The organism is Archangium sp. (assembly GCF_045802675.1).
Classification (GTDB): domain Bacteria; phylum Myxococcota; class Myxococcia; order Myxococcales; family Myxococcaceae; genus Archangium.
Window position 1 is genome coordinate 1 of the sequence record NZ_JBJMQO010000029.1, and the last position, 56467, is coordinate 56467.

General features: G+C 67.8%; 47 protein-coding genes and 1 pseudogene. 24 read left to right on the top strand and 24 right to left on the bottom strand.

From position 1 onward, the window contains the following. The 3 genes and pseudogenes from ACJ8AN_RS08520 to ACJ8AN_RS08530 form a co-directional block, all read left to right on the top strand. Positions 1-712 (top strand): annotated as a pseudogene (locus ACJ8AN_RS08520) (hypothetical protein); the annotation flags it as partial. Further along, a complete protein-coding gene (locus ACJ8AN_RS08525) occupies positions 709-2046 on the top strand; it encodes a hypothetical protein (RefSeq protein WP_407754759.1) in 1338 nt (445 codons plus the stop codon). The pseudogene ACJ8AN_RS08520 and the gene ACJ8AN_RS08525, both read left to right, overlap by 4 nt. A 263-nt stretch (positions 2047-2309) precedes the next feature. Continuing rightward, positions 2310-2636 carry a hypothetical protein gene (locus tag ACJ8AN_RS08530; protein ID WP_407754760.1) on the top strand — a complete coding sequence of 109 codons (327 nt, stop codon included), beginning with the start codon at positions 2310-2312 and terminating at the stop codon, positions 2634-2636. A gap of 147 nt (positions 2637-2783) precedes the next feature. On the opposite strand, the gene ACJ8AN_RS08535 is transcribed toward ACJ8AN_RS08530, so the two are convergent. The 5 genes from ACJ8AN_RS08535 to ACJ8AN_RS08555 form a co-directional block, all read right to left on the bottom strand. Next, positions 2784-4142 carry a hypothetical protein gene (locus tag ACJ8AN_RS08535; RefSeq protein WP_407754761.1) on the bottom strand — a complete coding sequence of 453 codons (1359 nt, stop codon included), beginning with the start codon at positions 4140-4142 and terminating at the stop codon, positions 2784-2786. After that, positions 4142-5524 (bottom strand): ATP-binding protein, encoded by a 1383-nt coding sequence (locus tag ACJ8AN_RS08540; RefSeq protein WP_407754762.1) that lies wholly within the window; start codon positions 5522-5524, stop codon positions 4142-4144. The genes ACJ8AN_RS08535 and ACJ8AN_RS08540 overlap by 1 nt, the downstream gene beginning before the upstream one ends. A gap of 8 nt (positions 5525-5532) precedes the next feature. Further along, a complete protein-coding gene (locus tag ACJ8AN_RS08545) occupies positions 5533-6729 on the bottom strand; it encodes a hypothetical protein (protein WP_407754763.1) in 1197 nt (398 codons plus the stop codon). Then, positions 6726-7235 (bottom strand): hypothetical protein, encoded by a 510-nt coding sequence (locus ACJ8AN_RS08550; protein ID WP_407754764.1) that lies wholly within the window; start codon positions 7233-7235, stop codon positions 6726-6728. The genes ACJ8AN_RS08545 and ACJ8AN_RS08550 overlap by 4 nt, the downstream gene beginning before the upstream one ends. Positions 7236-7353: 118 nt before the next feature. Then, positions 7354-8406 carry a sigma 54-interacting transcriptional regulator gene (locus ACJ8AN_RS08555; RefSeq protein WP_407754765.1) on the bottom strand — a complete coding sequence of 351 codons (1053 nt, stop codon included), beginning with the start codon at positions 8404-8406 and terminating at the stop codon, positions 7354-7356. Between the two features lie 599 nt (positions 8407-9005). On the opposite strand from ACJ8AN_RS08555, the gene ACJ8AN_RS08560 reads away from it, so the two are divergent. Genes ACJ8AN_RS08560 through ACJ8AN_RS08570 form a run of 3 tightly spaced genes read left to right on the top strand, consistent with a single transcriptional unit; the run spans position 9006 to position 12045 of the window. Then, positions 9006-9740 carry a hypothetical protein gene (locus tag ACJ8AN_RS08560; protein ID WP_407754766.1) on the top strand — a complete coding sequence of 245 codons (735 nt, stop codon included), beginning with the start codon at positions 9006-9008 and terminating at the stop codon, positions 9738-9740. Next, entirely contained in the window at positions 9740-11023 is a 1284-nt protein-coding gene (locus tag ACJ8AN_RS08565) for a BREX system ATP-binding domain-containing protein (RefSeq protein WP_407754767.1), read from the top strand. Before ACJ8AN_RS08560 ends, ACJ8AN_RS08565 begins: the two co-directional genes overlap by 1 nt. After that, positions 11020-12045, top strand: coding sequence for a BREX system ATP-binding domain-containing protein (locus ACJ8AN_RS08570; protein WP_407754768.1), 1026 nt, complete (start codon positions 11020-11022; stop codon positions 12043-12045). The genes ACJ8AN_RS08565 and ACJ8AN_RS08570 overlap by 4 nt, the downstream gene beginning before the upstream one ends. A 101-nt stretch (positions 12046-12146) precedes the next feature. Here ACJ8AN_RS08570 and ACJ8AN_RS08575 read toward each other — a convergent pair whose 3' ends face one another. Both ACJ8AN_RS08575 and ACJ8AN_RS08580 read right to left on the bottom strand, forming a co-directional pair. Next, a complete protein-coding gene (locus ACJ8AN_RS08575; protein ID WP_407754769.1) occupies positions 12147-13550 on the bottom strand; it encodes a DNA cytosine methyltransferase in 1404 nt (467 codons plus the stop codon). Beyond that, a complete protein-coding gene (locus ACJ8AN_RS08580) occupies positions 13513-13911 on the bottom strand; it encodes a very short patch repair endonuclease (RefSeq protein WP_407754770.1) in 399 nt (132 codons plus the stop codon). Before ACJ8AN_RS08580 ends, ACJ8AN_RS08575 begins: the two co-directional genes overlap by 38 nt. Positions 13912-14365: 454 nt before the next feature. Here ACJ8AN_RS08580 and priA point away from each other — a divergent pair, with 454 nt between their 5' ends. Both priA and ACJ8AN_RS08590 read left to right on the top strand, forming a co-directional pair. Next, positions 14366-16609 carry a primosomal protein N' gene (gene priA, locus ACJ8AN_RS08585; RefSeq protein ID WP_407754771.1) on the top strand — a complete coding sequence of 748 codons (2244 nt, stop codon included), beginning with the start codon at positions 14366-14368 and terminating at the stop codon, positions 16607-16609. 17 nt (positions 16610-16626) lie between these two features. Continuing rightward, positions 16627-21258 carry a hypothetical protein gene (locus tag ACJ8AN_RS08590; RefSeq protein ID WP_407754772.1) on the top strand — a complete coding sequence of 1544 codons (4632 nt, stop codon included), beginning with the start codon at positions 16627-16629 and terminating at the stop codon, positions 21256-21258. A gap of 33 nt (positions 21259-21291) precedes the next feature. Here ACJ8AN_RS08590 and ACJ8AN_RS08595 read toward each other — a convergent pair whose 3' ends face one another. Further along, a complete protein-coding gene (locus ACJ8AN_RS08595) occupies positions 21292-22044 on the bottom strand; it encodes a hypothetical protein (RefSeq protein ID WP_407754773.1) in 753 nt (250 codons plus the stop codon). Between the two features lie 297 nt (positions 22045-22341). On the opposite strand from ACJ8AN_RS08595, the gene def reads away from it, so the two are divergent. Then, entirely contained in the window at positions 22342-22863 is a 522-nt protein-coding gene (gene def / locus ACJ8AN_RS08600; RefSeq protein ID WP_407754774.1) for a peptide deformylase, read from the top strand. On the opposite strand, the gene nth is transcribed toward def, so the two are convergent. Continuing rightward, complete coding sequence (nth, locus tag ACJ8AN_RS08605) at positions 22829-23512, bottom strand: endonuclease III (protein WP_407754775.1); 684 nt, start codon at positions 23510-23512, stop codon at positions 22829-22831. The genes def and nth overlap by 35 nt on opposite strands. A gap of 74 nt (positions 23513-23586) precedes the next feature. On the opposite strand from nth, the gene ACJ8AN_RS08610 reads away from it, so the two are divergent. Next, the gene (locus ACJ8AN_RS08610) at positions 23587-24615 is read left to right on the top strand and encodes a threonine aldolase family protein (protein WP_407754776.1); all 1029 of its coding nucleotides are present in this window, start codon (positions 23587-23589) and stop codon (positions 24613-24615) included. Between the two features lie 30 nt (positions 24616-24645). After that, positions 24646-25680 (top strand): M23 family metallopeptidase, encoded by a 1035-nt coding sequence (locus ACJ8AN_RS08615; protein WP_407754777.1) that lies wholly within the window; start codon positions 24646-24648, stop codon positions 25678-25680. A gap of 30 nt (positions 25681-25710) precedes the next feature. Here ACJ8AN_RS08615 and ACJ8AN_RS08620 read toward each other — a convergent pair whose 3' ends face one another. Then, the gene (locus ACJ8AN_RS08620; RefSeq protein ID WP_108073827.1) at positions 25711-25980 is read right to left on the bottom strand and encodes an HU family DNA-binding protein; all 270 of its coding nucleotides are present in this window, start codon (positions 25978-25980) and stop codon (positions 25711-25713) included. A 329-nt stretch (positions 25981-26309) separates the two neighbouring features. Here ACJ8AN_RS08620 and ACJ8AN_RS08625 point away from each other — a divergent pair, with 329 nt between their 5' ends. Beyond that, a complete protein-coding gene (locus tag ACJ8AN_RS08625; RefSeq protein WP_407754778.1) occupies positions 26310-27758 on the top strand; it encodes a hypothetical protein in 1449 nt (482 codons plus the stop codon). Here ACJ8AN_RS08625 and ACJ8AN_RS08630 read toward each other — a convergent pair. Continuing rightward, positions 27704-28870, bottom strand: a complete 1167-nt coding sequence (locus ACJ8AN_RS08630; RefSeq protein WP_407754779.1) for an alpha/beta fold hydrolase — start codon at positions 28868-28870, stop codon at positions 27704-27706. The two genes, ACJ8AN_RS08625 and ACJ8AN_RS08630, sit on opposite strands and share 55 nt — an antisense overlap. 101 nt (positions 28871-28971) lie before the next feature. Between ACJ8AN_RS08630 and pssA the strand changes: the two genes are divergently transcribed. From pssA to ACJ8AN_RS08650, 4 genes are read left to right on the top strand one after another with little or no spacing between them, the layout of a single operon-like run. Further along, positions 28972-29826, top strand: coding sequence for a CDP-diacylglycerol--serine O-phosphatidyltransferase (pssA, locus tag ACJ8AN_RS08635; protein WP_407754780.1), 855 nt, complete (start codon positions 28972-28974; stop codon positions 29824-29826). 54 nt (positions 29827-29880) lie between these two features. Then, a complete protein-coding gene (locus ACJ8AN_RS08640; protein WP_407754781.1) occupies positions 29881-31143 on the top strand; it encodes a CinA family nicotinamide mononucleotide deamidase-related protein in 1263 nt (420 codons plus the stop codon). Continuing rightward, positions 31140-32642: a hypothetical protein gene (locus ACJ8AN_RS08645; protein WP_407754782.1), complete on the top strand. Its 1503-nt coding sequence runs from the start codon at positions 31140-31142 to the stop codon at positions 32640-32642. Before ACJ8AN_RS08640 ends, ACJ8AN_RS08645 begins: the two co-directional genes overlap by 4 nt. Before the next feature lie 52 nt (positions 32643-32694). Further along, entirely contained in the window at positions 32695-33219 is a 525-nt protein-coding gene (locus tag ACJ8AN_RS08650) for a DUF1285 domain-containing protein (protein ID WP_407754783.1), read from the top strand. On the opposite strand, the gene recA is transcribed toward ACJ8AN_RS08650, so the two are convergent. Then, complete coding sequence (gene recA / locus ACJ8AN_RS08655; protein ID WP_407754784.1) at positions 33216-34268, bottom strand: recombinase RecA; 1053 nt, start codon at positions 34266-34268, stop codon at positions 33216-33218. The genes ACJ8AN_RS08650 and recA overlap by 4 nt on opposite strands. A gap of 204 nt (positions 34269-34472) precedes the next feature. After that, positions 34473-35279 carry a lysophospholipid acyltransferase family protein gene (locus ACJ8AN_RS08660; protein ID WP_407754785.1) on the bottom strand — a complete coding sequence of 269 codons (807 nt, stop codon included), beginning with the start codon at positions 35277-35279 and terminating at the stop codon, positions 34473-34475. 100 nt (positions 35280-35379) lie between these two features. Here ACJ8AN_RS08660 and ACJ8AN_RS08665 point away from each other — a divergent pair, with 100 nt between their 5' ends. Continuing rightward, entirely contained in the window at positions 35380-36720 is a 1341-nt protein-coding gene (locus ACJ8AN_RS08665; protein ID WP_407754786.1) for an NAD(P)/FAD-dependent oxidoreductase, read from the top strand. On the opposite strand, the gene ACJ8AN_RS08670 is transcribed toward ACJ8AN_RS08665, so the two are convergent. Next, positions 36668-38302, bottom strand: coding sequence for a YifB family Mg chelatase-like AAA ATPase (locus ACJ8AN_RS08670; RefSeq protein ID WP_407754787.1), 1635 nt, complete (start codon positions 38300-38302; stop codon positions 36668-36670). The genes ACJ8AN_RS08665 and ACJ8AN_RS08670 overlap by 53 nt on opposite strands. A gap of 198 nt (positions 38303-38500) precedes the next feature. Between ACJ8AN_RS08670 and ACJ8AN_RS08675 the strand changes: the two genes are divergently transcribed. Next, positions 38501-39160 carry a hypothetical protein gene (locus ACJ8AN_RS08675; protein ID WP_407754788.1) on the top strand — a complete coding sequence of 220 codons (660 nt, stop codon included), beginning with the start codon at positions 38501-38503 and terminating at the stop codon, positions 39158-39160. On the opposite strand, the gene ACJ8AN_RS08680 is transcribed toward ACJ8AN_RS08675, so the two are convergent. The 5 genes from ACJ8AN_RS08680 to ACJ8AN_RS08700 form a co-directional block, all read right to left on the bottom strand. Next, positions 39061-39684, bottom strand: coding sequence for a DUF2378 family protein (locus ACJ8AN_RS08680; RefSeq protein WP_407754789.1), 624 nt, complete (start codon positions 39682-39684; stop codon positions 39061-39063). The two genes, ACJ8AN_RS08675 and ACJ8AN_RS08680, sit on opposite strands and share 100 nt — an antisense overlap. Before the next feature lie 51 nt (positions 39685-39735). Then, on the bottom strand, positions 39736-40233 hold the full coding sequence (locus tag ACJ8AN_RS08685) for an ExbD/TolR family protein (RefSeq protein ID WP_407754790.1): 498 nt from the start codon (positions 40231-40233) through the stop codon (positions 39736-39738). A gap of 2 nt (positions 40234-40235) precedes the next feature. Next, a complete protein-coding gene (locus ACJ8AN_RS08690) occupies positions 40236-40658 on the bottom strand; it encodes an ExbD/TolR family protein (RefSeq protein ID WP_407754791.1) in 423 nt (140 codons plus the stop codon). Positions 40659-40763: 105 nt separating this feature from the next. Further along, entirely contained in the window at positions 40764-41456 is a 693-nt protein-coding gene (locus tag ACJ8AN_RS08695) for a MotA/TolQ/ExbB proton channel family protein (protein WP_407754792.1), read from the bottom strand. Positions 41457-41522: 66 nt separating this feature from the next. Continuing rightward, positions 41523-42281, bottom strand: a complete 759-nt coding sequence (locus tag ACJ8AN_RS08700; protein WP_407754793.1) for an energy transducer TonB — start codon at positions 42279-42281, stop codon at positions 41523-41525. Positions 42282-42528: 247 nt separating this feature from the next. Here ACJ8AN_RS08700 and ACJ8AN_RS08705 point away from each other — a divergent pair, with 247 nt between their 5' ends. The 4 genes from ACJ8AN_RS08705 (at position 42529) to ACJ8AN_RS08720 (ending at position 49360) form a co-directional block, all read left to right on the top strand. Further along, positions 42529-45768, top strand: coding sequence for a TonB-dependent receptor domain-containing protein (locus tag ACJ8AN_RS08705; protein WP_407754794.1), 3240 nt, complete (start codon positions 42529-42531; stop codon positions 45766-45768). Positions 45769-45796: 28 nt separating this feature from the next. Next, positions 45797-46681: a hypothetical protein gene (locus ACJ8AN_RS08710; RefSeq protein WP_407754795.1), complete on the top strand. Its 885-nt coding sequence runs from the start codon at positions 45797-45799 to the stop codon at positions 46679-46681. Positions 46682-46815: 134 nt separating this feature from the next. Beyond that, positions 46816-48351, top strand: a complete 1536-nt coding sequence (locus tag ACJ8AN_RS08715; RefSeq protein WP_407754796.1) for a radical SAM protein — start codon at positions 46816-46818, stop codon at positions 48349-48351. 91 nt (positions 48352-48442) lie between these two features. Beyond that, entirely contained in the window at positions 48443-49360 is a 918-nt protein-coding gene (locus tag ACJ8AN_RS08720; RefSeq protein WP_407754797.1) for a hypothetical protein, read from the top strand. A 40-nt stretch (positions 49361-49400) separates the two neighbouring features. On the opposite strand, the gene ACJ8AN_RS08725 is transcribed toward ACJ8AN_RS08720, so the two are convergent. Then, positions 49401-50003 (bottom strand): hypothetical protein, encoded by a 603-nt coding sequence (locus ACJ8AN_RS08725; protein WP_407754798.1) that lies wholly within the window; start codon positions 50001-50003, stop codon positions 49401-49403. 3 nt (positions 50004-50006) lie between these two features. Beyond that, positions 50007-50573 carry a DUF4920 domain-containing protein gene (locus ACJ8AN_RS08730; RefSeq protein ID WP_407754799.1) on the bottom strand — a complete coding sequence of 189 codons (567 nt, stop codon included), beginning with the start codon at positions 50571-50573 and terminating at the stop codon, positions 50007-50009. 67 nt (positions 50574-50640) lie between these two features. Between ACJ8AN_RS08730 and ACJ8AN_RS08735 the strand changes: the two genes are divergently transcribed. After that, positions 50641-51072, top strand: a complete 432-nt coding sequence (locus tag ACJ8AN_RS08735) for a DUF2752 domain-containing protein (protein ID WP_407754800.1) — start codon at positions 50641-50643, stop codon at positions 51070-51072. 8 nt (positions 51073-51080) lie between these two features. Beyond that, positions 51081-51662: a glycerol-3-phosphate 1-O-acyltransferase PlsY gene (gene plsY / locus ACJ8AN_RS08740; protein WP_407754801.1), complete on the top strand. Its 582-nt coding sequence runs from the start codon at positions 51081-51083 to the stop codon at positions 51660-51662. On the opposite strand, the gene ACJ8AN_RS08745 is transcribed toward plsY, so the two are convergent. The 3 genes from ACJ8AN_RS08745 to ACJ8AN_RS08755 all read right to left on the bottom strand — a co-directional run bounded on the left by ACJ8AN_RS08745 (position 51579) and on the right by ACJ8AN_RS08755 (position 56353). After that, complete coding sequence (locus tag ACJ8AN_RS08745) at positions 51579-52826, bottom strand: class I SAM-dependent RNA methyltransferase (protein WP_407754802.1); 1248 nt, start codon at positions 52824-52826, stop codon at positions 51579-51581. The genes plsY and ACJ8AN_RS08745 overlap by 84 nt on opposite strands. 69 nt (positions 52827-52895) lie before the next feature. Further along, a complete protein-coding gene (locus ACJ8AN_RS08750) occupies positions 52896-53195 on the bottom strand; it encodes an antibiotic biosynthesis monooxygenase family protein (protein WP_407754803.1) in 300 nt (99 codons plus the stop codon). Next, positions 53192-56353 (bottom strand): two-component regulator propeller domain-containing protein, encoded by a 3162-nt coding sequence (locus ACJ8AN_RS08755; protein WP_407754804.1) that lies wholly within the window; start codon positions 56351-56353, stop codon positions 53192-53194. Before ACJ8AN_RS08755 ends, ACJ8AN_RS08750 begins: the two co-directional genes overlap by 4 nt. Between the last annotated feature and the right edge of the window lie 114 nt (positions 56354-56467).

The window sequence follows — 56467 nt, forward strand, 5'->3', positions numbered from 1 at the left end:
GCTCGACGTCCCGGGCCCGCGCCTGTCTGGAGACCCGTCGGTGCTGGAGAATCAATTGGCGGCCCTGGAGAAGACTCCGCCGGTCGGAGCCAACGGCCACGCGCTGTGGAGCGAGTACCTTGAATACGGCAAGGAGCGCCTCGCGGACCTCGCTCAGGGCAAGAAGGTGAAGCAGGGCAGGCCGCTCGAGCCACCCCTCAAATGGGAGGGCTACCAGAAGATGCGGGGGCTGGTGACCCGGGGCCTGGCCTTCGAGCGCGGCATGGCGGAGTTGCTGCGCACCGATGCGGCCCTTCCGCAGGCACAGCGCCGCTTCCTCCAGGACTTCAACGCTCCGCGTGTCGAGACGTATGTGGGCGTGCGCAAGCCCACGGCCGGCCTGCGCTTCGCGGACGTGCTCGTCATCGAGCGGAAACCGCCCCCCGGGCAGCCACCTCGCGTGGAGACGTTCAGCTTCAAGAGCCGCGACTTCTCGGGGCTGGAATACAAGACCCTGAAGGTGCAGATGATTGCGGACGCGAGGGAGGCCCTGGAGTACTACGGCGAGACGTTGGACATCCGCAGACCTGGGCTCGAGCTTCGTGTAGAGGTCCGGAGGGTTCGTCTCATCTACGAGGGCGGTGCGCTCAGGCCCAAGGACGTGGGCGACCTGAGGACTGCCGTGTATGAAACCCAAGACTCTGTTCCGGGCGTGGAGGTGTCATTCCAATGAAGGTGCTGAAATTTCACGGCTCGAGGGACGAGGACTATCTGCGGCTTGACTTCACAGGGGCGTTCGAGCCGCAGGCAACCCGAGAGAGTGAGCTGGAGCCTTTTCTTCAGGTGCTCGAGGCGCATGCCGGCGAGTGGATGCCAGACATCGTCAAGGGCATGCGGGACCGGAAATACTCCCATGCCACCTTCTGGAAGGCGTTGCAGGAGGAGCGGAATGAAAGAATAGCGACCATCGGGCTTTATCGGACGAAGTGGCCCGCGTTGGATATGGCACTCTCGATTTGGCTTCCCCCGCTGCTTCCCAAGCTGAATGTCCTTGTCAAGGTGAAGCCGCTCTCGTTCTTCACGGAAGCGGAGCACTGTCATCAATTCGTGGAGATGGTGCGTGCCTGGTCGTTGCGCTACCCGGTCTCCTACGCCTCGGCTCACAGCGTTGATGACAGTGCGTTGGCGGGCGCGCCCTGTTTCGGTCGCGAGCTGCAGACCTCCATCCGGGACGGATTCGACAAAATCTACGAGGTGTTCTGGCTCAACGTCTTCGGTCCCAAGCTGGTGGAAGCCGTCGGCCGCGAGCGCATGCTGTCCACTCCGGCCCACCGGGTGGAGGAATTGCCCAACGGCTCCGTCCTCCTGGTGACGTGGCCCACGGCGGCGGACTTCGCCAGCGAGGAGGCGCGGCTCGCCCAGGCCCGGGCGCACGTCCACCTCCAGCCGGACCTCGACCTCGACACCGTGCTGCGCGGCTTGCGCGAGCGCAGCGCCACGCTCGCCCCCGTGGAGCCCCGCTTCCACCCGGACGTGGCGCCGCTCCTCTCGCGCGTGGTGGACCGCACCGCCAGCCATGAGCGCCAGCGGAGGATCGCCGAGCTCAACGCGTGGCGGCCGCCCGAGCCCGAGGAGTGGCTGCCCGTCGACGCGGCCCTGCCCTCGGACGTGGGGAACCCCGAGCGCGTGCTCGAGCAGTACAGCCTCCATGCCGAGCACCTCGTGGCCATGCTGCACACCGAGGTGCCCTCCGTCTTCAAGCAGACCCCCGAGTCGCTCACGGACACCGACTTCTATTTCTGGCGTGAGGACTTTCCGAGGACGCGCGTGCGAGAGAACCTCGACGAGCACCTGGTCCCGGCCGTGGGCGCGTACCTGGGACAAGTGCTGGTGCGCCACCTGGGCGGACGGTGGCTACCACGAAAGAAGCTCCTGGAGGCCCAGGTGCTCGTGGGCGACCGCGTGTGGTTGCCCATGGCCCGGGCGCACCGCTACCTGCGCTCGCGCCAGTCGCTGCTGGACTGCTCGCTCACGCAGCTCTACCGCGAGGCCGAGCGCCACCGCTGACCGCTTCCGCGCACCGTCCGGCACCCGACGAACGACATGACCGCGGGAGTGGGCCGAGGTGATCCCGCCCTGTCTGGGCGGTCTCGTAAGTGCCCGGAAAGACGAGGGGTGAGGAGCCCTCGAGGCCCGTGGGAGGGGAGGGCGCCACCGTGGCGGATGCCCCGGGAGATGTCAGACCCGGGGAGTAGTTTGCGTCCTTGCCGCTGAACCGGAACCGACGCGCCATCGGCGTGAAGGAGGGTGTCAGCCGGCAAGGGGGTTCCATGCGAACGAAGCTGTGCGTGTTGGGGGCGGTGTTGGGGACGGCGTCGGTACTGCCGGTGGTGTGCACGCCGGTGAGGGAGTCGGCGCAGCAGACGAAGGAGGAGCAGCCGCGAGGCGGAGTCTCGCGGCAGGCGGGCCAGCCTCTCAATGGCCATGAAGCCGAGCCGCTCTCGCCCGCCGGGGTGCCGGCGAGCCCGGTGAGCGACGAGCCGAAGCACCCGTGCGAGCTCGTCACCGTGATGCGGGTGCCGTGCGATCCCGCGACGGCCACGTGCGAGTACACCTACTGGGAGTGCCCGCGGAACGTGAAGCCGCTGAGGGCGTGACGGAGTGACGCAGCGCGGCCCATGCGTGGGCCGCTCGGGCGCGGCGGGTCGGGCTCCTCGGAGCCTGGCTCGCCGCGCTGCTGTTTGGGGGGCAAGTCCAAGGAGCGGTTAATATTCGTCGGAGATGTTGGCCTGCTGTGCGGCTGATCAGCTCTGCGCTTCAGAAGAAAGAAATGCTGCGATGGATTTCTCGAAGGCGGGACGGATTAGAATGAACATCTTGTCTGGCTCGTTGCCGGCGGCGAAATACAGGCAGTGCGACAACTCGCCTCCCCTTTTTGCGCGCATAAGGACGGAGTGCAGTTCTTCAATCTCCACCACAAGCCCGTGCGCGAGCGCGTTTAGCATCGTCAGGAGCGCAACCGATACAAAGGGTGTGTGCCCAGCTCTCCGTTCGACTTTGTCATAAGATTTGTAGAAAATCTGGAACGCTTCTTCTGGCTTGGCAACTCGTACCGGTTGCGTGGTCACGAGCCCAGTAGCACCGAGGGCATATGCGAAGTGCTTCCAGTGCCAGTTACCGACTGGCAACTCTCCGATTTTGGCAAGAGCCTCAGAGAACCGTGCGGCAACTTCAGTCACGTGATATGTCCAACTCGAACGTGCCCGGTCCAGTGCTTTTCCGTGCAGTTCCAATGGAGTGCGCTTCTCAAGAAAACCTAGGTCCACCAGAATCTCGAACCGCGGGATCGTCTGGTGATCTGCATTCTTAGTGGTGGCTCGTTTGGAATTTGTGCGAGGCCGGAGCAGAGCGCTGGGGCCCTTTGAGTGGGCAAGGCGCTTATTCACGCCCCTGTCCGGTTCCATTTCCGCCGAGATTGATTGGCTGAGTTCGCGGATAGTTCGCAGTTCGAGCACTTGGCTCATAGTGACCGTACTCTGCAATCGTGCCACAAACTCTCGCATGGCTTGCGCTAACATGGAACGAGCCATCGCCGCGTTGATTTCCGTGCCTGTCCCGAGCTGACCCACCGTGAATGCAAGGTTCCAGAGGAGCTCATCGTGCTCCCCCAAATGGAAGAAGAAAAAAGCTTGTTCGACAGGAGAGATGTAGAAGGGATTCCATGCCAGCGGATTGCCCGCTGCGAACCTGGCGATTGCAGTTTCATCAAAGAACGAGCGAAGAAGGAGCGCACGCTCTGTGATCTGATTTCCTTGGCCGACGAAGCCGATATTTTGGGCCCATTCCAGGATCTTTGCCTTGGTTTTATCGTCGATCGGCTGACCCCAAGAGGAGAGACCAGAGGTCATTAGTAGCCCATCTGCGATGGTGAGTGGCTTCTTGTCGGTTTCTAAGTCCGAGAGCGCTCCTCCAACAGAGTGCTGCGCGGCATCGCGCAGTGTCGGTATTGTAGAGAGCCTAGAGAAGAGTACCGTTCCAACCTTCGTCAGGATTGCATCACGAGTCATGCTTCGCCGCTCTCGCGGCATAAGAGCTACCAAAGCCTTGAGCAGACCCAGGCGTAAGCAGAAGTCTTGCTGCTTCGTCCAGCGTATCTCCGCCATCAGAAGCCCTCCCCTCCATGAGCCACTACCCGAGGCCGTATGGTGCCCACCACAAGTCGTGGTGCGGTGCTGACAGCACTGGAGAAGATGGCCTGACCGGCTTCAAGCTGTCGGATCATTTCGCTAAGCTCGATGGGACGGCCATTGTGGCGGATCTTGGCGGGAACAGCGTTTTGCAGCAGCCCGACAACCGCATCAATGTCCTCTTGTACACTGAGCCGGTGCACGATGAATGTGTCGATCTGGCTTGCCGCAGCAGACGATACTGCACCTTTGGGTCGCTGGGTTGCCATCCAAAGAGACAATCCATAGTTACGGCCTTCGAGGACGAATGCATCCAATTCCTTGCGGATGGAAGATGACTCTCGCTGTGGAAGCAAGATCTGAGCCTCGTCTATTGCAAGTATTGTTCGTGGAGCGCACTGCGCGAGCGCCCGCTCAAGTTCAACGCGCTTGTCCGGCGTATCTTGGCTGATCGTGAGCCTTCGCCGGATTTGGCTGGCGTACATGCGATCTGAGCGCAGCTTCCGAACTATGACTGTTGTGAGCACCGTGCGAATCGAGGAAGGCAGGCGACCCAAGCAGAGTATTGAGAGCGTGCCCTCGCGAAGTAGCGCCGTGAGTGGTGTCCCCTTCGAGTCGAACAGCGGCATCCGCTCGAATGAACGCAGTGGCTGGACCACACTGCGGATCGTTTCCCGGTGATAGAAACTGGAGATGTCCTCGTCATGCTCCGCGCAATCCACGAAATCTTGGATGGTGTACTGGCTTTTGGGTTGCACCGGGCCATGGCCTCTTTGCCAGCCGAGTTCGGTCACTTTCCGGTACACCTCGTCGATTAGGCGACCACGAGGCTCGGTGAGCAGATCACAATCAAGGAGAAAGGCCCAGTCACTCGCATCCAACGCAGAAACGGGGAGTTGGTATGGGACGAAGCCGGGGTGATCGATCTCCCAAGAATAACCTGCAGGCATGAAAACTTGGATGTTGAGCGGTTCCGGGGAAAGTTCCTTCCAACCTGAGAGGAGTTCATACTGCTTTCGCATGCCTTCCGAGCCGTCTTTTCTGAGTGGCTCGATTGCAGTCCAGTGGATGTCGAGTGGGTCGAGGAGTAGCACCGCCCTCGGGACGGTGTGTGTCCCGATCAGCGAGCCATTGTGGGTTGCAAAGGCTTCCAAGATAGAGCCCATGCCGAACGACTTTCCGGAGCCTCGTTTGCCTACTTCAAGCGCGACGAAGTTCTCACTGCCATCAAATATGATGCGCTCCTTGTTGCCCCGCTCACTCATTCGCCCGGCCCAGACGACGTTTTCCGAGCGCGCACTCCCGATTCGGACTTCGCCTGCGACGTGCGGCTCAATGTCAAAAGTCTTCATCGCCATGGTCGGTCTCAGATTATATCGCTTTGGAGTTCGGCAAGAATGTCCGTATCAATCTGTGGCTTGTCATGCCGCATGGTACGTTTCGCAGCGCTCTGGATGCGCTTTAGAACCTCGCGCGGCCGGTTAGCCAGAGTCTCGGACATGCACTGATTTATGAACTCGTCGAGCGCCTCGGGCGTGAAGGGATACGATTCTAGTGCCGCCGGATTACCTGTAGTCAGTGCTTTGAGTTCGGACGGAACGGTTTCATCGAGCGCTCCAGGTGCGAGCGCCTTGCGGTGTGGGAGCGGGACGGGCCCCTTCCGGATCAGAGTATGAAATAGCTCTTTCACCCAATTGCGCAGTTCATCCGGGCCTGGGTTGAGCAGATCTCTGTAGTTCTGTGCCCCAATACGGGTGCGGATCTCGTCCCAGAGGAACAGTTCCGGAAGGTCATCGCGCGAGTTGGCGCCAACATAGAAAACGTAACCGACAGCTAGTGTTTCGGTGAGGGCTCGGATGCAGCCGACCCAACTCCAGTATGTATCCGGGTGCTTCACTTGCTTGAACTGTTCTGCCTCATCGATGAGGAAGATTAGTACCTTCTTGTCCACCTCTTTGATCATGTGCGCAAGGCCCTTAATTACGGCGGCGAAGTCCCGGCTCACCGTAAGTTGTGGACTCAGGCCTTTGGCAATCTTTTCTGTATCTATGCCCTTCTCTCCCCCCAGCCATCGGAGGGTCTGTCGAACCAAATCCAAGTTTGCCAAGGTGAGCCCTTGGAAAGCGGCAGCGAGTTCGTCGGAGCCGAGCACTTCTCGCAACGGCGGCACTTGGTGGTTCTCCGCTCGGAGATGATACTCGTTGGCAACCCGTCGAATCGACTCAACTCCGATTTGCAGCAGCAGTTGAGTGAAGACGCTTGAGAATGGCTCCTTGGCCTTAAACTCATGGCACTTCACGTAAACGACCTGGACAGGTAGCTTTCGCTCCTGCACCTCATACATGATGTTGTGTGCCTCGTGCGTCTTTCCGCGCCCGTAGTCGCCGTAGATTACAGCCGTATATCCCTCCAACCCGTAGCTGCCTTCCTCGATTGCGTTGAGCAGATCGTCTCGGAACCGCCGATCACGCTCGCCGATAACGATCTTTCGGTTGGCTTCGGGCTCAAGCTGGAAGCGCTCGAACCCGGGTCTCATGTAAAAGTACTGCGACATTGCCTTCATGTGCTTCTCCTCGAACGGGAGTTGATAAGGGCCCGTCTCCCTTGCAGTCTTGCGTTCATCGCTGCGAATTCCTCGGTGGCCCACCATCTCAGCACGCGTTCGATCAGTCTCTGGTGTGTTGGCGTCGAGCCAGTGATCCGCAGACCAAGTTCGACGTTCCGGAGTAGCCCCGCTTCGGTGAGGTTGGCAGACGTGACGATGACTTCGTGTTCGGCCTGGTGTTTGCCGAGCGCGCCATACAGCTTGGCGTGAAGGTTGGGCAGCACGAGAAGACGGCTCGTCCTGGCGCGAAGGCAGCTGCGAACTTGTACTGCGAACTCCGGTCGAGTTGCCACCTGGAGCCCGATCCCCGCCTTCTGCGCAGAACGGTCCAATCGGGCGATCACAGCCAGCCCTCGGTCGTCCATGAACGGGGTCGACAGCGTGACTTGGTGATACCTGCTGGCTACGCGGATGACGCGCTCCAACAGTTCCAGTACCGCTTTGCCTTGACAGGTCTCGATCATAACTGCCTCCGACGAAGATGAAGCAGTTTTTGGGCCAACCATCAAGGTGTTGAATTTACTAGACTTTTTCTTTGCGGGTGGGGGCTCTGCCGCAGTTCTGCGGCGGCATGCCGCAGAATTACGGCAAGGCCGAGCGGCGTTTAAGGTCCGATAAGCGGCGCGTGAGTTCGTTTGGCTGGATGCCGAGGTGGTCAGCCAGCGAGCGGGTAAGTTCGGGGTCATGCTTGAGGATGTCCGCAAGAGCCGAACGGAGCTGGGCGTAGACGGTGTTGCAGTGGTTCGCCAGGGTCTTGCTGCTCCCGATGGGGGTGCGCAGGAGTTCATCGAGGAATTGCTGCACAATCGGCACCTGCGCCGCAGCGGACGGCGTCGGCTTTATTCCGGCAATCACCGCGTTGATGGGCTGGCCGGTGAGCATCACGTGTCGCAGCACTTGGGAGAGTCCGCGCAGTTCCCCCAGTGTGGACCAGTCCGCACTCTCTAGAACGCTCCGCTCGTCTGCCGAAAGAGAGAAACCCTGGATCCGCTGGTGTCTTTCTTCGATCCTTTGGCGGTCAAAGCCGTCCACTTGGGCTACGAGCACACGCGTTAACCAGTCGCTCTCGGCGGCCTTTACCTCGGAGATGACCACATCGAGGTATGTATCCAGGTCGTTCCGAAGCTCGCTTAGAGACGGTGTGAAGAGGACGTGGTCCGACAGTCGTTCCCGGAGGTCACGGCGAAGACTGGTCAGTTCGCGCCAAGTTGCTCCAATGGTTAGCCCCTTGTAGACGAAACCCTCCCGTCCTTCTCCTCCAAGCCGGGTTACCTCCCCACCAGAGAGGGCAGCGAGAAGTTTGGGCTGGAGCGTGGGATCGAGATCCCCGATTTCATCCAGGAAGACGACGCCAAAAGTTCCGCGGGAGCCTCTCTCACTCTCGCGTCCACTATCCGCGAGCTTGAAAATGCCTTCGCGTGTCTGCTGTGCTCCAGTGTAAGCTCCTTTCTCGTGACCAAATAGCTGAGACTCCGCCAGGGAGGAGACGAGGCCTGGGAGGGATAATTCCACGAGCCACGGTAACTGCCGGACGGAGACACGGCCGGGCTCATCAGTGGTGATGGTTGCGAGAAAGTTGCGGGCGTTCTCGGGCTTGAGTAGGTGGATGTACCTTCCTAGTGCGATGGTGCGCACCAGCGAACTCTTCCCGGAACCAGGTGGGCCAAGAATCAGAGCCCCCCTCGTGAGTGGGTCAGAGCAGAGGGCGAGCAACCCAGAGCGCAGTCGGATGATGGCCGGGCTTCGGCCGGGTAGCGCCGCCTGGAGCATCCCTTCGAGTGTTCCGTCGCAACTGCGGAGCCTCTTCCTAAGACTCATGCACCTGGGAGCATATCCTGAAAGAGCACCGTGGGATCCACCGTTTTGGGTGGGATATCGGACAGGCTCCTCAGAAGGTCGTCTACTGGCGTACGGACTTGGGTTGACGCTGGTACATTAGCGCCATCTGACGAAGTCGTTCGTGTGCAGTACTCCCTGTGAACGCCTCACTTGGACGGCTCAACTTGGTAGATGTCTGCCCAGGTGCAGCCGCATGGTTCCTCTATGCGCTATGGTGGCTCTAGCTTCTTTTCGATGGTCTCCTGGCCGTGCTCGTCCCGACGCTGATGGTCGCCATGACCGAAGGAACGCGGGCCTGTGCTCATGACGCAATGTGGCAATAGGCGGCAGGGGGTCCTACAATGAGCCCAACCACAAGAACGATAATAGAAGTACACCTGAGAGCGCTCGACGAAGTGGCCAAGATCGGTCGGGAAGCATCAAAGGAATTAGATAAGGCGGACGATAACCCCTTTGTATTGCGCAAACTCGTAGCGGTGCTGACCCATAAATTGGAGGTGCTAGGCGCCTCGTCCTTGGCGCCGTCCGAGTTGTCTCCAAAGTTGGAAGATGAGTGCCTTCGACTCCGCGCGGAGTTCTGGGATCGTTTCTCCTATGCTTGCAATGCCAAAGGCTGGGAGCTCACCGGCAGCACTTCGCGCAGACTGGTCTCAAGCGGCATTTTCATCGAATTCGATGATGACGAAGTGGAGATCGTCGAACTCGGAATCGTACTACCTCCCTTCGTTCCTTCGGTAATACAGGCATTAGAGGAAGAGGTCGAACTCATCCGCAGGTTGAGGCAGGAGCCGCAGAAGTTCATCGACCTGCTTGGACAAGCTTATGCGCACGTGCCTGGGGAGCAGGAGCGTCCGATTGAGCAAGTGTACCGGGCAGCAGTGCTGGCATACCAAAAGCCCTCTTTTTGGAGGACCGTAGCGCCGAGCGGGTTTGCTAGATTGAGCCGACCCGCGTTTCGCTCTGGGCTGGCAGAGGTGATGGCCTCCGGGCTACGGACCAGTGATGGGCGCGAATTACGCTTTGGTACGAGCCTCTCGCCGAAGGAGACATGGGAAGTGTTCTCTCCGGGAGAGGGGCGGGTCGTTCAGGTGGGGCGGATTGGATTCGTACCTACGGAGGGCTTTCGATAATGAACGAGCGAGTCTCTGCTTCTGATGCACGCCGTATTGTTCGGGCACTTCGGTATGGCGCCACGCCGAGTGAATTTGCAGATCGTATTTTCGTCGGCCAAGCCAAGTGGTTAGAGCAGGCCGTCATCATGTCGTGTCACACTGCGGAGGACGGAGACTTTGAGGTGCGGTTTGTCCGTGCTGCTTATGGTGGCGGAAAGACGCTTTTCCTCAAACGGCTAGAGCAGGATGTGACCGAACGCAATTGGGTCACGGCCTATGTGCTTCTGAAACACGGCTCGGTGGATCTGGATAAGTTCGAGACTGTGGCTGCCGAGTTGTGCCGTCAACTAGTTCTGCCGAAGGGTGGACGGGGATTGCTTGCACTATTGGAGATCGCCTTGCAGGAGATTGGAAAAACATGCGGGTATGAGCAATCGCGGAGCAGCTCATTTGCTACCCACGAACGGGTGATCGAAAGGGTAAATGAGATTTGCTTGCGTAAGGGGATCGGCTACGACATGACCTTGGCTCTGCGAGGGGCATGTAGGTCATTCCTTTCAAAGAATAGCATGCAAATCAAGCTGGGTGCACGGTGGCTCGCAGGCGGGCCGGATAAGTTGCTCATTCCCGGCATGCACGTAGGGGATCGCAGCCCAGATGTCGCGCTCAAACCATTAGGGGTAGGGGCGGCTGACCAACTCCTCCGACTTATAGCCGTGCTGGTTCGAGAGGCGGGCTATGCCGGACTCCTTATCGCGATCGACGAATTGGAGCTGATCTCTGGCCTACCTCCCAAGCGTCGGGCAAACGCCTTCCAGACGCTCAGGGGGCTCGTCGACCAAAACGATTCTCAGCTCCTACCGCCTTCGACCTGCCTTTTTCTCGCGGCGACACCACAAATGTTCGAGGACCGAGAGATGTTCCCAAGCTATAAGGCATTACAGGATCGAATCGAGAGCCTCCCAGTTTTAGGCGCACGCAAGCAGATCAACTATAGGGCACCGGTGATCGATCTTGATGCCACCGAACTCCAGTCTTCAGAGCTGTACGAACTTGGGGAGCGGATCATTGGCTTTTACGAGCTTGGGGGAGAGTCGGTCCCAACTGATGCCAGGGAGCGTCTGAAGGAACTCGTCAACGCTGTCACTTCGCGCCGCTATGTAATCGCGCGACCGCGATTGCTTTGCCGCTGTGTGGTAGAGATGCTGGAAGGCTCGCTTGGGCAGGATCTCTCTCAGGAACTGGCCGCACGAAACGAAGAGATGCTTCGGAACCGCCAGAAGGAAGTACTTGGGTCGTGAATCTCACGGAGGCACGCCGAGTCATTCGAGCACTCCGATCGGGGGTGGTTAGCTCAGAATCAGTTACTACCACCTCTGTCGGAACGGCATCCATCGAAGATGCATTGGCCAGCCGTCTCCGGGCCTTCGCCTCTGGCTTGGTGGGCTCGAATGCAATCATACTTGAGGGAGACTGGGGGGCTGGAAAGTCGCACCTTTTGATGCTTTGCCGTACCATCGCATCTGATCTGAGCATCCCCTGGGTTCATGGCACGATTGATGGCCGAACTCATTCGCTGTCTCACCTGCACCGGTGCATTTCCGGGTGGCTCGATGCAATGAGGGTTGGTTCATGCATGGGCCTTCGGTTAGTGTTGGAGTCCGGTGCGATTCCAAGAGAATCCTCGCTCAAGTGGACCAATGAGCACACAGGCAATTTTGCGCAAGGTTTACGCGATGCCCTGAACGGACATCCAATGGGGTGGCTCCGCGTTCTAGGACACTTCTACTCCTCGCCTGATTACTCGTATCAGCATGCCAAGGCCGTGGATCTGTTCTGCTCTACTGCGGAGTTCCTCCGAGACTTGGAGAAGAGCGGGATAGTGCTCATGCTGGACGAGGTCGAGAATATCGCCCGTGAATACGACCTTCGCGGACGTAGACGATCCTATGACACTCTGAACCGTTTTATTACACACGGGAGTATCTTCACGATTCTATTCGTTACACAAAGGTTCGTTGCGATCGCGCGCAACGATTTCGAGCGAGGTGTTTTTGACAACTGGATGAACTGGCCCCCTGGCGCAGTCAGCTTCCTCAATCACCTACAGGGTGTTGAGCGACTTCGGGTGCCACCACTAGACGAGATATGTGCAGAAGAGCTAATCTCGAAAATACAAGGGTTGCACCGCAATGCGTACGGTCCAGGAGTTCCCATCTCAAGCAGACGGGTCATTGACGCATGGCGTGCTACGCCGACCCGGTCTACGAGATTGTTGATTCGGATGGTTATTCAGGAACTTGATCTAGCCTTGGGCGAATGACGGGATGATGCGGTTCCAGGCTGACGTGGGGAACCGCTGATCTTATAACTCTTCTATTCTGAGAAGACTCGTGCACGGACCTTCAGATATGGGATGCTTAGCTATGGAAAATTGCCGAGCACTGCAAGACCAACCACATAGGCAAGTTTGGGCGGAACGGCATTGCCGATCATTTCTGTGAGACGCGTCCGCTTTAGGTTCCCCTTCTTGCCTGTGAACTTGAAAAAGTCAGGGAAAAACTGGAGGCGAGCTGCCTCATGCGGAGTGATCAGCCGCCTTCTTTTAGGATGAATGAATCTCCCCTGGCCAGGTGAGCCGAAGCCGCTGGTAATGGTCTGGGCAGGTTCCCCCCACTTCATGCGACCGTACATCGACGTATAGCTGTGCTGCTTGTCCTTGTGACATGACGGGCGCAAAAAGTTGGGCAGATCATGCTGCTTGTTGGTGAAAAGCCAGTCGACTCTCTTCTGGTTTTCAGCACTCAGCGTCGAAGGAGCGTCGAATATGGCGTCAGAACTCCTGAAACTTTTAGTGCACAGGTCACTGATTGCCCATTTGACCGTGCGCGGACGGGTTCGCAGCGATTGAACGACATCGTTCAACCTCAATTTCATGCCATTGATTTCGCCCTGTTTTCGAACGGCGATGAGGATGTGCCGACGGCGTGATTGAGGAATGCCCATTTCCGATGCGCTCACGACTGCCTCATCGATATCGTAGTCCTTTTCGAGGAGACGTTTTGTCCTCTGGACGACTTGAAGTTTGTCGTGGATGACCGCGCGAACGTTCTCGATGATGATCGCCTTGGGCCTCAGGCTGACGGCAAGAGCCGGCATGAGCAGATACAAGGCATTCTTGGGGTCATCTCGCCGTGAATGATTGTTGAGGTTGGAGTGGCCCTGGCAGGGAGGTCCGCCGATGAGGAGATCCACATTGTCAACTAGTGCTTGAAATGCGGGCACTCTCAGTTCCGGAGTACGAAGGAACTCGCCTGCCTCTAGGTCGCCATACTCGAAGGCGACCACCTTTGAGAGATCCTCCTTGAAGGTGTCTCGAGGCTTCAGGTTTTGCTCGTAGACTTCGAAGGTATCTGTATTGGAGTCCGCAGCCAGTAGGGCCTCGAACTCATAACCTAGCGCCTTGGCAGCCCACTTTACTCCGAGAGACATTGCCCCGCACCCAGCAAATAGGTCTACGACCCTTAGCGACCTAGGGCTGCCAACGGGGTCAAGTGGCTCAGGATCCCAACCCTGAAGCAGCTCACGATCCCAGGCTGCACGCAGAGCATCCTGTTTTTTCGGAACCGGCTTGCGAATGGGCACCGCAAGTTTGGGTCCTAATTTGGAGCCAGTAAGCACGCGCCGCCAGAGCCACTCGCCCTCGACGCCGTACTCTTCCTGGGGGGAACTGTCGAGCAGGTTTAGTTGATGCTCCCGTGCCCGAGTCTCTTGTCCCCCGGCGCGACGTTCACTTTGAGATTGAGATTGGCGCAAGACGATCGGCATCGAAGAAGCGGTTCAGGGTGACCTCAAGAGTGTCGTCCCGAGTCTGACACTCCCATACCACCAAAACCCGGAAAGAGCGAGATTCGAGTGCCCGGATTTTTGCTCGGTCCCTGGCGATGTTGTCGGCGAACTTTTTGCTCCAGAAGTCGACGTTGGTTTTGGGCGTGGTCGCGAACCGGCAGCCCTCATGGCGATGCCAGAAGCAGCCGTGTACAAAAATGGCGAAGTGCTGGCGCACGTTGGCGATATCCGGCGAGCCGGGCAACGATCGGACGTTGAGCCGGTACCGGATATTGCGTGCCGACATCGCCCTGCGGACGAGCACTTCTGGTTTAGTACCTGCTTGGCGCACGGCTTTCATACGCCGACTTGTTTCCGGCAGTACCACGTGCCGCTTGGTACGCATGTCACGCCGTGGCATCGCTCCGCACGGTCCACGGAACTTCGGCGGGACATCGGCTGCGTACATGCTCACTCGCCAGAAAAGAGGAGAGGTCTTCCATCGTTGGCGCCAGAAACGACGAGGGGAGCACCAACGAGCGGGGGCATGAAGTGACCTGTGGAGTCATGGGGTCGTTATTACGTTTTAGGTAACCTGGGTATAGCATGAATCCCGGCGGTACTGCTTGGTAATTTCGAGTTCGGGTACCTTCCGGCGCATCGCGCGGGGCGTCCTCACCCAGGGGGGGCGGGTGATTTCGCGCAGGATCGCCCACCCGCAGTGTGGCCCTGGACAGCGCACCCCCGTCCACCGCGTGCACTTCGGCCGGAAACTACCGGTGTCAGGCGGCGTCGCTACAGTGGTTCCCGTCGCCGTGAGCCCCTCGAACCTCGCCTCCGTCGCAGTCGGCCGTCCCGTCCGGGGCGAGTTCACCTATGTCGTCCCCGAGGGCCTCTCGGGGCGGCTGTCGCCGGGCCAGCGCATCCTCGTGCCCTTCGGCCGCAGCATGTCGCTCGGCTTCTTCCTCGGGCCCGCCACGCCTCCTCCCGAGGCCGAGAGCGTCAAGCTCAAGCCCATCATGAAGGTGCTGGAGGACTCGCCCTCCCTCCCGCCCGATCTCATCTCGCTGCTGCGCTTCGCCGCCGAGCACTACCGCTACCCGCTCGGCGAGGTCATCAAGAGCGCGCTGCCTCCCGGGCTCACCAAGGCCGAGATGGAGAAGGAGGCCAAACCCGACGTGCAGGAGTTCGCCGTGGCGCTCGTGCCCGAGGCGCCCGCCGTGCTGCGCCGGGCTCCCGCGCAGTCCGCCGCGCTGGCCTATCTGCTCGCGGTGGGAGGCCGCGCGCCCATCGAGGAGGTGGCCCACGCCATTCCCGGTGCGCGCGAGACGCTGCGCAAGCTCGTGGAGCGCGGCCTCGTGCGCATCGACGAGGAGGTCATCGCCCCCGGCGTGAAGGAGGGGCTCGCCCAGGGCCGTCCCGAGAAGCTCACCCCCGAGCAGGCCGTCGCGGTGCTCGAGCTCCACGCGGCCGTCGACACCGGCGGCTTCCAGCCCTTCCTCCTCCATGGCGTCACCGGCAGCGGCAAAACCGAGGTGTACCTGCGCGCCGTGGAGAGCGCCCTCGCGCGGGGCAAGGGCAGCCTCGTGCTGGTGCCCGAAATCGCGCTCACGCCGCAGCTCGTGGGGCGCTTCCGCAGCCGCTTCGGCAACGACGTGGCCGTGCTGCACTCGGCCCTCAAGGACCGCGAGCGCCTCTTCCACTGGCAGGCCCTGCGCAAGGGCACGGTGCGCATCGCCGTGGGCGTGCGCTCGGCGGTGTTCGCTCCCGTGGAGAACCTCGGCCTCGTCGTGGTGGACGAGGAGCACGACCCGTCCTTCAAGCAGGAGGACAAGCTGCGCTACCAGGCGCGGGACCTGGCCGTGGTGCGCGCCAAGCAGGCCGGGGCCGTGGTGGTGCTCGGCTCGGCGACGCCCTCGCTCGAGACGCTGGAGAACACGCGCCGCGGCCGCTACCGCAAGCTCGAGCTGAAGAACCGCGTGGATGACCGGCCCATGCCCACCATCGAGCTGGTGGACCTGCGCCAGGAGCGTCCCCGCGAGCCGATGGTGCAGGAGGAGGCGCCCATCCTCTCGCCGCCGCTGCTCGACGCCATGGCGGAGACGATTTCGCGCGGCCAGCAGGTCATCCTCTTCCTCAACCGCCGCGGCCACAGCACCTTCCTCATCTGCGAGGTGTGCGGCACCTCGGTGAAGTGCTCCGAGTGCGACGTGTGCCTCACCTACCACCGCTCGCAGAACCGGCTGGTGTGTCACTACTGCGGCGTGGCGCACCCCGTGCCCGAGCACTGCCGCGAGTGCACCGGCCCGCTGCTCAAGCTGGGCGTCGGCACCGAGCGCGTGGAGGCCGAGGTCGCCGAGCGCATTCCCCAGGCCCGCGTGGCGCGGCTGGACCGGGACTCGGCCACCAGCGCCGAGCGCCTCACGGAGCTGCTCGCCCAGTTCGCCCGCCGGGAGATTGATGTCCTGGTGGGCACGCAGATGGTGGCCAAGGGGCACGACTTCCCCGGGGTGACGCTGGTGTGCGTGGTGATGGCGGACACGTCGCTGGCCATCCCCGACTTCCGCGCCTCCGAGCGCACCTTCCACCTCCTCACCCAGGTGGCGGGGCGGGCCGGGCGCGGAAAGGATCCGGGGCGGGTGCTCGTGCAGACGTACAACCCGGACGCGGACCCGGTGCGGCGCGTGCTCGCCCACGACTTCGACGGCTTCGCCCAGCGCGAGCTGGAGCGGCGCAAGGTGCTCGCCTGGCCGCCCTACACCCGGCTGGCGGCGGTGCGGCTGGAGGGCGAGAGCGCCGAGCAGACGGCCACCGTCGCCCGTCAGCTTGGAGACTTCATCGGCCGCAACATGCCCCCGGCCTCCTGGGGGGTGCGCCTCCTGGGGCCCGCCGTGGCCCCCATCTCCCGCATTCGCGGCCGCACCCGCTGGCAGTTGCTCCTCAAGGCCCCGTCCCATGCGGCGCTCGCCCCGCTGCTCGCCCGCCTGGAGGCGAAGCTGGTGGACATTCCCTCCGCCGTGCGCGTCACGATCGACGTGGATCCCGCGGCCATGCTGTAGACTCGCGCGCGATTCCCATGGCCGAATCGGTCCTCCTCGTCCACGACGACATCGCCACCATCGCCACCGTGCGCCGGCTGCTCGCGCGCGAGGGCTATGAGGTCATCCTCGCCACCTCCGTGGCCGATGCCCTCATCGCCTTTGGCCACCATCTGCCCGCGCTCATCATCCTGGCGCCCGGGGTGGAGAGCGGGCGCGGTCACCTCGTGCTCGAGGAGCTCGGGCTGCACCCGGACATGCGGCTGGCGCGCGTGCTGCTGCTCGGCGAGCCCGTGCCCGGCAGTGCCGCCCCCGTGGCCGCGCTGCCCCTGGATGGCTCGGGCTTCGTGTCGCAGGTGGCCTCCGTCATCGCCTCGCCCGCGGGCCCCGAGGCCTGGTTCGCGGTGAAGGAAGACGTGGCGCCGGAGCCCGCTCCCGTGCGGGCCGGTCCTCCGGGGCTCGTGCAGAAGGCTCCCGGCGCCAGCCGCAACGCCGCGCTGGAGCACGCGCTCTTCGATGACCTGCCGAAGCTCGAGGAGTCCCGGCGGCCGTCTCCGTCCTCGTCTCCGTCCTCGTCCTCGCTCGATGCCGAGGACCTGTTCTCCCAGACGGAGCAGGCGGTGGTGGCCACCACGGCACCGGCCAGTGCACCCGCGGCCAGCCCGGCGGACGTGCCCGGCCCGGCGAAGCCCCTCGGGGTGCGCGAGTCGGACCCGGGAGACGAGGCGGAGTCGCTCTTCGGGCAGACGGAGCAGGCGGTGGTGGGGTCGGACCAGATTCCGGTGGTGACGCCCGCCGGGCCCGACGAGGACGAGATGCGGCGCCTGGAGGACGAGGTGCGCCGCGAGGCCGCCGCCCGGCGCCGGATGAAGCAGGAGGAGGGCTCTCTGCCCGCGTCTCCGGCGGGGCTGTTCGCGCGGACGCCCCCGCCAGGCTCGGCCATTCCCATCATCACGGCCGCGGCCCCGAGCGAGGTGGTGGCCGTGGCGGTGACGGTGCCGCCAGTCCCCGAGCCGGTCGAGCCCCTGTCCGCGCTGCCCCAGCTGCCTCCGGTGAAGGTCGTCGACTTCGAGGCCGAGGCCCGGGCGGAGGCCGAGCGTCTCGCGCAGCAGGAGATTGAAGCGGCCCTGGCGCGCGAGCGGGAGGCGAAGGCCAGCAAGAACGCGCCTTCGCGGCTCGGAGACGAGGGATTCTTCGACGTGGAGCCGGCCCCGGCGCCGTCCGCGTCCACGCCGGGGCTGGAGGGCTCGGACCTGGAGCCCGTTCCGGAGGATGCGCCGCTGCCAGCGGAGGGCGACGCGCCCGAGGGCTGGGAGGAGCCGCACCAGGAGAGCGTGGGCTCGGACTGGTTCGACTCCGAGTCCGCGGAGGCGCCGCGGAGCGAGCCGCTGACGCCCGCACGGGTGAGCGCCGAGCCGGTGAGCCTCGAGCCGCTGAAGTCCGAGCCGGTGCACGTCGAGCAGCTGAGTGTCGAGCCGGCGAGCCTCGAGCCGCTCGAGCCCAAGCCGGTGAGCGCTGGGCCGGAGAAGGCCGGGCCCGTACCGGAAGCGGCGCCGGAGCCGGCTCGGGAGACCGGGGGCGAGAAGAAGCCCGCGTCGAAGGGCCTGGAGGAGACGGCGAAGTTCCCGCTGCGGCCCGTGCCCGGGTCGGTGGACGCGCCGGATGTGGAGTCGCTCCCGGCGGACGACGCGGTCGCGGTGCTGGAAGTGCGCCTGATGAGGGCGGAGCGGCGCATCACCCAGGTGCTGTCCGAGCGGGACGGTGCGCTGGCGCGCCGGCGCGAGGCGGAGCGCAGGACGGCGGAGCTCGAGACGCTCGTGGCGGAGCTCCGGGAGTCGCTCGAGAAGCAGGCGGAGGCGCCAAACGCGCGCGAGGAGTCGCTGCGGCGCGAGGCCGGGCAGACGCGGGAGCGGCTGGAGTCGCTGGGGCGCGAGCTGGAGGCGGCTCGCGAGAGCGAGGCCTCGCTGCGCGCGGAGCTGGAGCGCCTGAAGCAGGAGGCGTGGTCCCGCGAGGACACGTTGCGGCGCGAGGCCGAGGCGCAGCGCACGCGGCTCACGGCGTTGGCGGAGGAGAGGGGCCTGGAGGCCTCGCTGCGGCTCGAGGTGGAGCGGCAGCTGGAGGCGGCGAAGGCGCGGGAGGTGGAGCTCGAGGAGGCGCGGACGGCCGAGGTCCGGCGGCGCGAGGAAGTGGAGGCCGAGGCCTCCGGGGTGCGCGAGCGCGACGAGCGGCTCGAGGCGCTCCAGCGGCGGCTCGAGGAGTGGCGGGCGAAGGCCGAGGAGCAGGAGCGCCGGCGCACCGAGGCGGAGCAGCGCGCCACGTCCGAGGCGGAAGCGCGGGCGCGAGTCGAAGCGCGGCTGGAGTCCGAGCAGGCCTCGCGCGTGGAGGTGGAGGCACGGGCCACGGCGGAGACGAAGTCCCGCCAGGAGTGGGAGGCCCGGGCGCACGGGGAGGCGAAGGCGCGCAAGGACGTGACGGCGCGGGCCGAGAAGGAAGCCAGGGCCCGGGCGGAAGCCGAGGCGCGAGCCGAGAAGGAAGCCAAGGCGCGGGCGGAAGCCGAGGCGCGGGCCGAGAAGGAGGCCCAGGCCCGTACCCAGGCCGAGGCCCGGGTGGAAGCGGAGTCGCGCGCCCGTGCGGAAGCGGAGTCGCGCGTCGCCGCCGAGAAGAAGGCCCGGGCCGAGGTGGAGGCCCGGGCGCGCTCCGGCGCGGATGCGCGCGTGCAGTCGGAGATGAAGGCCCGCGCGGAGGCGGAGTCTCGCGCCGAGGCGGTGGACAAGGCCCGCGTGGAGGCGGAGTCTCGCGCGGAGGCGGAGTCGCGTGCCCGGGCCAGGGCGGAGCTGAGCGCCGAGGCCACGGAGAAGGCGCGGGCCCGTGCGGAAGCGCGTGCCAGCAAGGCGGAGCAGGAGCGCACCGAGGCGCTCTCGCAGGCCGAGCAGTTGGAGCAGGCGCGGGTCGACGCGGAGACGCGCGCGGCGAACGAGGAGCGGCTGCGCACCGAGGCGGAAGCCCGGGCCGAGCGCGCGGAGAAGGCGCGGGCCACGTCGGACATGCAGGCCGCGGAGCTGGAGCGGGCGCGGGTCGACGCGGAGACGCGGGCCTTCAACGCGGAGCGGCTGCGCGTCGAGGTGGAGACGCGGGCCGAGCGCGCGGAGAAGGCTCGCGCCGCCCTGCAGGCCCGTGCCGCCGAGGAGAAGCAGGCGCGCACCGGGGCCGAGGAGCGCGCCGGAGCCGCGGAGCAGGCGCTCGCGCAGGCCCAGGCCCGGGTGGAAGCGGAGACGCGGGCGCGCGAGGAGCTGTCGCGCGAGCACTCGGAGCAGGAGGCGCGCCTCTCCCAGTTGGAGGAGACGGTGGCGCGGCATGCCGCTCAGGTCCGCGAGGCGCGCGAGGAGCGGGAGTTCCTCTCCCAGGAAGTGGAGCGGCTCGAGGGCTCCAGGGCCCGGGCGGAGGCGGAGGCGGCCGAGCGTCTCACTCGCGCCGAGCAGGCCCGCCGCGAGGCCGAGGAGAAGGCCCTGCGCGACGCCGAGGCGACGGTGGCCCGGGTGCGTGCGGAGGCGGATGCGGCGCTCGCGAAGGTCCGCGCCGAGGCCGAGGAGCTGGCGGCCCGGGCCCGTGCGGCCATTGTCTCCATCCAGGTGCCTGGCCGCTTCGAGGTGGACATTCCGCGCAGCGGCAGCGTCAACCAGGAGGGGCTCGCGCGGCTCGTCACCCGGTTGCAGGAAGCGCGGGCCCAGGTGCGGCTCGAGCTCAAGGTGGCCGGGGCGCTGCGCATCCTCTGGTTGAAGGACGGGGCGCTGGTGGGCGCGGTCTCCTCGGCTCCGGACGAGTCGCTCGTGGACCGGGCGCGCGCCGACGGCCTCATCGACGCGCGCCAGGAGAACGAGCTGCGGCTGGTGCGCGGGGCCTCCACGGGGGCGCTCATCGACGCCATGCGCGGCCGCGGTTACGTGCGCGAGAACGAAGTGGTTCCGCTCGTGCAGCGCTACACCGAGCAGGTCGCCCTGGACGCGCTCGGCGAGTCCTCTTCGCTGTACCGGCTCAACGAGGAGCCGCCTCCGCACGAGGTGGCGCTCGCCGCCTCCACCCGGCCGTTGCTGCACCTGCTGGCCGAGTCCCTGCGCAACGGCGTCTCCGCGGACTCGCTGGTGGAGGCCGCCGGGGGCCTGCGCGCCGTCGTCGTCCGGGGTGAGCCCGAGCCCGCGCCGGAGGCCTTCGGGTTGTCCTCGCGCGAGCTGCGTCTGCTGGAGGAGGTCGACGGAGAGCAGACGCTCGAGCAGCTGCTGCTGGGCGCGGGCATGCCGCAGGACACGGCCCTCAAGGTGCTCGCCGTGGCGCGTGCGCTGGGGCTCGTCACGCTGCGGCCCGCCGCCGCTGCTTCCGGCGAGCAGGAGGCCCCGGGCGAGCTGGACGTGCGCCGGCTCGAGTCCAAGTTCGAGGAAGTCCAGGAGGCGGACTACTTCACCGTGCTCGGGCTCTCCCGCGGCGCGGGCAGCGAGGAGGTGAAGCGCGCCTTCGAGCTGCTCACCGCCGAGTTCCACCCGCTGCGCTTCGCGGGGCATCCGGATCCGGCGCTCCAGCACCGGGCCCAGCAGGTGTCCCACGCCCTGTCCGAGGCGGCTCGAGCGCTCGCGGATGACAGGTTGCGTGAGGAGTACGCCCGCAGCCTGCTGGACTGAGGCCGGGCGGCGGGAGCGCGCCGCCGGCCTGTCTCACTGCACCGACACCTTGAAGGGGTTGGACTGGATGGCGATGTCCTTGCCCACGCGCACGGTGAGCACGACCTGGCCGCCCTGCTTGTCGATGCTGATCCGCTCCTGGCGCACGCCCCGGTCGAAGGCGTTGCTCGCGTTGGGGGTGACGTGCCCCTTGTTGGTGGAGATCTGCACCTGGCCGGAGAAGGCCTCGGCCTCGGGGCCCTCGGCGCGCAGGGTGATGACGAACGGGACGCCGCGGACCTGATCCGGGATGGGATCGATGCGCAGGCCGGTGACCAGCAGGGGCCTGCTGCCCCCCGCGGGATCGGGCGTTCCGCTCCCCGGCTCGGGCAGGGGGTCTCCCGGATTGCCCACCACCATCACCGGCTGCATCTCCGGAGGGGGCGGGAGCACCGTGAGGCCCTGGGCCTGCACCGACGTGTGGCCGTCCTCCAGCTCCAGCCGCACCTCCTGGGGACCGGCCACCAGGTCCGCGGGCACGGTGGCCTGCAGCGTCCCCTCCTCCGTCATCGCGGTGACGGCCACCCGCTGCCCGCCGATCAGCACCGTCGGGGGCAGCACCGTCGCCGTCCGATTGCCGTAATCCACCTTCACGGGCAGGGGCGCGTCCAGCTCGAGGGTGATGGTGGCGCTTTCTCCGCTCACCACCTCCTCGGGCTCGATGGCGACGATGTTCGGCGCGGGCGACGAGTACGGCTCGCAGGCGCACAGCAGCAGCATGGAGAGCAGCGCGGTCTTCCGGAGCACGGTATTCCCTCCTGTGCCGGTCTACCCGGGAATCCAGGTTACCCCAGTGTGCTCTTCCTCTCGGCCGGTGGAAAGCCGGTGGGTGGTTTTTTCGTGTCCGGCTGTGTAAAACACCCGCAATTCTTGAAATGTGAGAACGGGTTTGACCCAGGGGGATGTGGGGGAATGAAGGGGCTCGCCCCCCGGAAGGCCGGGCCGGAGGGCAATCAGACGCTCTCCCCGGAGGTTTCGGGCCGGGCGCGGGGGTGCTCGTGGCGGGTTGCCCGTCCCCCCGGGCGGGCGTTATGAGGGGCCGCTATGGTTCGCGAAATCCTCATCTGGCCCGATCCCATCCTGAAGCAGAAAGCCAGGCCGGTGACGCGGGTGGACGACACCCTCCGCACCCTGGTCAAGGACATGTTCGAGACCATGTACGCCGCCGATGGCGTGGGGCTCGCCGCGCCGCAGGTGGGCATCCTGCAGCGGGTCATCGTCCTGGACACCCGCCCGCGCCAGCCCGAGTCCCAGCCGCTGGCGATGATCAACCCGGAGCTCATCGCGCTGGAGGGCGAGACGACCTACACCGAGGGCTGCCTGTCCATCCCCGGCGAGGCCGAGGACGTGGACCGCGCCGCGGTGGTGACGGTGAAGTTCCTCGACACCGAGGGCCAGGAGCAGACGCTCACGTGTGACGGGCTGCTGGCCATCGCGGTGCAGCACGAGACGGACCACCTCAACGGCACCGTCTTCGTGGACCACGTCTCCACGCTCAAGCGCGAGCTCATCCGCAAGCGGATGAAGCGCGTCAAGGCGTCTCGCGAGGACCAGCAGTCGGTCTAGTCCGCACGCCCTTTTTCGGGCAGAGGTCCGCCACGGGGCAGCGCTCGCACGCGGGCGCCCGCGCGAAGCAGGTCCTCCGCCCGTGCCACACGAGGAGCTGGTGGCCCTTGGCCCACCGCTCCGGCGGCAGCAGGGCCCGCATGTCCTCCTCCACCTTGTCCGGGTCTTCGTGGCGGGTGAATCCCAGCCGGTACGCGAGCCGCTTCACGTGGGTGTCCACCGGGAAGGCGTCATCTCCGCCCAGGTGGATGCACACCACGCCGGCCGTCTTGTGGCCCACGCCGGGCAGCGTCTCGAGCGCGGCGCGCGAGCGGGGCACCTCGCCGCCGTGCTCCTTCACCAGGGCCCTGGCCGCCGCGACGAGGTTCTTCGCCTTGGCGCGGTACAGGCCGCACGACTGGATGAAGGGCTCCACCTCCTCGACTCCGGCGCGGGCGTACGCGTGCGCGTCCGGGAAGCGCTGGAAGAGGGCGGGCGTCACCAGGTTCACGCGCTTGTCCGTGCACTGCGCGGAGAGGATGACCGCCACCAGCAGCTCCAGCGGGGTGCGATAGTCCAGCTCGATGCGCACGTCCGGCATGGCCCGCTCCAGCCGGTCCATCACCTCCGCCGCCCGCTTCCGCTTCGACTCCGCTGTCTCTCGCGCCACACGGCCGCTGTATGACGAACCGACCTCTGACGTAAAGCAGTTTTCACGACCTCCCAGGACACCCTCAGGATTCCATGAAGCCCATCGACTTCCGCTCCGACACCGTGACGAAGCCCACCCCCGCCATGCGCCGCGCCATGGCCGACGCCGAGGTGGGGGACGACGTCTATGGCGAGGACCCCACCGTGCGCCGGCTCGAGGAGCGCATCGCCGAGCGGCTCGGGCTGCCGGCGGCGCTCTTCGTGCCCACGGGGACGCAGGCCAATCAAATCGCCATGGGCCTGCACTGCCGCCCGGGGGACGAGGTACTGGCCGAGGCGGGCAGCCACATCTTCCACAACGAGAGCGGCGCGCTGTCGGGCCTGTGGAGCGTGCAGCCCGGCCCCCTGGCGGGCGAGCGGGGACTCTTCACGCCCGAGCAGGTGACGGCGGCGGTGCGCACGGACTTCATGAGCCCGCGCTCGCGGCTGGTGTCGCTGGAGAACACGCACAACCGGAGCGGGGGGCGGGTGTGGCCGCTGGAGCGCTTCCGGGCGGTGGTGGAGGCGGCGCGGGCGGCCGGCCTGGCGGTGCACCTGGACGGGGCGCGCCTGTTCAACGCGTCGGTGGCCACGGGCACGCCGGCCTCGGCGTGGGCCTCGCTCACGGACACCACGGCGGTGTGCTTCTCCAAGGGCCTGGGTGCTCCGGTGGGCTCGGCGCTGCTGGGCTCGAAGGAGCTCATCTCCGAGGCGCGCCGGCTGCGCAAGCGCCTGGGTGGAGCCATGCGCCAGGTGGGCATCCTCGCCGCCGGGGCGCTCCACGCGCTGGAGAACCACGTGGAGCGGCTCGCCGAGGACCACGTCCACGCTCGCCGGCTCGCCGCGGGCCTGGCGGAGCTGCCCGGAGTGAAGGTGGACCCGGCGCAGGTGGAGACGAACATGGTCGTCGCCGACTTCCCCCTGCCCGTGTCGCGGATGCTGCCGGTGCTGAAGGAGCACGGGGTGCTGTGCGGCGGCTCGGGCGCCGGGCCCCATTCCGTCCGGCTGGTGACACATCTGGATGTGTCCGGGGTGGACATCGACGAGGCGCTGGGGCGCATCCGCCGGGCCCTGGCTGGCTGATTCCCGGGACGTTGGTAGACTGGGCGGCGCTTGCGTCGTCTCGCCGCCCTCCTCCTGCTCGTCCTGTCGGCGTGTGCCGCTCCCCGCGCGCGCCAGAAGATGAGTTTCGCCGAGCTGTATGCCCAGGACGCGCGCTCCGCGCCCCCGGCCAGCGCGCAGGCGCCCGGTGTGTCCCAGGCGGCGAGCAAGAAGATGCCCCAGGCGCGCAGGAAGGGGGCGCCGCTGGAGGACGCCCCGGCCTCGATGGAGCTGCGGGCCGCGCTGGCGGCGTTCGCGGACCTGGCGCGCGGCGCGCGGGGGCAGGTGACGCGGGGCAGCGCCATGCCGCCAGCCCAGGCGGACAACTGGCGGCGGATGAACGCCACCATGGATGACTTCCTCAGGCAGCCGGTGCGCAAGACGTCCTCGCTGGACGTGGTGCGCGCCCGCGTGACGCTGGAGGCCGAGCTGGAGCAGGACGCGCGCGCCTACGGGGACATCCCCTCGGAGCTGGCCGACGCGGTGCTCGCCCGGGTGGACCTGCTCGCGGTGCGCATGGCCGAGCTGCGCCACCTCCAGCTCAAGCCCTCGAAGAAGCCCCTTCAGTTCGCCTGGCCGGTGGATCCGGTCGTCATCACCAGCGTCTTCGGCAGCCGGGTGCACCCCATCACCGGCGAGGAGCGCGAGCACCAGGGCCTGGATCTGGCGGCGAAGCCGGGGCAGCTCGTGTCGGCCGCGGCGCGGGGCGTGGTGGTGCGGGCCGGGTGGAATGGTGGCCACGGCAACCAGGTGGTCCTCCAGCACGACGGGGACGTCACCACCCGCTACAGCCACCTGTCGCGCGTGCTGGTGGAGCCCGGTGACGTGCTCGAGCAGGGCGACGTGGTGGGCGCGGCCGGCAAGACGGGGCTGGCCACGGGCGTGCACCTGCACTTCGAAATCTGGCACGGCGGCGAGCCGGAGGATCCGCTCGACCAGATGGGCCCCACCGACTCGGGCGAGGAGCCCGCCTTCGTGCGCCACGAGGAGCACCCGTCCCCTGGAACGCGGCAGGGGCGCCGTCCCGTAGTCGGACGACGCCCCTGAGGTCGGAGCGCGCTCGCGGGCTACCGCGGGTTACAGCGAGTTCTTCAGCTCCTTGGCGGGCCGGAAGCCGATCGTCTTCGACGCCTTGAGCTTCATCATCTCGTTGGTCTGCGGGTTGCGGATCTTCCGCGCCTTGCGAGAGCGGACCGACCAGGTGCCGAAGCCGGGGTAGCTGAAGCGCTGGTCCTTCTTCACCGCCTTGCCGATGTTGGCGAAGACGATGTCGAGAATCTCCGCCGCCGACTTCTTCGTCAGCCGCGATTGCGCCGCCACCACCTCCACGAGCTCTGCCTTGGTCATCCGCTCCTCCATGCCGCGTTGAATTGCGAAAGCCTGGGGTTGGTAACAAATCGCTCTTTTGTCTGTCAATGCTGGCAACGGTTGCGAGGCCGGAAGATCGGCCTCCGCGCGATTCGCGAGGAATTTGACCGCGCGCCCCGCTCCTCTAGAGAGAAGAAGCACGTTTTCCCTCGGGCCGCCCTCGGGCCGCCCTCGGGAGGGCTCCGGGGACGGAGACGTATGGGTGTGATCGATTGAGAGGGTTTTTCTTTGTCATTTCGATCACTTGCGTGGGCATTGCTGATCCCGATGGGCACAGAAGGCTGGCAGGTAATAGTGTGAGCGGCCGAATGCTCCGCTGCCTGCTGATGATCGCCTGCCTGACGTTTCCAGCCTGCGGGGCCCGTCCCGCGCTGATCCCCCCCGGGGAGTCCACGGCGCGGGACGGCTGGTGGGTGGACGGCGCAGGGCGCGAGGCCGGGGACGGCTCGCGGGAGAGGCCCTTCGGCTCGCTGGCGGAGGCGCTGGAGCGGGTGGGGCCGCGGGGCCCGTCGCTCCGGGTGCACCTGGCACCGGGGCGGTACGAGGGCCCCTTCGAGCTGCCCGCCGGGCTGGAGTTGGTGGGGGAGGGCGCGGTGCTGCATGGGGAGGGGGCCAGGCCGGTGGTGCGGGCCGCGGAGGGGGCGCTCTTGAGGGGCCTCGAGCTCCAGGGCGGGGGGTGGGGGCTGGAGGCGGCCGGGGAGGTGCGGCTGGAGTCGGTGCACTTCAGCGGGCAGGCCACGGGGGCGGTGCGGATGGGGGCGGGGCGCCTGGTGGTGGTGGGGGGCGGGTTCGAGGCCGGTGCGGCGGGGGCCGTGGGGGTGCAACTGGAGGAGGGCGCGTACGCGGAGGTGCGGGAGGCCGCGTTCACCGGGGCCTTCCGGCGGGGCGTGGAGGCGAAGGGGGCGGTGGTGGAGCTGGAGTCGGTGCGCTTCCAGGGGACGATGACGGCGGTGCACCAGGCGCGAGGGCGGGTGCGGCTGCGGCACGTGGTGGTGCGGGGCGGGCCCGAGGTGGGGCTCTTCGTCCAACGGGGCACGCTGCTGCTCGAGGACGTCACCGTCACCGGGCACGAGTATGGCCTGCAGGGCCTCGAGGCCACGGTGGAGGGGAGGGGCTTCACCTCGGTGCGCGCGAGCCGGGCGGGGGTGGCGCTCATCGGCTCGCGGGGCACGCTGGAGGAGACGGTGGTGCTGGGCAGCGGTGGCTTCGGGGCGCTGTCGCTGGTGGGCTCGGAGCTGGTGCTGCGCGGCGTCCGGGTGGACGGGGCGGATGCGTACGGCATCGCGGCCACGCGCGGGCGGCTCCGGCTCGAGCGGGTCGTCATCACCCGCCTGACGACGCGCGAGGGGGATTCGGGGGACGGGCTGCACCTGCGCGACACCGAGGTGGAGGTGGAGGGGCTCGTGGTGCGCGGCGTGGCGGGGGCGGGCGTGCTGGCGGCGCAGGGCTCGCGGGTGGTGCTGCGCGATGTGTCGCTGGAGTCCTGCAAGGAGGCCGGCGTGTGGGCCGAGACGCTGGCGAAGGTGACGGCCACGGGCCTGGAGGTGCGGGGCTCGGGAGGGCCCGCGCTGGTGGCGCTCGAGGACGGGGTGATGCGGGTGGACGCGCTCACGGCGCGGGACAACGCCGCGGGGCTCGTGATGGCGGACTGTCAGGGCACCACCGGGGTGCAGCTGGGCCACGTCGTGGGGCAGGGCCCGGCTCAGGACGCCGCGGGCTCCGGGGCGGCGGCCTGCGTGGTGACGGACTCTCCCTGAGCCTCGTCGCGAATGCGCGTGGCGAGCGGCGTGGCACGGGCCTCCAACCAGCCGCGCACCTCGGGCTGGATTTCCAGCGGTGCACCCGTGCCGAAGAGCAGGTCTCCGTGCCCGTAGTCCATCTTGTCGCCGCGCTCGCAGCCGAAGATGTGCAGCTTCTTGTCCGGTGAGCCGACCAGCTCGTATTGCGCGCGCAGGTTCTTCGGCGGCGCGAGCCGGTCCACGCTCCCGCCCATCACCATCACCGGCAGCGTCAGCCGCGAGAGCCCCGCGCGCCAGTCCACGCTCCCGTCGAAGGAGCGGAAGGCGTCGTGGTCGATCCAATCCTGGAACTGCCGCAGCACGTTGCGGCTCATCGACGCCATCATGTTCGCGTAGACCTTGCGCTGGGTGGTGGGGGGGATGTGCTTGGGGTTGATGATGACGTCGGAGAGGGGAAGGGTGACGTAGCCGAGGAAGGGGGCCAGGGTGCGGCTGAGCCACTCGTTGCGGAAGCCACGAGGCCACGCGGCGCGGGCGCCCACGTAGATGAGCCGGCGGATGAGCGGATCCGGCGGGAAGAACACAGGCGAGCCCAGCGCGAGCAGTCCCGCGAGCCGCTTTCCCTCGGGCCCCTGCGCGGTGGCGTAGCCCACGAGTCCGCCCAGGGAATGGCCGACCCAGAACGCGCGCCGGGCGCCGGTCTGCGCGAGGGCCAGCGCGATGAGCGCGGGCGCGTCCTGGGTGACGAGGTCATCCACGGTGACGTCCGGCCAGTGCAGGCCCGGGGGCGAGCGCCGCGAATGGCCGATGCCTCGCCACTCCACGCTGAAGCAGTCGAAGCCGGCGTCGGTGAGGGCGTGGGCGAGCGAGTAGGGCGGCTCGAAGTCGAAGGTACAACGATTGGCGGCGAGCCCGTGGCACAGCAGCACGGGCTCCTCGAAGCGCCGGTGCGCGGCGCGGCGCACGTGCACGGTCAGCTCCCAGCCGTCCTGGCAGCGGGTCTTGAGCTGCTCGGGAGGCGTCGTGCGCAGGCGGTACCACCAGCGCACGGCGAGCACCCACACCGCGTTGACCACCGCGAGTGCGAGCACTGTGAGCACCAACCACGAAGTCCAACGCGCTGCGTCCATCATCCCTCCGGGAGAACGGGCAAATAAAACCCTGATATGGTCCGTTTCTCCCCGGCTTTCACCGGACCGGCCAGTGGCCGACATAGGAGGCAGGAGAACAGATGAGATCCCGCAAGTTGTTGTTCATCCTGCCGAATCTGTTCACCGTCACCTCCATCCTGGGCGGCTTCTACGCGATGACGCTGTGCTCGGGGGAGGCGGGCCCCACGCAGCTGTACCAGGCGGCCCTGGCCATCCTCTTCGCCATGTTCTGCGACGGCTTCGACGGCCGGGTGGCCCGCCTGACGAAGACGCAGAGCGACTTCGGGATGCAGCTCGACAGCCTGGCGGACTGCGTGTCGTTCGGCGCCGCGCCCGGCCTCCTGGTCTACAAATGGGCGCTCGAGCCCCTGGGCTTCCTCGGCCTGTTCCTCTCCTTCGCCTTCGCCGCGTGTGGCGCGCTGCGGCTCGCGCGCTTCAACGTGCTCGCCATGCGCAGCCCGCAGGGCGGTGGCGGCGGCTTCTTCGTCGGCCTGCCCATTCCGCTCGCGGCCGGCGTGCTCGTGTCGATGATCATCGCCCACCACGCGGCCACGGGCGGTGAGGTGCTGGAGGCGGCGGCGCGCGGCCCGGTGGCGGTGGCCTCCACGCTGCTCGCGCTGCTGATGGTGTCCACGGTCCGCTACCGGACCTTCAAGGACCTGCGCCTGTCTCCGCGCTCGGCGCTGGTGCTCATGCTGGTGCTCGCCACGGGCGTCATCATCGGCACCCGCTTCCACCCGGCCTACGTGCTGGTGGCCTATTCGTTCGCCTACCTCGTCTTTGGCCTCGTCGAGTCCGCCTTCGGGGTGCGCAAGCGCCTCGTGGCCCGGAAGGTGGCGAGCGGAGCGGCGGTGGCGGCCGTCCTCGAGGAGGAGGACGACGAGGACGAGGACGAGGACGAGCTGGACGACGAGGACGAGCAGAACGTGGCGTAGTCCCCACGGACTGTACGTGCCGGGGAGGGCGGGTGCGGCTAGGATGCGCCGCCCATGCGCGTCGAGCTGCTGTGCACCGGTGACGAGCTCGTCACCGGACTGACCACCGACACCAACAGCCCCTCCCTGGAGGCGCGGCTCTTCGAGCTGGGCGTCAAGGTGCGGCGGGTGGTGCTGGTGGGGGACGTTCGCGAGGACATCACCCAGGCCCTGCGGGAGGCCGCCACCCGGGCGGACGTGGTCATCGTCTCGGGAGGGCTGGGCCCCACGGCGGACGACTTCACCGCCGAGTGCGCCGCGGTGGCCGCGGGAGTGCCGCTCGTGGAGGATGCCGGGACGCTCCAGTTCCTCCGGGAGCGGGCGGCGAAGCGGGGCCGGGAGCTGACGCCCAACGTGGCCCGCATGGCGAGGGTGCCCGAGGGCTCGGAGGTGGTGCCCAACCCCGTGGGGGCCGCGCCGCTGTTCATCGTGCGGATGGGAGGCTGCCGGCTCTTCTTCCTGCCGGGCGTGCCGAGCGAGTACCGGGCGCTGGTGAACGGCGAGGTGCTGCCGCGCGTGCGGGCGGAGCTGGAGAAGCGGCCCGTGCGCACGTACCGGGCCTTCCGCCTGCTGCACACGATGGGCATTCCCGAGTCGGTGCTCGACGTGCGCGTGGCTCCGTTGGCCAGGGCGCATCCCCGGGTGGTGTTCGGCTTCCGCACGCACGCGCCGGAGAACCAGCTCAAGCTGATGGCCGAGGCGCCCTCTCAGGCCGAGGCCGAGGCCGCCCTGGCCGCCGCCGAGGCCGCCGCGCGCCAGGAGTTGGGCCGGGCGGTGTACGGCGCGGACGGGGACACCTACCACGGGGTGCTGGGCAGGCTGCTGACGGAGGCGAAGGCCACGTTGGCGCTGGCGGAGAGCTGTACCGGAGGCCTCATCGCGACGCAGCTCACCGGGGTGCCGGGGGCGAGCAACTTCCTGATGGGCGGCGCTGTCGTCTACACCGAGAAGATGAAGACGGCGTGGGCGGGAGTCCCCGAGTCACTGCTGGCCCGGCACGGGGCCGTCTCGCGCCCGGTGGCGATCGCCATGGCCGAGGGCATCCGAGCGGCGTGCGAGACGACGTATGGCCTGTCGGTGACGGGGTTCGCGGGCCCGACGGGGGGCACGCCCGAGGAGCCGGTGGGAACCGTCTACTGTGCGCTCGCGGAGGCGGGGGCTGCGACCCGCTGCGAGCGATTCTCCATTCCAGGCGATCGGGACATGGTGCGTCTCTTCGCCGCCTCGAACGCGCTCGAGCTGTTGCGTGAGCGCCTGCTGACCGTTGCCGCCCCATGAGCCGCTCCAAGTCCAAGCGTTCCAAGCAGTCCGCGTCCGGCTCTACTGCCGCGCCTCGTCCACCCACGTCCACGCCGTCCGCTCCCGAGCCCACGGCCGAGGCTCGCACCCCCTCCGAGAGCCCGGCGGGCAGCGGGACGGCACCGTCGCATGCGGCGCCCACGGTGCCCGCGGACGCGAAGGGTGGGGTGGTGGGGGCGGTGCTGAAGATGTGGCTGGCGGCGTACCGGGTGGAGGTGGTGCTCTTCCTGGTGAGCTTCGCGGTGCTGGCGAGCTTCAGCTCTCAGCGTTTCCTGCGGCAGAGCGAGGCGCCGCACTTCGTGTACCAGGCGAAGGCGTGGCTGGAGGGGCGGTTGGACCTGGATCCCGAGGTGTTGCCGAACCTCGAGGACTGGGCGTGCGTGCGCGAGGTGGCGGGGCAGAAGGTGCGGTGCGAGGGGCCGCTGCGGCCGGGAGACCGCTGGTACGTGAGCTTCCCGTCGTTCCCGGCGGTGGTGATGCTGCCCTTCGTGGCGGTGAACGGCTACCAGTTCAACGACACCTCCTTCGGAGTCATCGTCGGGGCGTTGGCGGTGGCGCTCTTCTACTCGCTGCTGCGCTTCCTCGCGAAGGAGGGGGAGACAACACGAGACCAGACGGAGAACGTGGGCCTGGCGCTGATTCTGGCGTTCGGGACGCTCTTCTTCTACGCGGCGATTCGCGGAGAGGTGTGGTTCAGCGCGGAAGTGATGGGCGTGGTCTTCACGTGCCTCTACGTGCGCAACGCGGTGAAGGCGCACCGCCCGGTGCTCGCGGGTCTCTTCTTCTCGATGGCGACGCTCACGCGCACGCCGCTGCTGTTCACCGGGCTCTTCTTCGTGCTGGAGGCGCTGTGCCCCGGGCCCGACCGGCTCGAGCAATTGAAGGCCCTGGGGGCCCACTGGAAGCCCGCGGCGCGCAAGCTGGGCCTGTTCGCGCTCGGGGCGGCGCCGCTCGCGCTGCTGGCGGCGGCCTACAACGTCTACCGCTTCGGCAGCCCGGGGCAGTTCGGCCACGCGTTCCTCTACAACAACCGCGTCAACGTGGACATCGACCGCTGGGGCCTCTTCCACCCGGTCTACCTGCAGCGCAACCTGGAGGCGGCCTTCCTCGAGCTGCCGGGTATCTCGCTCCACCCGCTGCGGCTGGCGTATGACCCGCATGGCCTGTCGTTGCTGCTGACGTTGCCGCTGCTCGTCTTCCTGGTGGTGCCGAAGCTGAGGCCGCGCCTGCACTGGCCGTTGTGGCTCACCGTGGCGGTGACGGCGCTGCCCGGGCTCTTCTACCAGAACGACGGTTACATGCAGTTCGGCTTCCGGTTCAGCATCGACTACACGCCCTACCTGCTGCTGCTCTTCGCCATTGGGGGCTGGTCCCTGCGCAACCGGGCCGTTCTGGCGGTGGTGGCCCTCGGGGTGTTGGTGAACTTCTGGGGCGCGGTGGCCTTCCGGGGCTACACCGAGCTTGTCCGGAACTGGTAGGGGCGGGCGCGTCGGCTTGACCGGCCGCCCCCGGGCGAGCAGATAACGGGACGTGACACAACCGCCTTCAGGATCCACTCCGCCCTCGGGGCCGCCGCCTCCGGGCAAACGCTGGCACACCCGCGAGGACAGCGGCATCCGGCTCGATGCCCGGCTACGCTGGTGGCACGACGACGAGCCCATCGAGCACCCGCGCATCATCGAGCTCTTCAACGCCTCGCTCGTGCTCGACGAGGAGGGGCGCTACCAGCTCCGGATTGGCCACGACTGGTGCTACGTCCAGGTGGAGGACGCCGCCTACGAGGTGCGCACCGTGGACGTCACCGAGGACGAGCGGGTGTCCGTGCGCCTGAGCGATCGCACCGCCGAGGCGCTCGAGCCCGCCACGCTGGGCATGGACTCCGAGGGCGTCCTCACCTGCCGGGTGAAGGGAGGGCGGGCCGGAGCACGCTTCTCCCGGGACGCCCAGTACCAGCTCGGTGAGCTGATGGAGCAGGACGAGGGCGGCCGCTTGTACCTGCGGGCAGGCCAGCGCCGCCTCGCGGTGCCGGTATCGCTCGAGGCCCCGGGCACCTAGGCCATCGCCCCGGGCGCCTCCAGCTCGGCGTTCGCGTTGGCGCTCGGCGCGGGGACGGGGAGGGGCGCGCCCACCAGTTCCCGGGCGATCGCCTCCATGGCGTCCGGGTGCTCGCGCAGCCACTCCGTGGCGCGTTCGCGGCCCTGACCAATGCGCTCGCCGCGCAGGCTGAAGTGGCTGCCCGCCTTGTCCACCAGGCCCGCCTGCACGCCGAGGTCCAGCACCTCGCCCGCGCGGTGGATGCCCACGCCGTACAGCAGATCGAACTCCGTCTCCTGGAAGGGCGGGGCCACCTTGTTCTTCACCACCTTCACCTTCGCCCGAGTGCCCACCACGCTCTCGCCGTCCTTGAGGTTGCTCGTGCGGCGGATCTCCATGCGCACCGACGAGTAGAACTTCAGCGCGTTGCCGCCCGTGGTCGTCTCCGGGTTGCCGAACACCACGCCGATCTTCATGCGGATCTGGTTGATGAAGATGATGCAGCACCCCGAGCGGCTCACCGCGCCCGTGAGCTTGCGCAGCGCCTGGCTCATCAGCCGCGCCTGCACGCCCATGTGCGCATCGCCCATCTCGCCCTCGATCTCCGCGCGCGGCACCAGCGCCGCCACCGAGTCCACCACGATGAGGTCCACCGCCCCCGAGCGCACGAGCTGCTCGGTGATTTCCAGCGCCTGCTCACCGGTGTCTGGCTGGGAGATGAGCAGCTCTTCCACGCGCACGCCCAGCTTGCGCGCGTAGTTGACGTCGAGCGCGTGCTCCGCGTCGATGAAGGCCGCCACGCCGCCCTGCGCCTGCACCTGAGCGATGGCATGCAGGGTGAGCGTCGTCTTGCCCGAGGACTCGTTGCCGAACACCTCCACCACGCGTCCGCGCGGGTAGCCGCCCACGCCGAGCGCCCGGTCCAGGCCCACCGAGCCCGTGGGGATGACGGCCACCTTCTGCTCGCGCACCTCGCCGCCCAGGGGCATGACCGCGCCCTTGCCGAACTGCTTCTCGATCGCCGCCACCGCCGCCGCCACCGCCTTCAGCTTCTCCGTCAGCTTGTTCATCGTCGCACCTCGCCGCCCTTGTTGAGTGGGGCCGCGCCTCGGAGCCGGAATGGCCCGTGCGCGCCGCGAGGAGCATGAGCAACGGCCGTGCCGCGCCTGTCTCCCTCGGAGGGCGAGGCGCGAGGGCGTCCCGTTACGCGCGAGGTGTCCCGCGCGGTGGAGCGCCAGGCTTCACGGCGAGGCGCGCGGAGGAGGCGAGCGGCTTCAGGCCGGGGTCTCGGAGCTGCCGGTGTCCGAGTCCGAGTCGCTCCCCGAGGAGAGCTCATTCTCGGGCACGCCGCCCGCGCCGCCGATATCGCGGTGGAGCTGGGTGATGGCGTCGCGCACCTGGTGCATGAGGGCCTCGCGCGCGCGTCCCCTGAGCCCCGCGGTGGCGATGGGCGAGCCCAGCTTCACGCGGATGGGGTGGCGCCGCAGCCGGGCGCTGCCGGGGGGGAGCATGCCGCGCGTGCCCTCGATGGCGATGGGGATGATGGGCACGCCGGCCTCCACGGCCAGGGCGAAGGAGCCCTTCTTGAAGGGGAGGATGCGCCCGTCCTTCGAGCGCGTGCCCTCGGGGAAGGCGAGGATGTTGGAGCCGGCGCGGATGCGCTCTCCGGCCCGCTTGAGGCCGCGCATGGCCTCGCGGCTGTTGGAGCGGTTGATGAAGATCATCCCCGTGCCCGCCATGTACCAGCCGAGGAAGGGAATCCACTTGAGCACGTGCTTGGCGATGAAGCGGATGTTGACGGGAATCACCGCGAACGCGACGGGGATGTCGAAGTTGGACTGGTGATTCATCAAGAAGATGTGGGGCTGGCTCCAGTCGACGTCGGGCAGGGGCTCGACGGTGAGGGGCGAGCCGGTGATGCGCCAGTGCATGGGCGCCCAGAAGCGTCGCGCCATCATCAGGGGCAGCTCCCCGTTGAGCGAGAGGAGGGCCGCCAGCCCGGACGCGGTAATCCAGAACACCAGCCACAGGACGAGGAAGACGGCCTGGAAGAGTGCGATGAAAGGGGACAGGAGCGTCATCAACCGGCCTTCTAGCTTGCCCCAGGGCCGCCGGGTACGGTGTAGCGAGGGGGGCGTCGATTCCATTGAAAATCCCCTCGCCGGGAGTGACCTCCAGACCATGGACGACCAGGGCGACAAGCTTCCGCATGTGGTGATCCTCGGGGGTGGTTTTGGTGGCCTGTACGCGGCGCGTTCGCTGCGCGACGCTCCGGTGCGAGTCACCGTGGTGGACCGGCGGAACCACCACCTCTTCCAGCCGCTGCTGTACCAGGTGGCGACGGCGACGCTGAGCCCGGGGGAGATCGCCTCGCCGATCCGCGGCCTGCTGAGCAGGGAGTCGACGGTGTTGCTCGCCGAGGTGACGGGCGTGGACGTGGCGGGCAAGCGCGTGCTGTTGGGGGACGGCGAGCTGTCCTACGACTACCTGGTCGTCGCCACGGGAGCGACGCACTCGTACTTTGGCCATGACGAGTGGGCGAAGTACGCGTTGGGGCTGAAGACGATCGACGACGCGCTGGAGATCCGCCGCCGGGTATTGCTGGCCTTCGAGATGGCCGAGCGCGAGCCGGATCCGGTGCGCCGCCGCGAGCTGCTCACCTTCGTCATCATCGGAGCGGGGCCCACGGGGGTGGAGATGGCGGGGTCGCTGGCGGAGATCTCCCGGCACACGCTGGCGAGGGACTTCCACAACATCGACCCGTCGCAGGCGCGCATCCTGTTGCTCGAGGGCGTGGCGCGAGTGCTGCCCATCTATCCGGAGCCGCTGTCGGAGAAGGCGCGGCGAGCGTTGGAGAAGCTCGGGGTGGAGGTCCGCACGGACACGCGGGTGACCCACATCGACGGGACGGGTGTGTTCATCGGGGAGGAGCACCTCCCGACGAGGAACATCATCTGGGCCGCGGGAGTGGCCGCTTCACCCGTGGCGCGCTCGCTGGGGGCGGAGCTGGACCGGGCGGGCCGGGTCCAGGTGTCGCCCGAGCTGACGCTTCCCGGCCATCCGGAGGTCTTCGTCATCGGAGACCTGGCGCACTTCGTCCAGGACGGCGCGCCCATTCCGGGAGTGGCGCCCGCGGCCATCCAGCAGGGCAAGCACGCGGCGCGCAACATCCGCCGCCACCTGGAGGGCAAGGCGCTGGAGCCCTTCCACTACTGGGACCGGGGCACCTACGCGGTCATCGGGCGTGGCAAGGCGGTGGGAGTGGCCTTCCGGCGCTTCGCGTCCTCGGGCTTCAGCGCGTGGCTGGCGTGGCTCGGCATCCACATCCTGTTCCTCATCGGATTCCGCAGCAAGCTGGCGGTGCTGCTGGACTGGGCGTACTCGTTCATCGCCTTCAAGCGCTCGGCGCGGCTCATCACCGGTCCGCTGCCCGAGCTGGTACGGCCCGAGAGGGTAGGGGAGAGCCCGCTCAAGGCTCGTCCGGGGGCGGCGGGTTCCACGCGGGACGCTGCGGCCGGCTGAGGGCGTCCTGCCGTGAGGGGGGACCGCCCAGGGTGTTGGTGTGCAGCCAGTTCCTGCGGTCGATCTGCCGGCAGTCGATGGCCAGGTTCATGTCCACCTCCTCGATGCGCTCGTGGCCCTCGAGGTCCGCTCGGGAGCGGGCCAGCTTGAGGATGCGGTCATGGGCGCGGGCGGACAGGCCGTATTGGAGCACGGCCTTCGCGAGCCGCTTCTCGGCGAGCGGAGAGGGCTTGCAGTAGCGGTACAGCAGCCGCACGGGCATCTGGGCATTGCAGTGCACGCCCGGCTCATCGCGGAAGCGGAAGCGCTGGCGTTCGCGCGCGGCCTCCACGCGCTCGCGGTAGTGCGAGTTGGTCGGCTCCGCTTCGCCGTTCCGGGAGATGTGGTGGTACTCCACGGGACGCGTCTGCAGGGTGATGTCGATGCGGTCCAACAGGGGCCCGCTCACCCGCGAGTGGTAGTCGAGGATGCGGTACTCCTTGCACTGGCAGTGGTGTCCGGGGACGTTGAAGTAGCCGCATGGGCAGGGGTTCATGGCCGCCACCAGCATCACCCGGCAGGGGTAGGTGACATGGTGGGTGGCGCGCGCCAGGTGGATGGAGCCTTCCTCCATCGGTTGGCGCAGCACCTCCAGCACGTTCTTGCGGAACTCGGGCAGCTCATCGAGGAAGAGCACCCCATGGTGCGCGAGGGAGAGCTCTCCGGGCCTCGTGGCCGGGCCGCCGCCCACCAGTCCCGCGTCGGAGATGGTGTGGTGGGGAGCGCGGAAGGGCCGCTCGCGCATCAGCGCCTGGTCCTCTCCGAGCAGGCCGAGCACGGAGTAGATCTTCGTCACCTCCAGGGCCTCCTCGAAGGTCATCGTGGGGAGGATGCCGGGCAGCCGCCGGGCGAGCATCGTCTTGCCCGAGCCAGGGGGGCCGCACAGCAACACGTTGTGGCCTCCAGCGGCGGCCAATTCCAGCGCCGTCTTGAGGTCGGCCTGTCCCCGGACGTCGGACATGTCGAGGGGCATCTGGCGGGCCCGGGAGGGCGCGGGGGCGCCGTTCTCGCGGGTGAAGGCGGGCAGGGGCTTCTCTCCGGTGAGGTGCTCCACCGCCTCGCGCAGGTGGCTGACGGCGAAGACCTGGAGGCCCTCCACGAGTGCCGCCTCGGCCGCGTTCGCCGTCGGCACCATCACGCCCCGGTAACCCCCATCCCGAGCCGCCACGGCCAGTGGCAGCACGCCCTTGATGGGCTTCACCCACCCATCCAGCGACAGCTCGCCGCCGAAGAGGTAGTGCGACAGGGGCTCTTCTTCCATGAGCTTCGCCGCCGCCAGCACGCCCAGGGCGATGGGCAGCTCGAAGGCGGCCCCCTCCTTGCGGATGTCCGCCGGGGCCAGGTTCACCGTGATCCGCTTCGAGGGCAGCTCGAAGCCGCAGTTCTTCAGCGCGGAGACGACGCGCACCTTGGACTCGCGCACCGCCCCCTCCGGGAGCCCGACCACGTTGAAATAAGGCAATCCGAGGGCCATATCCACCTCGCACTCCACCACCACCGCGTCGATACCCATCAACGCGCCCGACCTCACCCGCGCCAGCATGTCCCGCCCTCCCAAGGGTCCTCCCCCCGCGAGAGCAATGCGCGTACCCGGCCCTTCTCCGAGGGAGAGCCCCCACCGCCGTGTCCCCGGGCGCGGATGGCGCGTCCCACTCGCGGAGCACCTCCGTCCCGGCGCCCTGCTCGTACCGCGGGGCAGGAAGCGGACAGCCCACATGGAACTCGGTTACACTAACGGGCCATGGAACACACCGCCCCGGCCCCGCATCCGGAAAGCCCTCCCCGGTCCGTCCACGTCCGCCGCGCTGACCTGAAGCGCAACGCGCGGCTGAAGCTGACGTTCGCCATCTTCCGCTTCTGCCTCTACGGAATGGTGGGACTGTCCTCGGAGATCTTCTTCTACAACCTGGTGCGCATCGCCCGGCACGTACCGGGACTGGAGCTGCTCTTCCGCTTCCAGTGGCGCGTGGATGACCGGCTGCCGCTCAACGACATCTGGGACACGCCCGTGGCGGCGGCGTACGGCCAGTGCTCGCTGTGGATGTTCGTCATCTACGGGGTGGCCTGCTTCTACTTCGTCGAGGCCATCTACCGGCGCACCTTCCGCCAGCACCTCCTGCTGCGCGCGGTGCTCTACGGCAACGCCATCCTCCTCTTCGAGGGCCTCAGCGGGCTGTTCCTGGAGAAGCTGACGGGCTACCGCATCTGGTACTACGCGGGCAGCGGCGCCATCCTGTGGCAGATGACCTCGCTCTACATCCTGCCCATCTGGATGGTGACGGGGCTCATCGCCGAGCTCATCTACAGGGAGCTGATGGATCCGGACCTGGTGGCGGCCCTGGAGTCGCCCTTGCCGGCCACGCCCGAGGAGACGGCGGCCTCGCTCCAGTTGATGCAGTAGGTGCAGCCGTGGCCGTCGTAGCCCTTCATCTCGATGCGGATGTTCTCCGCGCCGGCCGTCCGCAGGCCGGCGTGGAGGATGCCCGAGGTGAACGTGGGCAGCGAGCCCACCTCGTTCATCCACAGCTCGAACTGGCGCGGACCGAGTTCCTTGAGGCGTGACTCGGTGTAGTTGTTGCCCGCCCGGAAGTTCTGTGTGGCCCGCATGAGGGCGCGCTTGGGCCCCAGCACGCGCAAGAGCGAGAGCACGGCGCGGCCCAGCATGGTCTCGCGGAAGCCGTCGATGCAGGCCTCGCCAATCTTGAAGGCTCCCTGCTCCAGGGGCACGCCGGGGTAGAGCTCCTCCGCCGTGATGCGGAGGAACGTCATCCACGCGTCGAAGGGGTAGGCGGGGCGGAGCTTCTGATCCAGGTTCAACCCGGCCTGGCGCAGTCTCGCCTTGCAGGCAGGCGGGAGGCGCCCGTGCAGAGCGCGCACGAAGACTGCTTCGATGGTCTGCTCAAACACCAGGAGCTCGTCAGCCATGAGAATTTTACACTCTAGCCGACGAGCCCCTGGATGTGAACCGCACTGAGACTACGGGGCCGGAGCGGGGGCCGGCGCCGGGACGGCTCCCGGATCCACACCCACCGGAGCGGCGGGGGCGTTCGGGATGTCCTCGGTGGCCATGCCCAGCACGAAAGCACCGGCCTGCTTGGCGCCGTCGAAGGCGGCCACCAGCTTGCCGTAGTTGGCCTTGTCGTCCGCCACGAAGAAGACGATGCGGTCCTCCTTCTTCTTGGCGGTCAGCATGCGCTTGAGCTTGGCGATGTAGTCGGTCCCCGACACCTGCTCCGTGTTGATGGCGAGGTTGCCGTCGACGTCCAGCTTGACGATGAGCTGGCTGTCATCCTGCGGCATCTCCGTCTGCGGGGTCTCTTCCGTCTCCGGAATGCGCACCTCGATGTCCTTCTCGAGGAGCGGCGTGACGACCATGAAGATGATGAGCAGCACCAGCACCACGTCCACCAGCGGCGTGACGTTGATGTCGGAGTTGGGCGGGGTGGAGGGCTTGACGAACTTGCGGGTGGCCATGGCTAGTTCTTCTGCTCCTCGACACCGAGGAAGACCTTCTTGGCCTTCGCCTTGCGGGTGATCTCCATCACCTGGCGCACATCACCCACGGAGAGGGTGCTGTCCCCCTTGAGGAGGAGCTTCTTGTTGGGCAGGTAGGCCAGCGTGTCCTTCAGCTTGGCCTCCAGAGCGGCCGCGTCGAACTCGTCCTGCTCCACGAACATCTTCTTGTCCGCGGTGACGGAGAGGATGACGGGGTCTGGATCCGTGCCCTTCTTTTCGTCCTCCACCTTGGCCGCCTTGGGCAGGGTGACGGACTTCCCACGCTGAAGCATGGGCGTGATGACCATGAAGATGATGAGGAGCACCAGCACCACGTCCACCAGTGGCGTGACGTTGATGTCGCTCTTCGGGCCCCCTTGAGAGCCGCCTACGGACATTCCCATGCGTGCACCTGTTGCCAGAAAGATGAGAGCGCCCGCCCCACGTGGGGTCTCCCTCTTCAGGAGACCCGTCGCACGAGGAGGCGGGCTGGGAGCTCTCGGGTGAGACTAGGCCTGCGGGGAGTGCGAGCCACCGCCCAGGTTGCGCGCGACCACGTCGAGGAACTCGTTGGACGACTCGGAGATGTCCACCGAGCGGGCGTCCACCCAGCCCGACAGGAAGTTGTAGGCCATGACCGCCGGGATGGCCACCAGCAGACCGAAGGCCGTGGTGATGAGCGCCTCGGCGATACCGGCCGAGATGGTGCCCAGACCGCCGGCGCCCGAGGCCGCCATCAGCTGGAACGCGGTCACGATACCCATCGTGGTGCCGAGCAGACCCACGAACGGGGCCGTGGAGCCCACCGTGGCCAGCACGCCCAGACCGCGCTTGAGGCTCTGCACCTCACGCTGCGCCTGGCGCTCCAGCGCGCGCGCCACCGACTCCACCGCCACGTCCTTGTCGGACGGGCTGATGCGGTAGGCCGTCAGGCCGGAGCTGATGACGCGGCCCAGGTGGCCGATCTCCTTGCCCATGTTGGTGTTGGCGGCCTGCTGCAGGTCGCCCTTGGCCAGGATGGCGCCCATCTTCGCGGCGAAGTTGCGCGAGTCCTTGCGCGTCTTGCGGAAGACGATGATGCGCTCGGCCATCACCACCAGAGAGGAGATGGACATGATCGCCAGGGCGAAGATGATGCCGCGGGCGAACGGACCCGTGTTGGCCCAGATGCCAGCAATCGTGAAGTTAGTAGAGTGATCCATGTGGGGGGAAGCGCTCCTCCTCGAGCGCGGTTGGGTACGGCAGTTACGACAGAAGGTGCAGCCCGATCAGCGGGGCAGGCTCAGACGGATGTTGAAGGTGTAGTCGACCTGGACGGGCCGACCCTGGAACGTCACCGGCTTGTAGCGCTGAGCATACAGCGATTCCAACACGGCCTGATCCATATGGGGAAGAGGCTTGATGATGCGGCAGCGCTCGACCGCTCCCTCGGTCGTGATGACGCACTTGACGATCATCAGGCCCTGCACGCGCGCCTCGAGGGCCTCGCGGGTGTACTGAGGGGCCGGACCAGACAGCTTCTCGGGGCGCGTCATTCCCGCGCCGAACGGAAGCACGTCCGTTCCCGTGCTGCCCACCTGTCCACCCAGCACTCCGCCGACCACGCCACCCACCACGCCGCCGATCACCCCGCCCTCGACGCCGCCCTCGACGCCGCCCTCCACGTCCTCCTCGGTGGTCTCCTCCTCCTCCTTGGAGTTGGGATCCGGCTCCACCTCGGGCGGCTTCTCCTTGGGGATCTCCTTGGGCTGGATGATGACGTCCGGCTTCTTCACCACCGTCTTATGGGTGGTGTTCTTCTTCTTCGCCGGAGGCGGCGGAGGAGGCGGAGGCGCGGCGGCCATCTGCGGCGGCGCCATGGCCTGCTTGAAGGTCACCTCCACTTCCTTCTCCTTCTCCGGAGGAGGCCGCGTGGAGAGCCAGATCGCGAAACCGAACAGGCCAAGATGAAGGACGACCGAGATAACGGTACCCAGGCCGACGCGGGACTTGGGCCCTTGTCCGCGGTCAAGGACAGAGTCGAACATGCGCTACGCTCCTCTACTCCGGTTCCGGTGGACACCCACCTCGTCCCGTCCGGATCGCAAAAGGCGCGCTACATTACAAAAACCGGGGACGGGTGCAAGTGACCCCACCCTGGAAGGCCACCTGCCTGGTCGCGCAATGCCCCAGTAGTTGCCAAAAAGCAACGGCATATTGACAACTGGCGGACCTCCGCTATTTTCCCAGACCATTTTAGTTGCAGTGCAGCTCACCCTTGGAGGGGTTCTCAGCATGCAAGTAAGACGGATGCTCCGGGCAACTGGAGTGGTCGTGGTCGCGAGCCTGTCGTACGGGACTGCGGCCTACGCCGATAGCGTGATTGTCGGTGCGGTGGTCAGCGCCGAAACCAAGAAGCCGGTCCCGGATGTGGTCGTTACGGCTACCTCGCCCAACCTTCAGGGCGAGCAGGTCGTGGTGACGGACGCCCAGGGTCAGTACCGCATTCCCCAGCTGCCGCCGGGTGTCTACACCCTGCGGTTCGACAAGGAGTCGTTCCGTCCCTTCTCGCGCCCGGAGGTCCAGCTGCGTCTGGACCGCACCATCCGCGTGAACGTGGAGCTGCTGCCCGAGGGCATGGTCGAGGAGATCATCGTCAAGGGTACGCCTCCCACCATCGACGTGGGCTCGACCAGCACGGGCGTCAACGTCGATCAGGACTTCATCAAGCGCATCGCGGTGAACCGTCCCGGCGGCAAGGCCGGTGCGACCCGCTCCTTCGAGTCCCTGGCCGAGCTCGCCCCTGGCGCGCAGAGCGACTCGTACGGCGTGTCCATCAACGGCACCACGTCCCCTGAGAACGGGTACGTGATCGACGGTCTGTCCACGAACGACCCGGCCTTCGGCCTCAACGCCAGCCCGCTGAGCGTGGAGTTCGTGCAGGACGTCAACATCATCACCGGCGGTTACATGCCGGAGTACGGCCGCTCCACGGGCGGTGTGGTCAACGCGGTGACGAAGTCGGGCTCCAACGAGTTCCACGGCTCCGTCTACGGCACCGTGACCCCGGGCGCCCTCGAGGGCACGCGCACCCAGGTGCGGAGCGCCGCCTCGGTGATCACCGGCGTGAACAACCTCAACGTCATGGGCGACGTCGGCGCCACCCTCGGTGGTCCGATCATCAAGGACAAGCTGTGGTTCTTCGCCGGTGTGGCCCCGTCCTACAGCAGCTACACCCACACCCGTGCCCTCAACCGCTACCTGACGGAGACCTACGTCTCCAACAAGGGCGCGGACGGCGTCGAGGGGACCGCGGACGACACCATCAGCGCGCGCGTGCTCAAGGACGATCGCGGCTTCAACCGCTCCGAGCTCATCCCGGGCTCCCAGCGTGAGCTCCAGTCCAGCGCCCAGAGCCTGCAGTACATGGGCAAGCTGACGTACCTCATCAACCAGGACCACAACGTGTCGCTGTCCGTGGCGGGCACTCCCAGCTCGTCCGGTGGTAACGGCACGCTGTCGATCGACCCGCAGTCGGGCGGTCTGTTCGCGCGCATCAACGGCGATCCGGACAGCAAGGCGTACGGTTACTCGCAGGAGCTGGCCAGCTCCACGTCCGTGGCCATGAAGTACGCGGGCGCCTTCGCGGAGAAGAAGGTCCTGGTGGACGCGAACCTCGGCTGGTTCCACCAGACGGCCTCCACGCTGCCCTCGGACGGCTCCGGCCCGCTCGACACGGCGGACCGCTCCAAGCTGGCGGGCCTGTCGCTGGTGCAGTACCGCATGCGCCGGCCGATCTGGTACTACGAGCCCAGCATCCCCAACATCCAGGAGCTCTGCAACGAGAACGTCCCGGGTGTCTCGGTGGCCAATTCGGGCAAGGTGGCCTGCCCCACCACGAGCTACCTCTCCGGTGGCCCGGGCACCATCAACGACGGTAAGCTGGACCGCGTCCAGGCCAACGCCAAGGGCACCTACCTGCTCAACGCGCTGGGCAGCCACGTGTTCAAGGCCGGCGCCGACATCGAGCTGCTGCGCTTCGAGAACACCAAGGGCTTCTCCGGTGGCGTGACGCTGCTGGAGGAGACCAACGGCTCGGCGTGGCAGGACTACCGCCGCTACGGCTACCAGATCGGGCCGGATCAGGCCTTCGGTCTGGACTACCTGAAGAACACCACCACGAGCACCACGGCGGGTGGCTTCCTCCAGGACAGCTGGACGATCGCCAACCGGGTGACGCTCAACGTGGGCGTTCGCTACGACGCGCAGTGGCTGTACGGCGGTGACGGCAACCTGGCCTTCGTGCTGGGCAACCAGGTCTCCCCGCGCCTCGGCGTGATCGTGGACCCGCTCGCCAACGGCCGTGCGAAGGTGTACGCCAACTTCGCGCGCTACTACGAGCAGGTGCCCATCGACCTGCTGGACCGCGCCTTCCCGTCCGAGAAGCGCTACGTCGCCTACCGCGCCGCCGGTGCGGGCGCGTGCGATCCCGACAGCATCGACACCGCCGCGGGCCAGGCCCAGTGCGTGCAGGACGCCAACGTCGTGTCGGTCAGCGATGCCACGGGTCTCAACCCGAGCTTCAGCCACATCGGTGGCAAGGCCGACCCGGAGCCGGTGGATCCCGCCATCAAGCCCCAGTCCTCGGACGAGCTGCTCTTCGGCGCCGAGTACGAGCTCCTGGCCAACATCCGCCTGGGTGCGTCCTACACCCACCGCTCCATGAACTCGGTCATCGAGGACATGAGCCGGGACGACGGCAACACGTACTTCCTGGGCAACCCCGGCGAGGGCTTCGCTCAGGAGTTCCCCAAGGCGACGCGTAACTACGACGCGGTGACGGTGTTCCTCAACCGCACGTTCAGCGACGGCTGGCTGGCTCAGGGTAGCTACACCTACTCGAAGCTGGTCGGTAACTACGCGGGTCTGTTCCGCCCGGAGAACGGCCAGCTGGATCCGAACATCAACTCGGACTTCGACCTGGTCAGCCTCCTGGAGAACCGCACGGGTCTGCTGCCCTACGATCGCACCCACGCCATCAAGCTCTTCGGCGCCAAGGAGTTCAACCTCTCCAACGACCTGAGCGCGAGCGTCGGTCTGTCCTACCGCGGCAACTCCGGTACGCCCATCAGCTACCTGGGTGCCCACTGGGCCTACGGCCAGCAGGAGGCGTTCATCCTGGATCGCGGCGCCGGTGGCCGTACTCCCTGGATCAACAACATCGATTCCAACATCGGTGTGAACTACCGCCTGAACAAGACCAACGTCGTCTCGCTCAGCCTGGACGTGTTCAACCTGTTCAACTTCCAGGGTGTCACGGCGGTTGATCAGGTCTACACGACCCTGGCGGTCAAGCCCATCGAGGGCGGCAAGGCCGCCAACGGCGAGCTGACCCCGGACCAGGTGATCTTCGACGGCCCCGGCGCTCGTCACGGCCAGGCGCTGACCGAGGCCGACCTGAACCTGAACTTCAAGCAGCCCACCTCGTACCAGACCCCGCGGCAGATCCGCGTTGGACTGAAGTACACGTTCTAAGAACGCCAGCCGATTGGGACTCCAAGAAATGAGCAAGCGTATTGTCACTGCGGTGGCCCTCCTGGGTGCTGCCGGTTTCGTCTCTGGCTGCAGCATCGAGCAGCCGTCCGCTGGCTGCATCGTGCAGGACGCCACGGACGCTCCCTGGCAGGCCGTCTACATCCTGAAGAACCCCGCCGATGCCTCCAAGTCGTGCGGTCAGCTCCAGGGTGAAGCGCTCGGCGTGTTCAAGTTCGTGAACCCGTACCCGGACCAGCACCCGGGCGTGCCCGCCTCGCGGCTGGCCATCCGTCCGGAGGGGACCGCGTCCCGGTTCGAGTACACGTACACGTACGGCGTGACCAACGCCGACGGGACGCCGAAGATCGACCCCAAGACGGGCAAGCAGGTGAAGAAGACCGTCACCGAGCCCCGCGTCGATCTGGAGAGCATGACGGCCGATGAGGCCCTGACGGTGCAGCAGGCCGCCACGGGCATGTCGGCCTCGCTGGCCGATCAGCCCGACGACAAGGGTCTGTGCAAGGCCTCCGGTTTCGAGTCCGCCAAGGTTTCGGCGAGCGAGATCCGGCACGAGGTCACCGACGAGGTGCTCGTCACCGCCGAGAACATCTCCTACAAGTTCGGGGATGTGTTCGTGTACTCGCACCCGTCCGCTCCGGGCACCCAGCTCGAGGGCTCGCTGACCTACACGGACGACAACTGCTCGGCCGAGTACCGGGTGCTGGCGCTGTGGCCGCAGATTGCCTGCGACCCGGATGCCTTCGCCAACCCCACGCCGGAGAACGCGGCTGACCGCTGCGGCGAGGGCTCGGGTCTCAACCCGGACTTCGACGCGGTGTGCGTGGCCGGCATCGCCGGTGGCGACGGTGGCTGCGTGCCCAACCCCGCGAAGGGCGTGCCGGCCTTCAAGTAAGGGCTCGGCCTCTGCGAGGCTGACCTGAAGTGAATCGCGGCCCCGGTTGCTCCTCCCCCACGTGGGAGTGGCAGCCCGGGGCCGCGGTGTTTATGGACGGTTGAACTCCGCTTCGAGTCTTTCCGGGAAGGTGCATGGAGGGTCGGTACTCACTGGTCGAACGTGTCGCGGCGCTGCTCGCCGATGAGCAGGGAACGCTCCGCAAGGAGGCGCCCTACCGGGTGGCCCTCTGCTACCCGAGCCCCTACCACGTGGGGATGAGCTCGCTCGGCTACCAGGCCATGTACCGGGAGATTCACGAGCACCCCGGGGCCACCGCCGAGCGCGCCTTCCTCCCCGATGACGTGGAGGTGTACCGCCGCACGCGCACGCCCCTCTTCACCTTCGAGTCCCAGGCCCCCGTCTCCAGCTTCCACATGCTGGCCTTCTCGGTGGCGTACGAGCTGGAGCTCTCCGGGCTCTTCTCCATGCTGGAACTCTCCGGCATTCCCCTCCTCAAGGAGGAGCGAGACGAGCGCCACCCCGTCATCGTCGCCGGTGGGCCGCTCACCTTCTCCAATCCGGACCCCCTCGAGCCCTTCGTGGACGTCATCGTGCAGGGCGAGGCGGAGGACCTCATCCACGTGCTGCTGGAGGCCGCGGCGTCCCTGGACAAGGACGCGCTGCTCACGCACCTCGCGGGCATCCCCGGCTTCCGGGTGGCCGGACGGGGTGGCAAGCGCTACCACGTCGCCAAGGCCGCCGATGCCCGGCTGCCGGCGCGCACGGCCATCGTCACCCCGCACACGGAGCTGCGCTCGATGTTCCTCATCGAGCCGGAGCGCGGCTGCTCGCGCGGGTGCCACTACTGCGTCATGCGGCGCACCACCAACGGGGGCATGCGCACCGTGCCGCCCGAGCGGGTGCTCTCCCTCATCCCCGAGCATGCGAAGCGCGTGGGCCTCGTCGGCGCCGCCGTGACGGACCACCCGCGCATCGTCGAGCTGCTGCGGGCCCTCGTGGACTCGGGCCGGGAGGTGGGCGTGTCCTCGCTGCGCGCGGACCGGCTCACCCAGGAGCTGGTGGATCAGCTGCGGCGCGGAGGGGCCACCAACCTCACCGTGGCCGCCGACGGCGCCTCGCAGCGCATGCGCGATCTGGTGGACCGCAAGCACTCGGAGGAGCAGATCGTCCGGGCGGCGAACTTCGCCAGGACGGCCGGGATGCGGCAGCTCAAGGTGTACAACGTCGTGGGCCTCCCGCTGGAGGAGGACGCGGACGTGGACGAGCTGGCCCGCTTCACCGTGGAGCTGTCGAAAATCCTCCCGGTGGCGCTCGGCGTGGCGCCCTTCGTGGCCAAGCGCAACACCCCCCTGGACGGAGCCCCCTTCGCCGGCATCCGCGAGGTGGAGGGCCGGCTGGAGCGGCTGCGGCGGGGCCTCAAGGGCCGTGCCGAGGTCCGGCCCACCTCGGCCCGCTGGGCCTGGGTGGAGTACATGCTCGCCCAGTGTGGCCCCGAGGCCGGTCTGGCCGCCATGGACGCCTGGAAGGCCGGAGGCAGCTTCGCGGCCTACAAGCGCGCCTTCCTGGAGCGCGGCTGCGTGCCCTACGTGGCCCGCCGCGTGGAGGACGGACGGCGCCGGCCCACCGAGTGGCCCCTCGTGCAGAACGTGGCTCCGCCCTACGTCTGACACCTGCCTCGCGCCGCTTGCCCCGGGCCGCCCGCTCTCTGCTACAAGGCCGCACGCGCCGCTCCCTGGCGCCAGGAGGCTTGCAGCCGCAGTGAGCACGGATCGCGTGGACAAGGCGTGGCAGCGCAAGGGGCTGAAGGACTACTCGACGGAGGCCATCGTCGGGACGCTCGGGCACTACGGCGTCCAGGTGAGCGAGGCGGACTTCCGTCAGCTCGCCGAGAAGAAGTATCCCTCCGGCATCGCCGAGGTCTGGCTGCCCCAGTGGAAGGGCACCGGTCAGTTCGCTCCCTTCCCGTATGCCGCCGCCGGGGAGCTGTGGAAGCGCTGGCTGGGCGACCGGCTCGCCCCGTATGAGCTCTCCGAGAGCCTCGCCCAGCTCATGGGCGCCCTCGGACAGCTGCTGCAGGGCTCGCAGCAGGCGCCGGTGGACTCGTCCTTCCAGCGCATGAACGAGGTGCGCAAGCGCATCCCCGTCAATGACAAGGGCGAGCCCGAGCCGGGCTTCATGCAGGAGGCCCTGCGCGTGTTCGACGAGCGCACCGCCCGCGCCTTCGACGACCTGGCCGAGATGCTCGCCAAGGCCGGCCACCCCCAGCACGCCGATGCCTTCGCCGACGTGGAGGAGTTCCTCCTGCCCGACCGCCGCGGGGTGTCCAAGCCCATCATCCGCGCCGCCCGGGGCGAGCGCGACCCGGCGCTCGAGGACCTGCAGAAGGTGGCCGGAGACGGCGCGCGCTCGCCGATTTCCCGCGTGCTCGCCGTGGACGGCCTGCTGCACCTCGGGGCCAACGACAAGGTCGCCGCCGTGGGGCGCCCCCTCCTCGAGGAGGCCGAGCGCACCAAGGACTGGCACCTCGCGCTGGACATGGTCGCCCGCCTGGAGCACGCCTACAAGCAGCTGGGGGACCGCACCTCGCTCGCGGCGATCGCCCAGGACCGCGCCCGCGTCGAGAAGGCCCACGACGAGGCCCACCCGGGCCACCGCCGTCACCAGCACTCGCACTGAGCCCCTCTTCCCTCTCCCGAGGGGAGAGGGAAGGTAGGGCTCAGTAGGGCACGTCTTCCTCGGGCGGCTCTCGAGCCCCCTGGGGAGGCCCCGGCGGTGTCTCCGCGGCGGCCTGTTCCTCGCCCTCCGCGCGGCCCCGGCGGGGCAGGGGGATGTACTTCACCTCCGGAACCGCCTCCCGCACGTCCTTCACCGGTACCACCGCTCCCACCGTCGTGTAGCGGATGGCCCCCGTCTGCGTGAAGGTGTGCCGCAGCTCGTAGGACTTCGCCCTCGGCAGGAACCACTCGCGCACCGCCTTGAGCGGCAGCACGTGCAGCTCCCCCTGCGCCAGGAACACGTACACCAGCAGGTCCGCGCCGCTGTACAGGAAGCACCCCGGCGTGTCCCGCTCCAGGTTGGACACCAGCTCGAAGAAGTAGCGCCGGCGCCTCGGCTGCCGGTCTCCCTTCACCTCGATGCCGCGCACCTCTCCCGAGGGCAGCTCCCACAGCAGGTCCACCCCTCGGTGCTGGAAGCGCGGGTCGTCCTGCACATCATGGATGCGCGAGCCGGGCTCGGTCGAGAGCAACCAGTTCCGGGCGTATTGCACGGCCCGGTCGGCCGCGCCCATCACGCCCCTCATGCTGAAGCCGCGTGCCATCGCTCAGCGGCGCAGCTCGACGCCCGAGGCCACCAGCTGCACCTCCCGAGGCTTGCCATCCGCGCCGCGCGGCACGATGGCGCCCTCGGCCTCGTAGTGCTTCGCCATGTCCTCGCTCAGCTCCGACACCTTCACCACGCCCTCCACCCGCGCCTGCGAGCCCGCCGAGTCCACCGGCACGAAGAAGCCGTAGTCCTTGAACGTCACCCGCACCCCGGCGCCCTTCTGGCCCTCGGCGAGCTCCATCCAGCACCCCTTCTTCTGGCACGCCTTGCGCACCACGCCCTCCACGCGCACCGTCTGGCCCTCGTGGGTCTGCGGCTTCGCCAGCAGCTCGGCGAGCGTCACCGCCGGAGCGCCCTTGAGCACCTCTCCGCGCGTGAGCGTCCAGCCCGAGGCGGGCTTCGCATCGGCTGGCGTCGGCGGGTGGGGACAATCCTCCTGGACCTGCCCCGGCTTCGCGGTGGCCTCGGTGGGCTTCGCGGCGGGCTTCTGCGCGGCCGGAGTTCCAGCGAGCGCCATGAAGGGAAGGGCGAACAGCGTCAGCAGGACAGTGCGCGAGGTCTTCATCCTCCCACCGATAGCCCGAAGCCATTGTCCGGGCAAGGAGCCGGCAATCCCGGTTACACTACCCAACGTGAAGGTCACCCTCCCCACGCCCAACCGCACCTTCGGCTTCCCCGACGCGCTCGGCCTCGCGGGCCTCCTCGGGCTGCTCATCGCCCGCTACATCCCCGTGGCCAGGCTCATCCCCTTCTGGGGCTGTGCCCTGCGGCAGACCACCGGCTGGCCCTGCCTCGGCTGCGGACTGACGCGGGTGGCGGACCGGGTGGCCCACCTCAACTTCGCCGGCGCCTGGGATGCCAATCCGCTCGGCACGGTGGCCGCGCTCGTCTTCGCCCTCATGGCCGTGGTGATGGTGCTGCACCTCGTCTTCGCCATGCCCGTCCCCGAGCTCGAGCTCTCGCCCACCGAGTGGCACCGGGTCCGCATCGGCCTCGCCGCCCTCGTGCTCCTCAACTACGCCTGGGTGGCCATCAAGGCGAAGTTCCCCTATCTGCTCGCCTGAGGGCCCCCGTGCACGCCGCCGCCCTCCTGCTGCTCGGCTACCTGGCGGGCTCCGTGCCCTTCGGCGTGCTGCTCACCCGCTGGCTGCGCGGCGTGGACGTGCGCCAGAGCGGCAGCGGCAACATCGGCGCCACCAACGTCACCCGCGTGGCCGGCAAGAAGCTCGGCGCGGTGGTGCTGCTGCTGGATGCCCTCAAGGGCGCCCTCGCCGTGGCGCTCGCCCAGTGGCTGATGCCCGAGGCCCCCCGGGTACACGCGGCGGTGGGGCTCGCCGCCTTCCTCGGCCACGTCTACCCGGTGTGGCTCAAGCTGCACGGCGGCAAGGGCGTGGCCACCGCGCTCGGGGTGCTCGGGGTGCTCGCGCCGCTGGCGGCCCTCGGCGGGGCGCTCGTCTACGCGGGGCTCGTGGCCGCCTGGCGCGTGAGCTCCATCGGCTCGCTGGCGGGAGGGGTGACGGCCGTCGCCGTGGCCTCGCTCACCGCCCGCGCCCCCGAGTACGCGTGGCTCTCAGCCCTGCTCTTCGCCCTCATCCTCTGGACGCACCGGAGCAACATCCAGCGGATTCTCCGCCACACCGAGCGGCGCTTCTGAGCTCTCCGCGCCCCCGCGCACCGGCACCGCCGAATAGCCCAGCAGCGTGCAGGCGATGGGGCCGTTCCACAAGTCGCGCCGGCTCCGGGGCCGCGCATGGAAGGCGCTCTCGAAGGCCGGGTTGCCCGAGAGCACCCACACGCGCCAGCCCGGCAGCGAGCGCAGGCTGTCGCCCAGCTTGAAATAGAAGCTCTTCATCCCCTTCTGCCCGCCCGAGCCCAACCGGTCTCCGTACGGCGGGTTGGTGAGGATGAGGCCGCCAGTCTCCGGCAGGGGAGGGAGCTTCGTCGCATCGCCCTCCTCGAGGTGGATCTCCTCGGCGAGCTTCGCCGCCTTCACGTTGCGCTGAGCCGCCTCCAGCGCCTCGGGGTCCTTGTCGAAGCCGACAATCGGCACGGCCACCTTGCGCTCGTTGCGGCGGGCATCCGCGCGCATGTCCGCGAGCAGCTCGCGCGCCCGGGCGCCCAGGTTCGGCCACTTCTCCACCGCGAAGTCCCGGGCGATGCCAGGGGCCCGCTTGCGCGCGATGAGGCCGCCCTCGATGAGGATGGTCCCCGAGCCGCACATCGGGTCCACCAGGGCCTCCTCGCCGGTGTAACCCGCCGCGCGCAGCAGGGCCGCCGCCAGCGTCTCCTTCACCGGGGCGGGTGTCGGGCGCACCCGGTAGCCGCGGCGGTTCAGGGGCTCGCCACACAGGTCCAACGAGAGCGACAGCCGCTCGCGCACCAGGTGGGCCACCACGCGCACGTCCGGATTCCGGGGGTCCACGTCCGGCCGCGAGCCGCGCTTGTCGCGCATCCGGTCCACCACCGCGTCCTTCACCTTGAGGGCGACAAAGCCCGTGTGGCTGTGCTCGCTGTCCTTGAGCGTCGCCTCCACCGCGAAGGTCGTCTCGGGCGTGAGGTGCTCCTCCCAGGGGACGGTGGCCACGGCCTCGTACAGGCCCTCGGCACCGCGGGCCTCGAACTCGCCCAGCGGGTAGAGCACGCGCATGGCGATGCGCGACCAGAGACACACCATCAGCGCCTCGTCGAGCGAGGCCATGAAGCGCACCCCGCCCCGGTCCTGACGGATGCGGCGCGCGCCGAGCTCCTTGAGCTCCTCGGCCAGGAGATCCTCGGTACCGCGGGCGGTGGTGGCGAAAAGGGCGAGACGTTCAGCCATGGCGGGCTCGCCTTAACGGATGCTGGCCCGGTTTCATACGGGAAAGCCGTTGGGCTCCCCAGAAGCTGCTCACTGCGCCACCACCTCGTACATGCTGAAGGTGGCGTCCTGCCGGGCGCTGGCCGCCTTGGTCGCCTTGAAGTCCTCGGACTGGAAGTAGGCCTTCAGGCACTCGCGGTCGCGCCAGCGCGTCACCAGGAGGAACTCGGGCTCGGGCTCGAAGGAGCGCATCACCTCCAGCCCGAGGAACCCCTCGTACGGGTCCACCCGCCGCGAGCGCTCCCGGAACGAGGCCTCCAGGCGTTCCGCCTCCTCGGCGGAGGTCCGGAAGCGGTTGATGGTGACGATCATCCTGGGGGCAACGGTCATGGGCGGGAGTCGTATCCCGGGGCCGGGGGCAGGAGGACCTCGAACGTGGTGCCCTGGCCGGGCGTGCTCCGCACGAGGATGTCGCCGCCCAGCTCCTGGACGAAGCCGTGGCAGATGGACAGGCCGAGCCCCGTGCCCTCTCCCACCTCCTTGGTGGTGAAGAAGGGCTCGAAGATGCGCGGCTGCACCTCGGGAGGGATGCCGGCGCCGGTGTCACTCACCGCGACGAGGGCCCGCCCGTGCGAATCCACGCCCGTGGTGAGGCGGATTTCATGCTGGTGGGCGTGGCCCTCGGGGATGGCCTGGGCGGCGTTGATGAGCAGGTTGAGGAACACCTGGCCCAGCCGCGTCTCGTCGGCGAGCACGGCCGGTGGGGCGCCGTAGTCCTTCACCACGCGGGCGCGCGGGCGTATCCGTCCCTCGGCCAGGGTGAGCGACAGTTCGAGCACCCGGTGGACGTCCACCTGCTTCCGGTTCCCAGGCCCCGAGCGGGAGAAGGTCTTGAGATCCGCCACGATGCGGCGCACCCGGTCCGCGCCCTGGAGCGCCTCCTCGAGTGCCTGATTCGCCTCCAGCCGGCGCGCGGCGTCACCGGTGGGGGCGGGGAGCTCGCGCAGCTCCTGGAGCACGAAGCGCAGGTTGGAGATGATGAAGGCGAGCGGGTTGTTGATTTCATGCCCCACGCCCGCGGCGAGCGTGCCGATGGCGGCCAGCTTCTCCGACTGGACGAGCCGCTCCCGGGTGTCCTGAAGCTCCTGGAGGTGGGCCTTCAGGTCGGCGTTGACGGCGGCCAGCTCGGCGGTGCGTTGCTCGACGCGCGCCTGCAATTCGCGCTCGCTCCGGCGCAGCTGGCGCAGGCGCAGCCACACGCCCCCGGCGAGCAACAGCACTCCGGCCAGGAGGACCGACACGCGGAAGAGGTGCGTCTGGTGGAAGCGGGGCCGCAGCTCGAGCGCCACCTCCGCGCTCCGGGCCGTGCCTCCGGCTTCTGGGTCCAGCGCCTCGACCCGGAAGCGGTAGGCGCCCGGAGGCAGGTGCGTGTAGTAGGCCACGCGCCGCTGCCCGGCCGGCACCCATCCGGTGTCCACGCCCTCGAGCTGGTAGCGGAACTCCAACCGCTGGGGCGAGCCCAGGGCCAGGGCCGTGTAGTGGAACTCGACCTGACCCTCGTTGGGAGGGACCTGGCCCCGCTCGGAGGTGGGCACGGCGCGTCCGTCCACCCGCACCTCCTCGAGGAGCACCGGGGGAGGGGCCGGGTGCACTGCGTCCGTGGCCGGGTCGTAGACGACGGCGCCGCGGATGGTGGGGAACCACAGGCGGCCATCCCGGCTCCGCCACCCGGCGGGAGTACCCGAGCCATTGCACTCCGCGGAGCGCATTCCCTCCTCGGGCCCGTAGACGCGCGAGGTGACACGGGCGCGGCGTCCCTCGGCGACCGCGTCCAGCTCCTCGAGGGCGACGCGGAAGATGCCCTTGTTGCCGCTCATCCAGAGGTTGCCGCGCGCATCGGGGAGTATCTGGAAGACGCGGTCGTCGAAGAGCCCCCGGGCGACGGACAGGCGCGCGAAGTGTCCCCGCTTCCAACGGAACAGGCCCTCGTCGGTGCCGATCCACAGCGTGCCGGTACCGTCCTCGTGGAGCGCCTGGAGCTCGCTGTCCATGGGAGCGCCCTCGGGCGCGAGGGGGAGGACACGGCCGTCGAGCACGTGCGCGAGCCCGCCGCCGCTGGTGCCCACCCAGACACCTCCCGCGGCGCTGCCCACGAGCATCGAGATGTCCTGGCCGGGCAGGCCCGCGCTGGGGGGGAGGACCTCGAAGCGCTCCCCGTCCCACCGCGCGAGCCCCGAGCGGGTGCCCACCCAGAGGGTGCCTCGCGCGTCCTCGAACACGGCGCGCACGGGCCCATCGGGCAGCCCCTGGGCGGAGCCGAGCGTGGTGAGCTTCCCCTCCTGCCAGCGGTTGATGCCGCGCTGCGTGCCGAACCAGAGGCCGCCGTCCCGGCTCTCGGCGAGCGTGCGCACCCGGTCATGGGCGAGCCCCTCACGCGTGCTCCAGGACGTCATCCGTCCGCCGTGCCAGCGGGTGACGCCGCCGCCCAGGGTGGCGAACCAGAGGCTGCCGTCGCGCGTCTCCTGGATGGCCGACACCATGTCGTTGGCCAGGCCCTCGGACGTGCCGTACGGGGTGAAGGGCGCGTCCTTGAGGCGGTGGAGCCCCGCGCCCTCGGTGCCCACCCAGAGGTTGCCCTCGGTGTCCTCCATCAGGTCGCCCACCACGTCACTCATCAGCCCGTTCGACGCCGTCAGCACCGAGCGCTCGCCGTGCGCCACGCGCAGCAGCCCATTCCCCATGCTGCCTGCCCAGAGGCCGCCCTTGGAATCCACGAGCAGCCGCGTGACGGCACTGCCCGGCAGGCTCGCCTCGGGGGCGGGGTGGAACGTGCCTTCGCGCAGCCGGTACACGGTCCCATCCTCGGTGCCCGCCCAGAGGGTGCCCTCGTGGTCGAACACCAGGACGCGCACCACGGCGTGCGAGCCCTCGAAGGGGACGAGCGCGCTCCACGTCCCGCCCTGCTGGCGCTGCACGCCCGCGCGGGTGCTCACCCAGAGGGTGCCGGAGGGGTCCTCGGCGAACCCGGTCACCACGTCATGGGCGAGTCCCTCCGCGGTGGTCCAGGAGCGCCAGTGGCCGTCCGCGAGCCTTCGCAGCCCGTGGCCATGGGTGCCGCACCACAGGCCGCCATCGCGCGTGGCCAGCAGGTCGCGCACGTCGCGCGGGAGGAGGTTCGTGGGACCGGGGGCGGAGAAGAAGGTCCCCTCCCGCATTCCGGTGAGCCCCGCGTCCTGGGCGATCCACAAGGTGCCATCCCGGGTGACCTCGAGGTCGCGGATGGAGCGGCCCGGGAGCGCGGGCGTGTTGCTCTTGTCGAAGACGGTGAAGCGGACCCCGTCGAAGCGCACCAGCCCTTCCCACGTTCCACCCCAGAGGTAGCCGTCCGGGGTCTGCGCGAGCGCCATGATGCTGTTCTGTGGCAGCCCGTCCACGGTCTGGAAGACGCGGTGCGGGTATTGCGTCAGGGCCTTGTCCGGCACCAGCGCCGCCGCGCTCCCGGCACTCCCGAGGAGCGCGAGCCACACGGCCGCCGCGAGCGCACGCATGCGAGTGGAGCGCGAGAGCTCCTTCGACGGGCGCCTCGGACTCCGGCGGACAGGGAACACCTCGGGACGGATGGGAGGCATGAGGGCGGTGGCCGGCATGGTAGCCCGGCCCCC

What these genes read in the sequence shown, in the direction of transcription:
- ACJ8AN_RS08715 (WP_407754796.1), top strand. Translation starts at nt 46,816, where the DNA reads ATGGAGGGTCGGTACTCACTGGTCGAACGTGTCGCGGCGCTGCTCGCC.
- ACJ8AN_RS08580 (WP_407754770.1), bottom strand. Translation starts at nt 13,911, where the DNA reads ATGAAAGCCGTGCGCCAAGCAGGTACTAAACCAGAAGTGCTCGTCCGC.
- ACJ8AN_RS08685 (WP_407754790.1), bottom strand. Translation starts at nt 40,233, where the DNA reads ATGGCCACCCGCAAGTTCGTCAAGCCCTCCACCCCGCCCAACTCCGAC.
- ACJ8AN_RS08545 (WP_407754763.1), bottom strand. Translation starts at nt 6,729, where the DNA reads ATGAAGGCAATGTCGCAGTACTTTTACATGAGACCCGGGTTCGAGCGC.
- ACJ8AN_RS08610 (WP_407754776.1), top strand. Translation starts at nt 23,587, where the DNA reads ATGAAGCCCATCGACTTCCGCTCCGACACCGTGACGAAGCCCACCCCC.
- ACJ8AN_RS08590 (WP_407754772.1), top strand. Translation starts at nt 16,627, where the DNA reads ATGGCCGAATCGGTCCTCCTCGTCCACGACGACATCGCCACCATCGCC.
- ACJ8AN_RS08645 (WP_407754782.1), top strand. Translation starts at nt 31,140, where the DNA reads ATGAGCCGCTCCAAGTCCAAGCGTTCCAAGCAGTCCGCGTCCGGCTCT.
- ACJ8AN_RS08640 (WP_407754781.1), top strand. Translation starts at nt 29,881, where the DNA reads ATGCGCGTCGAGCTGCTGTGCACCGGTGACGAGCTCGTCACCGGACTG.
- ACJ8AN_RS08535 (WP_407754761.1), bottom strand. Translation starts at nt 4,142, where the DNA reads ATGGCGGAGATACGCTGGACGAAGCAGCAAGACTTCTGCTTACGCCTG.
- ACJ8AN_RS08730 (WP_407754799.1), bottom strand. Translation starts at nt 50,573, where the DNA reads ATGAAGACCTCGCGCACTGTCCTGCTGACGCTGTTCGCCCTTCCCTTC.
- ACJ8AN_RS08690 (WP_407754791.1), bottom strand. Translation starts at nt 40,658, where the DNA reads ATGGGAATGTCCGTAGGCGGCTCTCAAGGGGGCCCGAAGAGCGACATC.
- ACJ8AN_RS08630 (WP_407754779.1), bottom strand. Translation starts at nt 28,870, where the DNA reads ATGGACGCAGCGCGTTGGACTTCGTGGTTGGTGCTCACAGTGCTCGCA.
- ACJ8AN_RS08525 (WP_407754759.1), top strand. Translation starts at nt 709, where the DNA reads ATGAAGGTGCTGAAATTTCACGGCTCGAGGGACGAGGACTATCTGCGG.
- recA (WP_407754784.1), bottom strand. Translation starts at nt 34,268, where the DNA reads ATGAACAAGCTGACGGAGAAGCTGAAGGCGGTGGCGGCGGCGGTGGCG.
- ACJ8AN_RS08750 (WP_407754803.1), bottom strand. Translation starts at nt 53,195, where the DNA reads ATGACCGTTGCCCCCAGGATGATCGTCACCATCAACCGCTTCCGGACC.
- def (WP_407754774.1), top strand. Translation starts at nt 22,342, where the DNA reads ATGGTTCGCGAAATCCTCATCTGGCCCGATCCCATCCTGAAGCAGAAA.
- ACJ8AN_RS08550 (WP_407754764.1), bottom strand. Translation starts at nt 7,235, where the DNA reads ATGATCGAGACCTGTCAAGGCAAAGCGGTACTGGAACTGTTGGAGCGC.
- ACJ8AN_RS08575 (WP_407754769.1), bottom strand. Translation starts at nt 13,550, where the DNA reads ATGCCGATCGTCTTGCGCCAATCTCAATCTCAAAGTGAACGTCGCGCC.
- ACJ8AN_RS08700 (WP_407754793.1), bottom strand. Translation starts at nt 42,281, where the DNA reads ATGTTCGACTCTGTCCTTGACCGCGGACAAGGGCCCAAGTCCCGCGTC.
- ACJ8AN_RS08620 (WP_108073827.1), bottom strand. Translation starts at nt 25,980, where the DNA reads ATGACCAAGGCAGAGCTCGTGGAGGTGGTGGCGGCGCAATCGCGGCTG.
- ACJ8AN_RS08675 (WP_407754788.1), top strand. Translation starts at nt 38,501, where the DNA reads ATGGAACACACCGCCCCGGCCCCGCATCCGGAAAGCCCTCCCCGGTCC.
- ACJ8AN_RS08745 (WP_407754802.1), bottom strand. Translation starts at nt 52,826, where the DNA reads ATGGCTGAACGTCTCGCCCTTTTCGCCACCACCGCCCGCGGTACCGAG.
- pssA (WP_407754780.1), top strand. Translation starts at nt 28,972, where the DNA reads ATGAGATCCCGCAAGTTGTTGTTCATCCTGCCGAATCTGTTCACCGTC.
- ACJ8AN_RS08670 (WP_407754787.1), bottom strand. Translation starts at nt 38,302, where the DNA reads ATGCTGGCGCGGGTGAGGTCGGGCGCGTTGATGGGTATCGACGCGGTG.
- ACJ8AN_RS08660 (WP_407754785.1), bottom strand. Translation starts at nt 35,279, where the DNA reads ATGACGCTCCTGTCCCCTTTCATCGCACTCTTCCAGGCCGTCTTCCTC.
- ACJ8AN_RS08725 (WP_407754798.1), bottom strand. Translation starts at nt 50,003, where the DNA reads ATGGCACGCGGCTTCAGCATGAGGGGCGTGATGGGCGCGGCCGACCGG.
- ACJ8AN_RS08680 (WP_407754789.1), bottom strand. Translation starts at nt 39,684, where the DNA reads ATGGCTGACGAGCTCCTGGTGTTTGAGCAGACCATCGAAGCAGTCTTC.
- ACJ8AN_RS08665 (WP_407754786.1), top strand. Translation starts at nt 35,380, where the DNA reads ATGGACGACCAGGGCGACAAGCTTCCGCATGTGGTGATCCTCGGGGGT.
- ACJ8AN_RS08530 (WP_407754760.1), top strand. Translation starts at nt 2,310, where the DNA reads ATGCGAACGAAGCTGTGCGTGTTGGGGGCGGTGTTGGGGACGGCGTCG.
- ACJ8AN_RS08695 (WP_407754792.1), bottom strand. Translation starts at nt 41,456, where the DNA reads ATGGATCACTCTACTAACTTCACGATTGCTGGCATCTGGGCCAACACG.
- ACJ8AN_RS08755 (WP_407754804.1), bottom strand. Translation starts at nt 56,353, where the DNA reads ATGCGTGCGCTCGCGGCGGCCGTGTGGCTCGCGCTCCTCGGGAGTGCC.
- ACJ8AN_RS08710 (WP_407754795.1), top strand. Translation starts at nt 45,797, where the DNA reads ATGAGCAAGCGTATTGTCACTGCGGTGGCCCTCCTGGGTGCTGCCGGT.
- ACJ8AN_RS08540 (WP_407754762.1), bottom strand. Translation starts at nt 5,524, where the DNA reads ATGGCGATGAAGACTTTTGACATTGAGCCGCACGTCGCAGGCGAAGTC.
- ACJ8AN_RS08705 (WP_407754794.1), top strand. Translation starts at nt 42,529, where the DNA reads ATGCAAGTAAGACGGATGCTCCGGGCAACTGGAGTGGTCGTGGTCGCG.
- ACJ8AN_RS08565 (WP_407754767.1), top strand. Translation starts at nt 9,740, where the DNA reads ATGAACGAGCGAGTCTCTGCTTCTGATGCACGCCGTATTGTTCGGGCA.
- ACJ8AN_RS08625 (WP_407754778.1), top strand. Translation starts at nt 26,310, where the DNA reads ATGCTCCGCTGCCTGCTGATGATCGCCTGCCTGACGTTTCCAGCCTGC.